Here is a 54,916-nt window from a genome sequence, read left to right as displayed (position 1 = left end):
CGAACTCCTCCTCGTGCCGGAGCACGGCTTCGCCGTGGTCGCCCTGGCCAACGCGAGCCCCGGCGGCCACCCCTTCACCCGGTCCGTGGTGCGGTGGGCCCTCCAGCACCACCTCGGCGTGACCGAGAGGACCCCCGAGCCCGTCCCGTACGACGAGCGGAGGGCCCGGCAGGTCGTCGGCCGCTACGAGACCGATGCCCTGTGCCTCGACGTCGCCACCGACGGCACCCGCCTGACCCTGGCGGTCGACCTCCGGCCGGAGGTCCGCGAGGCGTCGGACGGCGGGATGCCGCCGGGCCACCCGGCAGCGGCCATCGGGTTCCTGCCCGGCGACGGCGACGAGTACCTCGTGGTGGAGGGCGGCCTGGAGGGGGAGCGGGGCGCCTTCTGCCGCGACGGCGAGGGAGCGGTCACGGGCATCGACCTCGGCGGGCGGCTCTTCCCCCGGGCCGCGGCGGCGCGCTGAGCCCGCCGCGCCGCCCCGGCGGGCGAGCGGGCCCGTGGTCGTCGGCACGGGGGTGTCACGCCGGGCGGGTCAGGGCCACCAGCGTGTTGTACGCCTCCTGGATCAGGTGGTTGCCGCGGCCGGGCGCGCAGTTGGCGAAGGCGACGAGCGCGGCGTCGTGGCGCGGACTGAACCCGGCGAAGGCCGTGCAGCCGGGGGTGCCGCCCGAGTGGTGGTAGAGGTCCGAGCCGTCGGGGCGGGACCGGATGTTCCAGGTCAGGGCGAGCCGGCTGGGCCGGCGCGGCAGCCGGAGCCGGGGGCGGACGACGTCCTCCAGGGCGGCGCGCAGCGGGTCCGGCGGTGTGCGGGCCGCCGCGCCCGGGGCGAGCAGCGCCTCGGTGAGCGTGAGCAGGTCGCGCGCGCTGGACCGCACGGCGCCCGCGCCGGGCAGGCCCGGGATGCCGAAGGCGGGGCGGGCGCGGCGGTGCCAGTAGCCGGTGACCTGCGCGAGGCCCGGCGGCGGGGCCACCGTGGCGCTGGTGTCGCGCAGCCCCAGCGGCCGCAGGACCCGGGCCGCGAGCAGGTCCGCGTACGACAGGCCGCCCGCCGCGCCGCACAGGGCGTGCCCCAGCAGGCCGACGCCGAAGTTGGAGTAGCGCCACCCGTCACCCGGGCGGAACCGCAGCCGGGTGCGGGACAGCGCGCGCAGCACGTCGGCGCGGGTGAAGTGGGCGTAGGGGGCGGTCAGGAGCCGGGGCCCGGCGGTGCGCCGCAGGCCCGGAGGCAGCCGGGGCAGGCCGGAGGTGTGGGTGGCCAGGTGGGTGAGGGTGATGTCCGCGCCGCCGGCGGGCAGCCGCGTGCCGGGCGGCAGGTGGCGCGCCAGGGCGTCGTCGTGGGCGACCGTGCCCCGGACCGCCAGCTCGGCGAGGAGCAGCGCGGTGAACGTCTTGGTGAGGGAGCCGGTCTCGAAGCGCGTGGCGGGGTCCACCGGCGCCCCGCCGCCGAAGGCCGTGGTGCCGCGGACGGCGAACGACCGCTGCCCGCGCCGGTACAGGCCGACGGCCACGGCGCTGGCCCCCGGCGCCGCGGCCAGCAGCGCCTGTGCCGGGCCGTGCCCGTCGGGGGACGGTGCGCGCGCGGCGGCCGGGGCGGACGGCGGACCGGCCATCACGACCCCGGCTGCCGCGGGGCGTCCAGCGCGCGTGTGAGCGCGGTGGTCGCGGCGACGGCGGCCACCACGGTGGGGTGGTAGTGGGCGTCGAAGCGCCGGGCCGGATCGTCGTCGTCCTCGTCGTCCACGGGCTGTGCGTCGCGGGGCACGAGCCCGTCCTCGTGCTGGACGGCCGCGAGGCGCTGCCAGTCGGCGGCCTCGGTCCAGGGCTCGGGCAGGCAGGCGCCCACGATCATCAGCTCGGCCATCAGGTCCCAGTGCCCGGCCTCGGCCCAGATGTCGGTCCAGACGGGCAGCCAGTGCGTGAGGTAGGTGGCGATGTCCGCGGGCAGGCCCCCGGGCAGCCGGCCCCAGTCGGTCAGGTGGAAGGCGGTGTGGGTGACGGAGTAGCCGGTCAGCCAGTCGATGTGCCAGGGCTCGGGCGTGGCGCCGAGCCAGGTGGCCCGGGTGAGACCGTCCCAGTCGTACGCGCCCGGGCCGGCGTCGAGGCCGATGACGCGGGCCGCGTTGGCCACCGCGAGCCGGCGGTTGGGCACGTGCTCCACGGCGTGCGTGGAGCGCAGTGCCACGGTGTGCGCGATCAGCCGCTCCAGCTCGGGGAAGCGGTAACCGCTGCGCGCGAAGTGGGCGTAGGTCTCGATGGCGTCGGTCGTGAGGGGGTGGCGCAGCAGTCGCTCGTACAGCAGGCTGCCGTCGCCCAGTTGGTGCCAGCAGTGCTCCAACAGGTCGCGGGCCAGGGCGAGTTCGGTGGTCCCGGCGACGCCGCCGCGCAGGACCAGGGAGGCGGCGAGCGTCAGCTCGCCGACGGTCTTGTACGCGTCCGCGTCGCGGCCGAGTTCGGCGCGGACGGAGGGGGACAGGGCCCCGTGGGCACGGTGGGTGTGCAGCCAGGTCAGGGCGCGGGATCCGATGTCGTGCGCGGTACGCGCGAAAGCGTTGCTCATGCGGGCTTCAGACTCAGCAGTCGATGGGCGATCGCGGTGTCGAGGTCCGTGCGCCCGCCCCCGCCGTGCAGGCGGATGTGGTCCGTCAGGGGCGCGGGCGCCAGGGGCAGGGGTACTCCTTCGGCGTGCAGCCAGGCCAGCCAGCGGGCGATGCGCGCGGCGGTGGGGAAGTCCCGCCGCAGCATGGCCCGGGTGGCGCCGCGCGCCAGGGCGAGGGGGCTGGACCGCACGGCGTCGTGCACGGGCCCGTCCAGGCCGGGCAGCGCCAGCGAGGCGAGCTGCCCCATGCGTACCGACCAGGTGACCCAGCCTTCCTGGAGGCCTTCGCCGGTGGCAGCCCCCGTACCCGTCGCCTCCGCCGTGGTACGTCCCCCGTCGGCCGGCCACGGCGTGCGGCGCGGCGCGGTGTCGTCGCAGCGCGCGGGGCCGGGGGGAGGCACGGCCGCTGCCGCCGGGGCGTCGTCGGTGGGGGTCAGGCGCGTGTACGCCGTGACCAGTCCCCAGGTGACCCAGGCCGTCACCCAGGCCGGCGCGGGCCCCTCGGGCGGCGCGGCGGGCGGGGACCGGTCGGGCGGCAGGGCACTGAGTGCCAGCTCCAGCGCGTCCCGCTCCTCGATCGGCATGTCCTGACCGGTCAGTACATACGGGGCCAGGACGTCGGCTCCCAGGACGCGCACCGCGCCCAGGGCCACGGGACGATCGCTCTCGTCCTCCACGGCGTCGAGGTGGGCGGCGGCAACACAGGCGCCCCCGGCGCCCCGAAGGGCGTCAAGGGCGCGGCGGGCCAACTGGTCAGCCGATTCGCTGTGAGCGGTCCGTGAGCGCTCGGATGTCACCGGCGCTTCGTTTCCTTCGGCTCCTTCGGTTCCTTGGGCGAGAGCAGGAGTCCCAGTCCCAGCGCAAGCGCTCCCGATCCCTCACCGGCTCCCATGGGGATCGGCGGGTCGCTGAGCGGCGCTTCGGGCTGAGCCACCACCAGGCAGACTGCTTCTTCGTCGAGCGTGATGCCGGTGGTCTGGAGAGTCTCGGCACGCATGATGTGCTCCCTCGATCAGATGACGTTCACCAAAGCTGTGGTGCCCCCCGCAACTATCCCAAAGTAGCTCGAAAGTGGACATAGTCGCAATATTTAGAGCGCGGCCCACGCGCGCTCGCCCGTGCGACCGGGCGTCCGCGCGCCCCGAGCGGCCCCACGGGCGGAAGCGGTGGTGGAGGCCTCGCGTGATGGCGTGTCAGCAGGCGGGGGCCCGGTTTCCGGCGCCGCGCGACGGGCACTTCCGGCGTGCCGTGCGGGGCTCGTCAGGTGCGCCGGGGCCGGGAGCCGATCCGGGCGGGCAGCCCCGCGGCGAACGTGCGTGCCGCCTCCAGGTCGGCGGCGTCGGGGCGCCCCTTCCTGATGCCGCCGACGGGCTTGAACGGCAGCCAGGTGTCCCGCGCGCGGCAGGAGAAGGTGGCGGCCACCTCGAAGTTCTTGCGTTCGAGGAGCTGGACGAAGGGGCGCGTGAAGGGCCGGAACGGCGCTTCGGGGAACCCGCTGGTGGCGAACGCGAACGCCGTACGCGACTCCCCCTCCGGGAGGGCCTCGACGAACTGACGGAGTCGCGGGTGGAAGGACATCGAGAAGATCCCCGAACCGAAACCCACGAGGTCGCAGGCCAACAGCTGGGCCACGTCGGCCTCTTCGGGGGTGACGACGGGGGCCTGGAGGGTCTGTCCCATCACGTCGGCGACCTTCCGCGTGTTGCCGTGCGACACGGACACGCACACGATCATGGCCTTCATGACGATGCTCCTCTCGTTGCGGGCGCCCATAGGACACCTCCCGGCCCGCGACCGTGACACCGCCCGGCTGTGGCCTCCGTCACGTGCCGCCTCCAGAGCCCGCGGCACCCCCGCGTGCCGCGGACACCTCCCGCCCCCGGCCGTCACGGAAGATCCTGGACGGGGGACCCGGTCCACCGGCAGAGTGATCACCGCGACACGGCGGACGCCCGTCGCCATCGATCAAGTACGCAGCGGACAAGGGGAGTCGGCATGGACAAGGTGTGGCTGATCACGGGGGCGAACAGCGGCTTCGGGCGGGCGTTCACCGAGGCCGCGGTCGCCGCGGGGGACGTCGTGGTGGCCACCGCGCGCCGCCCCGGGACACTGGACCACCTGGTCGCCGCGCACCCGGGCCGGGTGGAGGCGGTGGCGCTGGACGTCACGGACCTGGCGGCGGGCCGGGCCGTCGTCGAGGACGTCGTCGCGCGCCACGGCCGGATCGACGTCCTGGTCAACAACGCGGGCCGCACCCACGTCGGCGCCACCGAGGAGACCACCGACGCCGAGCTGCGGAGCCTGTTCGACGTGCACTTCTTCGGCCCCGCTGAGCTGGTCCGCGCGGTCCTCCCGCATATGCGGGCCCGCAGGTCGGGGGCGATCGTGCAGCTCAGCAGCGTGGGCGGGCAGCTCTCGTTCGCCGGGTTCTCCGCGTACAGCGCCACGAAGTTCGCCCTGGAGGGCCTGTCGGAGGCCCTGGCCGACGAGGTCCGCCCGCTCGGCATCAAGGTCCTCGTCGTGGAGCCGGGCGCCTTCCGCACCGGCCTGTTCGGCAACGCGAGCAGCAGCGGCCGGATCGAGGACGAGGACTACGAGGCCACGGTCGGCGCCACCCGCCGCATGGTCGAGGGCGGCGACGGCGCACAGCCCGGCGACCCGGCGAAGGCCGCGGCCGCCGTGCTCGCCGCCCTGGAGGCGGAGAACACCCCGCTGCGGCTGCCGCTGGGCAGCGACGCCGTGGACGCCCTGTTCGGCCACCTCGACGCCGTGCGCACGGAGATGGTGACCTGGGAGGAGACGGCACGGGACACGGCCTTCGAGAGCTGAGCCGCCACGGGGGACCGACGGGGCTCCCGGCCGGAGGTACGGCCGAGGGCCCCGGCGGTCCCGCGACGGCGGTACGCGGCCCGCTCAGTCACCCGCCCGCACATGCAGGTCGAGGCCGCTCGTCCCCGGCCGCTCCACCTCGGGCAGCAGCCGCATGTCGTGGTCGTAGTCCCCGCCGGTCAGCGTCCGGAACGGGATCGGCGCGTCCGCGAAGAGGCCGTCGAGCCGGTGCGCGTACGCCTGCCGGACCGCGGCGAACCGCTCCTCGGACAGGGCGTTGGCGCCGAACACCGCGAACGGCTCCAGCGGTCGCAGCCCGGTGAACCAGAACAGGCCGTGCTGCAGCGGGTGCAGGACGTCGGCGAGACGGCCGTGGATGCCCCGGTCCGAGAACGACGTCGCGCGGGCACCGATCGTCACCGACACCAGCGCGCGCCGCCCCGCCAGCGGGCCCTCGCTGTACGGCGGCCCCACCGTGGGCCCGTAGGCGAACCCGGCGGTGAAGACCCGGTCGATCCACCCCTTGAGCAGCGCGGGCACCGAGAACCACCACAGCGGGAACTGCAGGACCACGGCGTCCGCCCAGAGCAGCTTCTCCTGCTCGGCCGCGACGTCCGGCGCCAGTCGGCCCGCCAGCGTGGCCCGTTCGGAGACGTCCATGACGCGCAGCCGCTCGCCGGGGCCGTGGTCCGGGAAGTCGTCGGCGTCCACCGTCGCCTTCCACTTCATCGCGTACAGGTCGGACTCCCGCACCTCGTGACCGGCGGTACGCAGGTGCTCGACGGCGAAGGAGGTGAGGGAGGCGTTCAGGGAGCGGCGCTCGGGGTGGGCGCTGACGACGAGGATCTTCTTCGGCTGCGGGGTGGTCGCGTTCATGCGCCCACGCTCTCCCGGCCGGAGCCGGGCAGCCAGCACCCTGTTCGACCGGCGGACCGCCGGTCCTGGTACTGCCGGGGCCACCCATACTGGAACGCATGAACGGCGTGGATCACATGGAGCGCACCCCCGGACCCGGCGGCAACGGCGGCGGGGGCGGGCCCGTCGAGGGAGTGGGAGACGCGCGGCGGGCGCTCGGCGACTTCCTGCGCGCCCGCCGGGGGCGCGTCACGCCGGAGCACGTCGGCATCACCGGCGGCCGCCGACGGCGCGTGCGCGGGCTGCGCCGCGAGGAGCTGGCCCAGCTCGCCGGCATCAGCGTCGACTACTACGTCCGTCTCGAACAGGGCCGCGCCTTGCAGCCGTCCGCGGACGTGCTCGACGCGCTCGCCCGCGCCCTCGGGCTCGACGCCGCCGAGCGCGCCCACCTCGTCACCCTGGCCGACGCGCGGCGCGGCCCCGTGCCCGGGCTGCCGGTCAGTCCGCTGCTGCGGCGGATGCTCGACTCCCTGACCGGCTTCCCCGCCTTCGCCACCAACCCGCGCGTGGACGTCGTCGCCTGGAACGCGCTGGGCGCCGAACTCCTCGGCGGCCTCGGCGAGCCCGGCCGCCGCGACCCGAACAACGCGAGGTTCCTCTTCCTCGACCCCGCCTCCCGCGACGTCTTCCCCGACTGGGAGCCGCGCGCCGCCGAGGCCGTCGGCCAGCTCCGCGTGGCCGCGGGACGCCACCCCGACGACCCGGAGCTGGCCGCGCTGATCGGTGAACTCGCGTCCCGCAGCGCGGAGTTCCGGCGCATCTGGGACAGCGGCGAGGTCGTCATGTGCGAGGCGGGCCGCAAACGGCTGCGGCACCCCGTGGCCGGACTGCTCACGCTGGACTTCGAGACGCTGCACGTACCGGCGGCACCGGGGGAGACGGGCCTGGTGGTCCACGTGTTCAGCGCGCCGGAGGGCAGCGGTGAGGCCCGGGCGCTGGCACGGCTCGCCGAGACCGTGAGCCCACGGCCGTGACGTCACCGGGGCGCTGACCCCACAGGGGCCGTGACTTCACCGGGGCCGTGACCCCTCGCCGGGGCCGTGACGGGGCCGGGACCGTGACGGCCGGGGCCGTGACGGGGCTGGGGCCGTGACCCCTCGCCGGGGCCGCGACGGGGCCGGGACCGTGACGGGTCCGGGGGCCCGGCGCCGGGCCTCCTGATGCTGATGCCTGAGGGCAGCGCGGCCCCCGCGCGCCGACCGAGGCCCCGGGTGCGGTACGCCGCCCAGGGAGCGGAACCTCCCCCGTGGCGCGGCGCGCTGCGCCCCACGGCCCGTGACTCGTCCCCGATCGGGTGAGGGTGCGGGCCGCCGGTGGCGCGCTCCGGTATCCCTGGCCACGGCATTCCCCACCCCCGGCCCCCACCCCGAAAGGCCAGCCATGCGCGTCCGTCCCGCCCTCGGTGCCGCCGCGAGCGCCCTGCTCGTCGCGGGCCTCGCCGCCGCGGCCCCCGCCCACGCGAGCCTCGCCGACGACCTGACCGTGCACGGCACCGGCACGATCGCCACCGACGGCACCATCACGCTCTCCGGCACCTACCGCTGCGAGACCAGCTCCGACCCCGGCCTGGTCTTCGTCAGCAGCAGCCTCGCCCAGAACAACGTGACGATCAGCATCGGCGGCACGCGCGCCGTCTGCGACGGCCGCGTCCACGAGTGGACCAACACCGGCCGTGTCACCGGCTCCGTCTACCGGCCGGGCGCCGCCACCGTGAAGGCCCACCTCATGCGGTTGAACAGCAGCAGCGGTCTGCCGATCCCGCAGCCCCTTGCCTCCGAGGAGGCGCGCGTCGTCCTCGCACGCCCCGCCGGGGACGGCTCGGCGGTGCCGCGCACGCTCTCCCGCGAGGAGGTGCGGGACCTGCGCGGCTAGGCGACCGCCACCGGGGCGCCCACGAGCCGGTCCGCCAGATACCGCTGGAACTGCCACAGCGGGCACTCCAGGTGGGAGAACCGCCCGCCGGACGGGGCGGGGTCGGACGCCAGGCCGCGCTGCACGCCCCGTACGGCCACCAGGTCCTCGTCCTGGATGAGCTCCAGTTGGCTGCGTGAGGCCGCCACGTACGCCTCGTACCCCGGCTGCTCCTTGGCCGCGGCCGGGACGAGCACGGTGACCAGCGCGTCGTGGGTGGTCGGCCCCGTGGGCACCCAGCGCAGGAACGTGACGCTGTCCGGGACGAGGGCGAGGGCCAGGTTCGGGAACAGGCCCGCGACCCGCAGGCCGGAGAGCTGGCGCTCGCCGAGACCGGGGATCAGGGTGCCGACCGGCGGCACGCCGTCGTCGTCCGGCGCCGTCGGCAGGTCGGCGGCGAAGGGCGTGAACATGCTGTAGCCGCGCGCGTCGCACTCCTCGATGACCGTGTCCCTGCCGGGCACGATCCGCTCCAGGCTGTTCGCGTGGGTGCCCATGTGGTGGTAGTTTTCCGAGCCGTTCTCGAACGCCACCTTCCAGTTCGCCGGGACGTTCTCCCACGTCGCCGTGTACGCGACGACGAGATCCGCGAGACGGTAAGGCGCGAGGACGGCGTCGAGCCGCTCGAGCTGCGGGCCGAGTGGGGGCGCGGTCGGGTTGGCGTTGACCATGAGCAGCCCGTTCCACACCTCGAGCCGGTAGCGGGGCAGCCGGCACGCGGCCCGGTCGAAGTCGACCTTGTTCATCAGCGGCGCCCCGGCCAACTGGCCGGCGTACTCGCCGTTCAGCCGGTAGGTCCACGTGTGGTACGGGCACGTGAGGCGCTTCAGGGAGCCCTGTTCCGGCGTGGTCTCGGGCGGCAGCACGTCCATGAAGCGGTGGCGGCACACCCGCGACAGGGCGTGCAGGTCGCCGTGCTCGTCCCGCGTGACGACCAGGGGTTCGCCCAGGACGTCCGTACGCAGGTAGTCGCCGGGCCGGGCGACCTGGCTGACGTGGCCGACGCACAACCAGTCGGCACGGAACACGCGCTCCTGTTCGAGCCGGTGGAAGCGCTCGCAGGTGTAGGCCCGTGCCGGGAGGGTCTCGCCGCGCTCCAGGGGGAGCGCGGAGACGCGGGCGAGTTCGTCGAGGAGGGAGTGGAGGTCGTCGTGCAGCATGGTGTCACCGCCTGGTCCGAAGGGTTGCTTCCATGCTCCGGTGGCGGACCCGGCGGTGGATCGACGCCGGGGACGACATAGAGGTACATCCTTCGAATGAGCGGACTTCCGTGATCTGGGACCTGGTGACCAGCGCCCCCTCCGCCCCCGGCGCACGCCGAAGGCGCGGGTCCCCGCGGGCCCCGCGCCTCCGCCGAGCTCACGCCCTCCTGCGGCGTACGACGGCCGCGCCCACGAGCAGCGTCGCGCCCGCGCCCGCCGCGGCCCCGATCGCCAGGCCGCTGCCGAAGCCGAGGCCCTCGTCGTCGTCCGCCGCGGCACCGCCCGGCGCGGCGATCTTCACGTCGGCGCGCAGGGTGATCGAGGGGTAGTCGCACACGTACTCCCGGTCCTCCTCCGTCACGCAGTCCGCGTCCTTGTGGCGGAGCGTGAACGTCACCGGGTACGTGCCGGGCCGGGTGCCGTCCTTGACGCGGCCCGCGCCCACCCAGGCCCGCCCGGTGTCGCCGAGCGCCGTGTCGTCGGCCAGCGCCGGGCTGGAGACGTCCACCGCCGTCGGGTGCGGGTTCCCCGGCCGCTCCTTGACGGTGAGGTCCACGAGCTGCCCGGGACCGGCCGGGCCGCCGACGGACGCGTACCCGCGCCCCGGGAACGGCAGCCGCTCGGCGTGCGCGGCGCCCGCCTGGCCGAGCAGCAGCGCCGGCACGGCAATTGCGGCAAGTCCCCACCGTACGGACGAGTGCCTGAAGTCGATCATTTTGCCATCCCTTGGTCCGTACCGGTCATACGATCATGGCTGACCTTGACGCATTCACGCCACACGGCGTGACTGGCGTCTCATGTGAGTGGGGGATTCGACCATGCAAGTGCACAGAGCGCTGGCCGCCGCGGCGGGGGCCGCGGCCCTGATCCTGCTGCCGGGCCTGCCGGCGTACGCGGATCCCGGCGGCCCGGCGCCGTCGGGGACGACCGCGTCGAGCGGCGCCGCGGAGCGTTCCGCGGACGGCCCGGCCACGCGCCCCTCGGGCGGCGCCACGGCCCCGTCGGACAAGGCCGCGCCGGAGCGGAAGGCGCCGCGCAAGAAGGCGTCGGGCAGCAAGGCGTCGGGCGACAAGGCTTCGGGCAAGAAGGCGCCCGGCACGCCCGGCAAGAAGACGCCCAGCAAGAAGGCGCCGCGCGAAACCGCGCCGCCCACCGTTCCGCCGACTCCCGTTCCCGCCCACGGGGACGAGGACGCGCGCGGCTTCACGCCGGCCGACGCCGACGCGTACTGGACCCCGGCGCGCATGCGGGCCGCGGAGCCCGTCGAGGAGGATCTGCGCGGCAGGCCCGCCGCCCCGGTCCGGACGCGCGCGGCCAGCCGCCCGTTCGAGGGGCTGCCGATCGTGGGTACCTTCTTCTGGAACGACGGCACCGACACGGGCCGCTTCTGCGGCGGCACGGTCGTCAAGAGCCCCGGCAAGAACCTCGTGATGAGCGCCGGCCACTGCTTCGACGACCAGGACGCCCGCAAGAACCTCACGTTCGTCCCGCAGTACGACGACGGCAAGAAGCCGCACGGCGCGTTCACCGTCAAGCCGGGCCGCATCTACGTCGACAAGCGCTACCTGTCCAAGGGCCCGGACGCCGCGGCCGACCTGGACTTCAACTTCCTCCAGCTCGAACCGCGCGGCGGCAAGAACGTCGAGGACGTCGTCGGCGGCGCGGAACTGATGATCAACGCGGGCTACGAGCACGACCCCGTCCGGCTGATCGGCTACCCGGCCAACCAGAAGCGGCCGCTGGACTGCACGGACAAGACGGTCCGCTACAACAGCACCGACCCCAAGATCCCGGGGAGCTTCCTGCGGATCGCCTGCGACAAGTACTCGGGCGGCGCCTCCGGCGGTCCGTTCCTCGTCAAGCGCGGCAGCGGCTGGGGCCTCATCGGCGTCATCGGCGGCTGGAAGACCGGCGGCGACAAGGACGACATCTCCTACAGCTCGTACCTCGACGGTGACGCCAAGGCGCTGTACGACGACGCGGTCAACAACCGGCCGCCCGCCGGGCGCGGCGTGCTGGGCAAGGCGTCCACCTGGCAGCACGCCGAGGTCATGGCCGGCGGCTACTTCACCGACGGCAACCCAGGGGAGTGGGACTACTCCGACCTGGTCGTACGCTGGTCCGACGGCGAGGTGACCCTGTACCGGGGCGCCGGTGAGGAGGGCGACAACTTCGACAAGGAGATCCGCCTCACGGGGCCCAACGGCACCTGGAAGCACGCCGCCACCATGGCGGCGGGCGACTTCACCGGCGCCGACCGGGACGACCTCATCGTCCGCTGGACGGACGGCGAGCTGACGCTGTACCCCGACGTCGACGAGAAGGGCTTCCACGGCGAGGTCCAGCTCCAGAAGCCCAACGACCTCTGGAAGCACGCCACGTCGATCACCGGCGGCCGCTACACCACCACCAACAAGTGGACCGACGACCTGCTGGTGCGCTGGTCCGACGGCGAAGTCACCCTGTACACGGACGTCAACCGGGACGGCTTCCACGGCGAGAAGAAGCTCGCCGCGCCGAACGGCACCTGGACGCACGCCTCGACGATCACCTCGGGCGACTTCACCGGCAACGACCAGTACGACCTGATGGTGCGCTGGACCGACGGCGAGCTGACGCTCTACAAGGACGTCGACCAGGCCGGGTTCCACGGCGAGGTCCAGGTCAAGAAGCCCAACCGGCTCTGGACGCACGCCACCGTCCTGGGCGCGGGCGACTACACCGAGAACCGCCACCCGGACGACTTCCTCGTCCGCTGGTCCGACGGCGAGGTCTCGATGTACCCGGACGCCGACGAAACCGGTCTGAACCGCGAGATCACGCTGGTGTACCCGCCCGCATGACGCGCCACGGCGCCCGCCGGGCCTGAACGGGCGACGACGGAAGGGCTCTTCCCCGCGATGGGGGAGAGCCCTTCTCCGGTGCGGCGGGCGCCGGACGCGCGGCCCGGCCGCCCGCGGCCGTGACGTCGGAGGCCGGGTCGTCAGGGGCGCCGCGTCAGGGGCGCAGCCACAGGGCGGGGTCCGGGTGCTCGGTGAACCCGAGGTCGCGGTAGTGCGGTTCGCCCTCGCGCGAGGCGTGCAGGTCGACGCGGGAGGCCTCCCGCTCGCGGAACCAGTCCAGGAGCCCGTTCAGGATCGCCCGGCTGTGTCCGCGCCGTCGATGCGGAGTTGAAGAACTCCCCGCCGAGGTCCTCGAAGAGCAGCGCCCGCAGGCGTACGAGCTCTGCGACGTCGTTCTCCACCGCCTGACGTACAGAAGACATGTAAGTACCCTATTGCTCCCGGCGATGCACATGCCCGTCCAGGGGGTACGCGGGCGGCGACGCGGGGCGCAGCCCGGTCAGCTCGTAGCCGCACTTCCGCGCGACGCGGCAGGAGGCCGTGTTGTCCACCTGGTGCAGCAGCTCGAGAGCCGTCAGCCCGTCACCGGCGAACGTGGTGAACGCCCAGCCGGTCAGCGCCCGCAGGGCCCGCGGAGCAACTCCCCGGCCCCGCGCGCGGGCGGCGGTCCAGTAGCCGACCTCCGCCGATGGGCCGGGCGCGGTGCCGCGCTTGAGGACCACGTGTCCCAGGAGCCGCCCCCGGGCCCCCGCGGCCCGCGACTCCTCGACGGCGAAGGCGAGGCGGTCACCGGCCTCCCACCCCCGCCGCTGGAGCTCGATCCACCGGGCCGCGCTCGCGAGGTCGCGCACGGCTGTGCCGGCCCAGAGGCGCAGGACGGTGTCGTCCCGGCAGATCAGGGCCAGTTCAGGCGCGTCGGAAGGTTCCCACGGGCGCAGCAGGAGGGCCGGGGCCGGCGCCGGGGCGTCCGCCACGACACGGGTGGCGGCGGGGTCCAGGGGCCGCGGGGTGCGGGGATGCATGCGTGCTGTCTCCTCGAAGTGGGCGCGCGTCCGGCACGGCGGCCGTCGTCCCCCACGGCCCGGTGCGTGAGCGCCCCGGCCGCGGAGGACGTGGAGCCGTCCCGCGCCCAGCCTCAGGTCTCCACCTGCTGGAGACTCAAGTCCGGCCCCACGGCGGCGGGGAGTGCCTCAGAACCCGCCGAGCCGCCACTCCTGCGCCCGGTCGGGGGCGCGCTCCCAGAACTCCGCCAGCGCCCCCTCGGCCGTCACCGGCGGCCGTACGCCCACGTACTGCCGCAGCTTGAGGTTCTGCAGGGCGTACACCCCTGGGCTCCGCTCCTCCACGTACCACCTCTGGTACGGGTATCCGTCGCACGTGGCCTGTTTGGCCTGGCTGCCGTTGGCCCCGCTGGTGTCCTGCGTGGACACCAGGCACTTGTCGCTGTTCAGGTTGACGACGGCCACGCCGTCGCCGTCCAGCGTGACGATGCGCCAGGTCTCGTCGGCGTTGCCCGTACACGTGCGTTGCAGGGCCCACTCCCGCTCGGCGTGGCCCGCGTCGCGGATGCCGAGACACTTGCCGCTGGAGGTGTTCACGACCGTCGTACGCCACTCCGCGGGTGGCCGGCGCTGCTGGAAGCGGATGCCCGCCCCGCTGTCGCAGGCCCACTGTGCGAGCTCCGCCCGGTCGGCCCTGGACGCGCCCGCCACACCCACGCACTTGCGCGGGCTCGTCGTCACCGGCTGCAGCCAGGCGCCGTCCCCGCTGTCCACCACCCGGAAGCTCGCCCCGGGCCGGCCGCCGCAGCTCTCCTGCCGGAGCGGGGCGCCGTCGGCGGGGCTGGAGTCCGCCACCGTCATGCACAGGCCGCTGGCGAAGTTCGCCACGTGGACGAGGTCCGAACCCAGGGTCGACTGCCGCAGCGTCCACAGCGCCGCGCGCTTGCCCGCGCAGTGGCTCTGCCGGACCGCCTCGCCGCTCGCCGTCGAGCCGACCTCCACGCACAGGCCGCTGTGCAGCGCCACGACAGTGATGTCGGCCGCGCGGGCCGAGCCGTCCGCGGCCCCGGCCGGGCCCGTGAACGCCAGGCACGCGGCCAGCACCCCGTCGACGACCACGGCGACCGCGACCGCCCGCCAGGACGACCGCTTCCGCCGAGGGGCTCCTCGGCGGTTCCTTCGATGGCGCGTCTGCCAGTGCATGAGCCCGCCCCTTCACCAGTGCGCACAGTGCCCGACGAACGCGCAAGATAGGGCCGTCCGCTGACGGGCGGCTGACACCGAGACCCGAACCGGCCGGACCCGACCGCCCCGCACGCATCTATGCGGTCCCAGGGGGCACCCGTACGAGATGGCGGCGTTCCGGGTGCCCGCGGGCGCCCTCGGCACAGCACGAGGACTAAGGGCCGTTCTGGTTCGGCCTCCGGACCGTCGTGCTGGTGGCCTTCACCGCGGCGCTGCTGACGTATCTGACCTTGCGTGTCCGGCGCGGCAGGGAGAGGAAACGGGAGCGGCAGCCCACCGGCGCGTGAGTGACGTTCGCCTCACGGGTGTCGTACGGCACACCGCACGACCGGCCCTCCTGGCGTGTGGAACACCCCGCGCCCGCAAGCGGAATGCCTGCCGCCGCAAGGCCGTGGCGCACCCCGGAGGGCCGGTGCGGCAGGGCCTGCCCGGGAGGGTCCGGCGGCGGGGGTGTCACGCACAAGTGGGATTCCCCGAAGGTGGGTTGCAGCCGCGCCGCATCATGAGGGACTGTTGCCGCAGGACATCTGTTTCCCATTGCAGGAAGGTGGTGGGGTGCGCACGGTGCGTGCCTCCGCGTGTGTCTGCTTCCCAAGGCTCTTCCGCGGCTCCGTCCGGCGCCGACCTCACCGTCGGCACGGCGTGGGCCGAGGCCCCCTGCCCCGTGCTGGTCGTCGACCGGCACGGCGGCCTGGTCCGGATCAACGAAGCCGCGCGGCTGCTGCTGCCCGGCGCCACCGGCGGTGACGGACCGGCCGAGAGAGTGCCGTCCTGGCTCGCGGACGCCCAGCGGCGCATCAGCGCCGGGCTGCCCGGCGCCGACCCCGGCCCGCCGACCGGCATCATCGGCGACCGTCTCTTCGCGGCCCACCCCACCCCGGGCGCCGACGGCGACGTGGTGTGGTGGCTGGTCGACGAGACGGGCCGGCACCACGCCGAGAACGCGCTGAGCGACGCCCTGTCACGGGCGGAGATCCTCGCGGACGTCTCCAGCGCCCTGCTGTCCAGCCTGAACGTGCCGCGCTGCATGGAGGTGGCGGCGACCATGGCCGCGGAGCACATCGCCGAAGCCGCCGTCCTCGTCGGGCCGCCCCAGGGGCGGCGCCATCCGCTGACCTACGCGCGCCGGGGCGGCCCCGTCACCCAGGCCACGCGGCGGGTCGACGTGTCGATCGTGCCGGGCCTGCCCGAGGCCCTCCAGGGGTTCCCGCCCGTGCCGGCCCGCTGGATCAACCCGGCCGAGATCCCGGACTGGGTGATCCCGGACGACTTCGCCGGGCCGGTCGGCTCCGTCATCGTCACCCCGCTCCCCGGCCACGGCCTGCCCGCCGGCGCGCTGATCCTGCTGCGCTCCAGCACCGAGCAGGCCTTCACCGAGAACGAGGAGCTCTTCGCCCGCCTGTTCGCCGCCCGCGCCGGCGCCGCCCTGTCGGCGGCGGGCCTCTACAGCGAGCAGGCCGCCATCACCGCGACGCTGATGCAGGACCTGCTGCCCCCGCTCCTCAGCAGCGTGCACGGCGTCGAGTACGCCGGCGGGTACCGCGCCTCCAGGGACCAGGAGCGGATCGGCGGCGACTTCTACGACGTCCACCCCGGTGCCGACGCCTCCCGGAGCACCCTCGTCGCCCTCGGGGACGTCGCCGGGAAGGGCCTGGAAGCCGCGGTCCTCACCGGCAAGATCCGCAACACGCTGCACGCCCTGCTCCCGCTGGCCGACGACCACCTCCAGGTGCTCAGCCTGCTCAACGGCGCGCTGCTCACCTCCCACCACACGCGTTTCGTCACCCTCGTGCTCGCCTCCGTACGCCGCCACCGCGGGCAGGTGGAGCTGCGCCTTACCAGCGCCGGGCACCCGCCGCCGCTGATCGTCCGCAATGACGGCACGGTGGAGGAGGTGCCCACCCGGGGCACCCTGGTCGGCGCCCTGCCGACCGTCACCGCCCGCACGGTCGAGGCCGTCCTCGCCCCGGGGGAGACGTGCCTGCTCTACACCGACGGCATCACCGAGGCCCGCGGCGGCCCGCTCGGCGACGACCTGTTCGGCGAGCACCGGCTGCGGCGGGCCCTGGCCGACTGCGCCGGCATGCCCGCGGAGGCGGTGGTGGAGCGGGTGCGCATGCTGACCGCCCAGTGGCTGGGGACGGGTGGCCACGACGACATCGCCGCCGTCGCCATCAGCGCCCCCAAGCCCGGCTCCCTGGCGGCCGTCGACGAGCACGCGGACGGCAGGAAGACCGGGAGGCACAGGTGACGCTCCCCGCGACCGCGGCCGGGCTGCCGGACCGTCTGTGGCAGGCCGTGACCGACGGAGACGAACAGCGAGCCGTCGGCCTCGTCCGGGCGGCCCTCGCCGAGGGCGTCGACGAGGAGGCGCTCCTGCTGGACGTGATCGCCCCCGTGCAGAAGCGAGTCGGCGTCGAATGGGCCGCCGACCGCATCACCGTCGCCCAGGAACACACCGCCACCGCCATCAACGAGCGGGTCGTCGCCTGCCTCGCCCACGACCCGCCGACGGCCGCGCCCCTCGACCCGCCCCGCGGGCGGGTGACCGTGAGCTGCATCGACGGTGAGTGGCACGCCTTCCCCGCCCGGCTCGTCGCGGAGGTGCTGCGCCTGCGCGGCTGGCAGGTCGACTACCTCGGCGCCCAGACCCCCACGCCGCACCTGGTGGCCCACCTGCACCACACCAACCCCGCGGCGATCCTGCTGTCCGGGTCGATCGCCACCCATCTGCCGGCTGCCCACGCCGCCATCACCGCCTGCCAGGCCATCGGCGTCCCCGTCCTGGCCGGCGGCCGCGCCTTCGGGTACGACGGCCGCCACGCCCGGGCCCTGGGCGCCGACCGGTGGGCCGCCGACGCGCGCGGCGCGGCGGCCGTGCTCGCCGCGGGCCTGGCCCGGCCGCACCCGGCGGCCCGGCGCCAGGCGGCGGACGACCTGCCGCACCTGGCCGACCAGGAGTACACGATGGTCGTCCGGTCCCGGCCGCACCTCGTCAAGGCGACCCTGCTCGCCCTGGAGGAGCGGCTGCCCGCGATGCGCGACTACGGTGACGCCCAGCGCGAGCGCACCGCGGAGGACATCGCCCACATCGTCGACTTCCTGGCCACCGCCCTGTACGTCGACGCCGCCGAGATCTTCACCGCGTTCCTCACCTGGACCGCGGACATCCTCGAGGCCCGCCACGTCCACGCCCACTCCCTGCTGCCCGCCCTCGACGCGCTGTCCGAGCAGCTGCGCGACTTCCCCCGCACGACGGGCCTGCTCAGCCAGGGCACCACCGCTCTGCACGGCCCCTCCGCCCCCGGCCCCGAAATGTGCGCATGACCAGCTTTCCCCCGTACGAGTTCAGCCTCAGCATCCACCCCGAACCCGGCGCGCTCACCGTGCGGTTGGCCGGTGACCTCGACTACGACACCAGCGACGACCTGGTCGACGCGGTGACCGAGCACATGGCCGCGCACGCACGGCTGTACGACGTGCGCCTCGACTTCCGCGAGCTGACCTGGATCGACTCCGCGGGCCTGTCCGCCCTGCTGATGATCCGCCGCCGCACCGGAGCCGCCGGCGTCACCCTGCACCTCGACAACCGGCCGACCGTCCTGAACCGTCTGCTCGACATGACGAACGTACTGGATCACCTCACCGCACCCGCGACACGCGAGGCCGACGGGCCCCACGGGGCCAACGAGGGTGACGTAGGCAGCGGGAACGACGGTGCCGCAGACACCGAGGGAGACGGAAGCCTCGGGGGAGCGGGAGAGGGAGGCGGCGCGGGAGCGGGAGACGGAACCAGCGGGGGAGACGCGGGAGTTACCGCAGGCGGCGGCGCCACCGACGCGGCGGGCGCCTCGTAGTCCCTGGGTGTTCCTGGTCCCCCTCTGCTCACCGGCCGCGGTGGGGCGGTACCGATGGTCCGCCCCACCGCGCTCGTCGGCGGTTCAGCGCGCCCGGTGCCGGGCCCGGTGCTCCGGCCGGTATGTCAGCAGGACGGCCAGGATCATCGGTGCGATCAGGAGGACCAGCACTGCCATGACGGGCTTTCCTCTCCTTGGGGGCCTTGCTTCAGGTCGCCGTGGAGAGCCGGGACGCACACGCTGACAGCCCGGTCTCCTCGGCCGCCGCGCAGCGGCCTGACCAGCGGGCCCGCCGCGACGGGGGAGCGCGGCGGGCCCTGCGTTTCGTGTGCCCGGGCCCACGCCGGTCATGCGCACCGATTTCCCGAATTTCCGCTGGGCCCGACGCGGAGTGGCGCCGGTCCGCGGCCTGGGCGCGTGTCCCGGGCCGTGGTTCTTTGTCCGAGACTGGTCGGCCTGTTCGCCTTGTACGCCTTGTGGGTGATGGACACGGGGGCGCACCGGCGGGACGGTGGCGACCCGTCAGCACCTCCGTGCGGGGCCGCGGAGGGGAACGGGATCCCGCGTCCCGCTTCTCCCGGCGTACCTCGCACAGCGGACAGAGAGGGGAACCACGTGAGCGGCAGCCACGCAGCGGAGCCCGGGCCGCGGATCGCCGGCGCGGGGCAGGACGAACCCGCCGCGCCGGGCGTGAACCCGCCCAGCGCCCAGGCGGTGGGCGAGGACCAGGCACCGGACCGCGGCGCCGAGCGCGCCGGGGCACCCACGGTCCTCGCGGCCGCGGACGACGAAGCGGTCTGACCCGGCCGGGCACGGCCCCGCCGACCCCGCACCGGGCACCCGAAACGGACCACCACCGGGAACAGGCACCCACCAGCATCCGCCGGCCCTGGAACGACCGGCCCGCGAGGAGACGAGCGAACGGATCGTCAGCATGGTCAACAGGAAGGAGAAACAGGGGACATGAGCACGGTTATCCGGCGCGTATTCAACGGCAGGGGCAACGGCAGCTTCGTCCAGCCCATCAACTCGCCTGTCGCCTTCAAGAACAGCACCATCGTCGCGTCCATCACCGAAGTCGACGGCAACGGCGACGCGTTCGTCGGCAGCGCGCGCATGGCGGTGCACAACGTGGCGCCACGGGACGGCCAGTACGTCGTCTGGGTCAACATCGAGTGGCCCGACCCACTGAACTACCGGCTCAACGTCCTGGTCAGCAACGACTAGCGCGAGCGCGGCCCCGCCACGGGGGACGGGGCCGCGGCGTCGAGGCGCCGCCGCCCGGGTCAGTCGAGGACCGCGGTGGCCTCGACCTCCACCAGGTGCTCGGGCACGTCGAGCGCCGCGACGCCCAGCAGCGTGCCCGGCGGCACCGGCGTGCGGCCGAGCTTCGCCGCCGCCCGCGCGACACCGTCCAGGAACGCGGGCATCTTGTCGGGGGTCCAGTCGACGACGTGGACGGTCAGCTTGGCCACGTCGTCGAACGAGCCGCCGACCGCGGCCAGAGCGGTGCCGATGTTGAGGTAGCACTGCTCGACCTGGGCGGCGAGGTCGCCCTTCCCGACCGTGACCCCCTGCGCGTCCCAGGCGACCTGCCCGGCGATGTGCACCAGCTTCGAGCCCGTCGCGACCGACACCTGACGGTAGGCGTCGATCTCCGGAAGCCCGCCGGGATTGACGAGAGTGATGGCCATGCTGTCTCCGAACCGCTGCGTTGGTGCTCTCCAGTAGTTACTGAGGAACCGTAGGAGAGCAGCCGCGATCAGGGAAGAAAGCACTTCTTGGTGCCTGGGGAACCTCAAGGTGACCTCACAGGTCAGAGCCCGGCGGCCCCCGGAGCCTCCCCGAAAAGGACCGAGGCCCGACCGTCGCTGTCCCCTCCAGCCCCACCCGCCCCATCCACCCCCCGAGCCTCGTAAGGCGTACTCGAACGAGCGGGCGAGCCGTGTCACACCGTCGTGGGCCTTGCGCGGCCGGACGGCGTGGCGGTGTCCCGCGCCGCGGACCGACTGCCACCGTGAGCCCCGCGCGCAGCGCACACGGCAACACAGCGCACACAGCAACACAGCACACACCGAGAAAGCAGAACATGACGCAGCTCGCTGACCGCTGGGGCGTGGACCCGGCGTACTTCTGGATGTGGGACCGGCGGCCGGACGCCCCCGTCGAAGCCGACACCAACGGGATAGTGCACGTGTACGGACACGCCGAGTGCGCCGAGGTCTACGGGAACCCGGCGGTGTACTCGTCCAGGGTGGAGGAGCTGTGGTGCGGCCGGGCCCCGACCCCGGAGGAGGAGGCGCTCGCCGAGGGCGTGCTGACGGAGACGGACCCGCCGCTCCACACGAAGCTGCGGAAGCTCGTGAGCCGCGTCTTCACCCCGCGCATGGTGGCCGGGCTCGAACCGGGGATCGTCAAGCTCGCCCAAGAGTTACTGGACGCCGCCGTGGGCAAGGAGAAGCTGGACCTCGTCGAGGACTTCGCCTATCCGCTGCCCATGATCGTGATCGCGGACATGCTCGGCGTGCCGCACAGCGACCGGGCCCTCTTCAAGCAGTGGGTGGACCGCATGGCGGCCGCCGCCGGAGCGTTCCCGGTGGAGGCCGGGGGCGCGGGGCAGGGCGGCGACGACGTCGCGGTGGCCCTCGGGCGCGTCCCCGAGATGCTGGCCTACCTGCGCGAGCAGGTGGCTGAGCGGCGCGTGAAGCCGCGGGAGGACCTGCTCACCAAGCTGGTCGAGGCGGAGGTCGACGGCGAGCGCCTGAGCGAGGCCGCCGTGGTGAACCTCGCCAGGGAACTCCTCGTCGCCGGGCACGGCACCACCGCCCTCACCCTCGGCAACGCCCTGCTGTGCCTGGACGCCCACCCGGCGCAGCAGGCACGGCTGCGCGCGGACCCGGGCCTCGCCCCGGCAGTCGTCGAGGAGACCCTGCGGTTCCTCGGCCCGATCGCGCACGCGCCCCGCGCGGCCATCATGGACACGGAACTGGCGGGCGTCGCCGTGCCCGAGGGGACGATGGTCAAGCTCTGGCTGGGAGCGGCCAACCGGGACGAGCGCCGGTTCGACCGGCCGCACGTGTTCGACCCGGACCGCGACCCCAACCCGCACCTGGCCTTCGGCCGCGGGATCCACTTCTGCCTCGGCGCGCCCCTGGCCCGCCTGGAGAGCCGCATCGGGCTCACCATGCTCCTGGACCGGTACCCGACGCTGCGTACCGATCCGGAAGATCCGCCGGAGTTCATGGCGGTCGACGGTGTGCTCGGCCCCTCCAGGCTGCCGCTGCTCACCCGCTGACCGCCGCCTCCCGCGGACCTCGCACAGGTGCCTCCCCCGCTCCGGCCGGGGAGGCACCTGTGTGTGCGTACGGCCCGGTGACGCGACCGCCGTGTCGAGACCGGTCGCGGGCCACGGGACCTGACGGGTCAGATACGGGTGTCCTCGACGGCCGGCACCCAGGGGGCACGGGCGGTGTCCGGCCCGGCCGACCGGTCCGCGGGGAGGGAGCGGTGGAGCGCCTTGGGCGCCGGCTTGGTGCCGCAGAACGCCGGCTCCAGCGTGTTCGTCACACCCTGGGTGACCGCCCCGTTGTTGGAGGCGTTGGCGAAGACCACGACCGTACGGCCGCCGTCGCGGGTGCTGAACGACTGGGTCTGGTAGCCCTGGACGATGCCGCCGTGGCCGTAGACCTTGCCGCAGGACAGGGTGATCTCGCGCAGGCCCAGGCCGTAGCGGACGTTCGCCGTGGGCGTGGGCAGCGTGGTCGTCATCTGGCGCACCGACGCGTCGGAGACCAGGTTGCCGGAGTCGCCCGCGAGCAGGGCCGTCAGGAACCGGTCCATGTCGGCGGCGGAGGAGATGACGGCACCCGCGCTGCCCACCCAGGAGCCGTTCTGCTCGGTGGAGTCGAGCAGCGGCTTGGAGCGGTCGTCGTTGGTGAGGTAGCCGGTGACGTGCGCCCCGGCGATCGTCTTGTCCGGGACGACGTACGAGGTCTCCGCGAGGCCGAGCGGCTCGATGATCTCCTCGCGCAGCGCCTGCGCGTACGAGTGGCCGGTGACCTGCTCGATCGCCATGCCCAGCAGCACGTAGTTGGTGTTGGAGTACGAGTACGTGGTGCCCGGCCTGCTCTGCGGGCCGTGCTCGACCGACAGGGCCACGAGGTCGGCGGGGCGGTACACGGTGTTGCGGATGCGCTTCTCGAACGCGCTGGTGGTCTCCTCGCCGGGCTGTTCGAGGAGGTCGTTGGTGTGGTCGTAGACGCCGGAGCGGTGCTGCAGCACCTGGCGGGTGGTCATGTTCCAGCCCTCGGGCAGGGTGCCCGCGGGGAGGTGGTCGCGTACCGGCCGGTCCAGGTCGATCCGCCCCTGGTCGGCCAGGCGGAGCACCAGCGCGGCGGTGAACATCTTGGTGTTGGAGCCGACGCGGAAGCGCCAGGCGCCGTTCATGGGCGTGCCGTCGAGGTTCGCCTTGCCGACGGCCACGGTCTCGCCCTGTTCCATGGCCCCGTGGTCCCTAACGACCGCGAAGGCGCCGGGCGCCCCCGCGGCGACGGTGCGGTCCAGCGCGGCGCGGACCCCCGGCGGTTCCGCCCGGCCGCCCGGCGCGTCGGCCGCGGCGTGGGCGGTGCCCAGCGCCGCGAGCACCGCACCGGTCACGGCCACGGTGGCCGTACGCCTGAACACGGTTCTGGTCATGCGGATTTCCCCCTGCCTGCCTGCGTCTCGAAGTGGTCGGGGGCCCGCAGGTGCCCCTGGTGATCGAGATCGTAGCGGGCACGGGTGACGGGACCGCGCAGGTGGCGGCGGGCGGAACCGCACGGGCGGGAACAAGCGGAAGCCCCCTCACCGATGGGGGTGAGGGGGCCCGGGACCGCGTGGCCGCGCCGGCGCGCGGTCCTGTGGTGCGGCGGTCGTACCCGGTGGGGTGCGTCAGCCGTCCTGCAGGCGGGAGCGGAGCAGCTTCTTGCCCAGCTCGGCGCCCTTGCGGCTGTCGGACTGCGCCTTGCGGAACAGCTCCGCCACCTCGGTGTCCTTCTCGCGCTCCGCGTCCTGGATGTAGGACTCGAGCCGCAGCGCGTTGCTCAGACACGCCTCGACGTACCAGATCAGGTTGTACGACTTGTCCCGCGTGCCGGTGACGCCACCGGTCTCCGTGCTGCTGGTCATGGGGAACCTCCCGGGTGTCGTGAGAGAAGCTGGACTCGCAGCGGGAGACCGCCGGGTACCCCGGGGGTGCCGGTGTACACGGCCCCGTGCGTGCCGCTCGGGCGTCCACGGGGCGTTCTCGGACACGGGGCGCCCGGGTACGTACGGGGCCTGATGGCACACGAGTTGCCGGGGCGTCTACGGGGCCTCGTCGGACACCGGCCGCCCGCCGGGGGTCACTGGCCGACCCTGCCGTCGATGCGTTCGCGCAGGAAGTCGGCGTGCCCGCAGTGGCGGGCGTACTCCTCGATCCGGTGCACCAGGAGCTCCCGGACCGCGATCCGGTCCTTGCCCAGGCGCTCGCCGAGATCCGGGTGGCCGGCCAGCGCCTCGTCGGTCGCGGCCTGTTCGCGCGCCAGGTCCGCGAACGCGGCGTCGACGACAGCCTGTTCGCCGACCGCCCCGTCGAAGTCCGCGTCGCGCTTCCCGTACAGCTTCGGCAGCGGTTCGCCGTCGGTGATCCAGTTGCGCCAGTCCCGCTCCACCTCGGCCAGGTGGCGGACCAGGCCGAGCAGGGACATCGCCGACGGCGGCACCGCACGGCGGGCCAGTTGCTCCGCGTCCAGGCCCTCGCACTTCATGCGCAGGGTCAGGCGGTAGTTCCTCAGGAAGTCCTGGAGCGTGGCGAGTTCGCCCTCCGGGGCGGGGCCGCCGGTGTCGCGGGGGTCGTCGTCCGGGTCGGCCCACATGTCGGGGTACGTGGTGGCTTGCGTCCAGCGCGCGGGCTGATCACTCAGGTGGTCATCCATGAGATTCCTGTTCGTCCGAGCGGGCCCGCGTCCGTCCGGGAGGGTTCCCGCCCGCCCGTACGTCCGCGCCGTCGTGGCCCTCACCGGGCGGCCCTGTCCGCGGGGCAGCCTAGAGCGGCGCCCGCCCGCGCGCACCGGGGTTTTGGCTAGGCTCCCGGCGTGAACGAGACGACACCTGACATACGGAACGCCGTACGGATCCGCCCCGGCGGCCCGGCCGACGCGCCGGCCGTACTGGACATGCTCGACGCCGCGGTGGCCTGGATGAACGCGCGCGGCAACACCGAGCAGTGGGGCACGACGCCCTACTCGCGCAAGCCCGGCGGGGTGGCGCGGGTCGAGCGGTACATGTCCGAGAACACCCCGTACATCGCGGAGTCGGACGGCACCCCGGTGGGCGCCCTCGTCCTGGACTCCGGCCCCAGCCCGCAGATGCCGATCGCAGCGGCCGAGGAGCCGGAGCGGTACGTCCGGCTCCTCGTCTCCGACCGGCGGCACGCCGGGGCGGGCATCGGCGCGGCCCTGCTGGCCCACGCCGTCGAGGAGACCCGCAGGGCGGGGGTGGGACTGCTGCGGGTCGACTGCTGGGCGGGCGGCGGGGGCGAACTCGTCGCCTTCTACGAGCGCAACGGCTTCACCCCGGCGGAACGGTTCGCGCACGGGGACTGGCCGGGCCAGGTGCTGGTCCAGCGGGTGCGCTGACCTGCTGCGGGGGCGCCCTCCGTGGGGCTGACGGGCACCCCCACGGGCGCCTCCCCCCGTGTCACCTCCGCCAGAACAAGTGGTGCGTCACGCCGCTCGGGCTGGGCACGACCTCCAGGTGGAACCGGTCGAGCAGCTCCTTGGGCGACTCCCAGAGCCGTACCCCGGAGCCGAGTTCCACGTCGGAGACCGCCACGTGCAGGGTGTCGACGAGGTCCGCCTCCAGGAACTCCCGGATGACGGTCGCCCCGCCGCCGAGGCGGACGTCCTTGCCGCGCGCCGCCTCCCGTGCCCGGTCGAGCACTGTGGCCGGGTCCGCGTTCACGAAGTGGAACGTGGTGTCGGAGAGCGTGAACGAGGGACGCTCGTGGTGCGTCATGACGAACACCGGGGTGTGGAACGGGGGTTCGTCGCCCCACCAGCCGCGCCACGCCTCGTCGCGCCACGGCCCGCGCTGCGGCCCGAACTTGTTCCGGCCCATGATCTCGGCGCCGATGTTGTGGTGGAAGTCCCGGGTGAAGTAGTCGTCGAGGCCGCGGCTGCCCCCGGGGTCGGTACGGTTGGGCCAGCTCGCCGTGGCACCGGCCCAGGTGAACATCGTCCCGGGGTCGGCGTGGCCGAACGGCCGCTCCAGGCTCTGGCCCTCCCCGGCGCCGAACCCGTCCCGCGACACCGTGAAGTTCTGCACTTTCAACAACTGTGGCATGGAGTGCCTCCTGACACGTCTCTCCGACAGTATGAACACCAGTACGACTGTCGGGGGCGGGAGAACTCATCGCCGACACGCCCACGAACGAAAAACGTGAACGAAAGACGTGAAGGAAGAACGTGAAGGAAGGAGGCGAACGAAAAAAGCGGGTGCGAGCCGCGCCCCGGCCCGGCTAGCGTCTCCCGCATGAAGCAGCGCGCACAGGTGACGACGACGCCGGAGAACGTCCCGGCGCGCTGACAGATGTCTGGTCGAAAGCCCCGGGGCGAGTGCCCCGGGGCTTCGCCGTGCGGTCACTCGCCCACCGTCCGTGAGGAGACCGCCATGCACGACCACCGCAGACTCGGCCGCGAGCTCGGCCTGTTCGACACCGACCCGCTGATCGGCGCGGGACTGCCGTACTGGCTCCCCGACGGCGCTGCCGTCCGGCACGCTTTGGAGGCGTACATCCACGCGGCGGAGCGGCGCGCGGGCTACCGGCACGTGTACTCGCCGGTGCTCGGCAAACGGGAGCTGTACGAGCTCTCGGGGCACTGGGCGCACTACAGCGACGACATGTTCCCGCCCATGGAGCTGGGCGGCGAGCAGGTCGTCCTGCGCCCGAGCCTGTGCCCGCACCACGCGGTGATCTACCGCTCCCGCGCGCACAGCTACCGCGAACTGCCGCTGCGCATGGCCGAACTCGGCGGCATGTACCGCTCGGAGCTGTCGGGCGTCCTCGGCGGGCTGACCCGGGTGCGGGCCATCCACCTCAACGACGCCCACGTCTTCTGCACCCTGGACCAGGTCGCCGACGAGGCGCGGGCGGCCCTGGAGATGATCCGCCGGGCGTACGAGGCCCTCGGCCTCACCCCGGCCCGCTACCGGCTCTCCCTGCCGGGCCCCGGCGGCAAGTACGTCGCCGACCCCGAGAAGTGGCAGCGGTCCACCGCGCTCCTGACCGAGGTACTGGACCGCTCCGGGATCGCCTACGAGGCGGCCGAGGGGGAGGCCGCCTTCTACGGCCCCAAGATCGACGTGCAGGTCGCCGACAGTGCCGGCCGGGAGTCCACCCTGTCCACCGTCCAGGTCGACCTCCACCAGCCCGAGCGGTTCGACCTGCACTACACCGGCGCGGACGGCGCAAGGCACCGGCCGGTCATGGTCCACCGCAGCATCGTCGGCAGCGTGGAGCGCGCCGTCGCCCACCTCGTCGAACAGCACGGCGGCGCCTTCCCCGCCTGGCTCGCCCCCACCCAGGTGGCGGTCCTGCCGGTGTCCGAGGCCCAGGTGCCGCAGGCCACGGCGCTCGCCCGGCGGTGCGTCGAGAGCGGGCTGCGCGCGGACGTCGTAGACCCGGAGCGCGGCAGCCTCGGCGCCCGCGTCCGCGACGCCCGCCTGGTGCCCTACCAAGCCGTCGTCGGCGCCAGGGAGGCGGCCGACGGCCACGTCGCGCTGCGCCTGCGGGACGGGCGGCGGCTCGCCCCCCTCCCGGCGGACGACGCCCTCGCCCGCGTCGGCGCGCTCGTCGCCGCCCACAGCCCCCACCTGTGGGACGACGACGCCCTGTAGCACCGGGTCGGCCCGGCGGCGTTGGCCGCCACCGCATCAACTCCCTTACCCGGGCGCCCCACGCACGCGCGCCCCACGCGTCCGCGCAGGTGCCGAGCACGGGGGAGCGGAGCCGCGGGGCCCCGGGGACGGCTGCGGGCGGGGCGGCGCCGCATCAACCCCCTCGCGGGCGCGCGGCGGGCTGCCACCATGCTGCCCAACGGGCATACGCCGTCGCCCTGTTGCCCCCGTACGGCGTCCTGGCGCGGGGGCGAGGAATGCCAGCTCGCCGAGAACCAGAACCAGAGGTAGTCCATGTTCCAGCCACCCCAACAGCCCCAACCGTCCTGGCCGTTGCAGTCGTCCCAGTCGTCCCAGTCCTCCCAGCCGATCGAGTCGCGGTGCCCGGCACGCCGAGGTCCGGCCTGCGCCCCCGGCACGCCCCCGGCCCGCCCCGGCACAGGGCGGACCGTCATCGTCGTCGTGGTCCTCGTCCTGGGGGCGGCCCTGGCCTCCGCCGGGCTGCCCGCCGTCGTCATCGCCGAGGTGCTGGCGGCCGCGGGCCTGGTCGGCGCCCACCTGGCGCGGCAGGCCCCGCTCGCGCCGGACGCACGGTGACGGGGGAGATGCCGTGGGACGCCCGGAACGGCCGGTGGCGGCCGCCGACCCGGCTCTGGAGAAGCTGGCCCGCTGGCTGCGCGACCGGCGCCACGCGGCCGGCCTGACGCACCGGGAGCTGGCCAGGAGGTCCGGGTACGCCTTCTCCGACACCACCTTCTCCCGCGCCACCACCGGCACCCGCGTCCCGCGCCTGCCGGTGGTGGAGGCGTACGCCCGGGCCTGCGGAGCCCCCGTGGAACAGGCGCGCGGCCTGTGGCGGGCCGCGCGCTACGCCGCGTACCGGCGGCGGCACCCCGGGGCGGACGTGCCCCGGCCCGACAGCGTGTACAACAGGGACGAGCTGATCCACGCCTTGCGGCAGCTCTACCACCAGGCGGGAGCGATGCCCCTGGACGAGATGGAGCGCCGGGCCGGACGCCACGGGGAACTGCCGCACAGCACCCTGCACCGCATGCTCGCGGGCAGGTCCCTGCTCGACCTCCAGCAGCTCGACGCGTTCCTGCGCGTGTGCGACGTCACGGGCGGCGAGTGGGAGCAGTGGTGCCTGGCCTGGCGTCGCGTCCGGCGCCGCCACGAGGTGCTGCGCGCGGGCGACCGCCTGACCCGCACCCTCCGAGCCCCCGCCGCCCCCGTGCCGCGCAGGCTCCCCGCGCCCACCGAACCCGTGGGGGAGGCCGCGTCGGCGCCTCCTCCGGTGGCCCTCGCCATGCCCCTCTTCCGCCGCCCGCGCCCGGCCCGGGCCGCACCGAGGGTGCCGGTGCCACGCGCCTGAGCGGCCTTCAGACGATGCGCCGGTACGCGGGTCCCGTACGGGATGTGGCCCGCGCGCACCGCGACGGAGCGGCAGGGAGGGCGACGGCGGCGCGCACCGCCCCGGGGTCCGGGGCGGTGCGCGCCGCGCGGGTGCGGACCGGGTGCGGTCAGGGGGCGGACGGCTCAGTCGCGGTCCACGTGCTCCCGCAGGACCTTGCGGTTGGTCGCGTCGATGTCGTAGGTCGTCTTGTTCCAGTCGTCGGTCGTCACGACGTCGACGGACCACTTCGGCGTGCCCTTGTCGGTGTCGTCGAGCTCGACGGAGGTCACCGTGCCCTTGGTCTTGCCGGTGGCGGTCTGCGCGGCCTGCTCGGGACTCACCGTGGCCTTGTCCAGCCACCCCGCGAGCTCGCGCTTGTCGTCGGCGTCGTCGTCCGCCTTCGCCTGCGCCTTGTCGGCCTTCCCGGTGACCGCGTCCACGCGGACGGTGTGGGCGGTGCCGTCGGCGGTGGCGACCTCGGTCTCCCAGACGGGCTTGTCGGCCGGGCCCTTGAGCTCGGTGGAGACGGGCTTCGACTTCGCCACCGCCGCGACCGCGGCGCTCAGCGCCTTGTCGTAGCCGACCTTGGCCTTCGGGACGAGCTCCTTGCGCTCGGACTGGTCCTCGGTGAGGGCACCGCCGCTCGCCGTGGCGGAGGCGGCGGTGGGCGGCGCCTTGGAGGTGCCGGCCGCGCCGGTCTCGGTGCCCTTGTCCTTGTCGTCGTCGCCGCAGCCCGTGAGCAGGGCCGCCGCCGCGGCCGCCGCGCACAGCAGGCCCGCGCCGCGCACGGCCGGGCGGCGCCCGGGCTTCTCCCCCGGAACGGTTTCATTGCTTTTAGTGACCATACGGGCACGTTAAGGGATGTATGCGCCGCGCGCAGCGAAGGGGCGGCCCCGGGGGTGGCGGCCCCGAGCGCCCGCCTCGTCCGCCGCGTGGCCGAACGAGGGCGGCCTACGCCGATCGGACGGATCATCGGCCCGCCGCCGGGGAACCCTCGGAACCGGGCCACCGCCACCCGCGCACCGCGCCCACCGACCTTGTGTACGTCGCACAGCGAGGAGAAGGCACGTCATGCACATCGACCTCACCGGACGGACGGCTCTCGTGACCGGGTCCACCCAGGGCATCGGGGCCGCCATCGCGACCGGGCTCGCCCGGGCCGGGGCACGCGTCGGGATCAACGGACGTGACCCGCGACGGGTGGACGAGGCCGTCGAACGGCTCAAGGGCGAGGTACCGGGAGGCGACTTCGTCCCGGTGGCCGCCGACGTCGCGGCCGACGACGGCGGGGAGCGGGTGTACGAGCTCCTGCCGGAGGTCGACGTCCTCATCAACAACCTCGGCATCTTCGGCGCCCAGGACCCGCTGGAGATCACGGACGCGGAGTGGCGCCGCTACTTCGACGTCAACGTCCTGGCCGCCGTCCGCCTCACCCGCACCTACCTGCCGCGGATGGCCGAGCGGGGCTGGGGCCGCGTCCAGTACATCGCCAGCGACTCGGCCGTCGTGATCCCCGCCGAGATGATCCACTACGGGATGTCGAAGACCGCCCTGCTCGCCGTCGGCCGCGGCTTCGCCAAACAGGCCGCGGGCACCGGCGTCACCGTGAACTCCGTCATCGCCGGGCCCACCCACACCAAGGGCGTGGAGGACTTCGTGTACCAGCTCGTCGACCGCGACCTGCCCTGGGACGAGGCGCAGCGCGTCTTCATGAAGGAGCACCGCCCCCAGTCGCTGCTCCAGCGCCTCATCGAGCCGGAGGAGATCGCCAACATGGTGGTGTACCTCAGCTCCGACCTGGCCTCCGCCACGACGGGCGGCGCGCTGCGCGTCGACGGCGGGTACGTCGACGCGATCCTTCCCTGACCGGGGACCGGGGATCGGGGCCCGGAGGCCGGGGGATTGGGGCCGGACCCCGGCCCCCGGCGGGGTCAGGCCGCGGCGGCCGGGAGCTTGGCGAGGAAGTACGTGGTGGTGCGGTCCGCCGTGTCCTCGGTGTGGCCCGCCAGCCACAGCGCGCCGTCCGGGCCGTGGGTCACCACGTCCGCCGTCAGCGTCCCGGGCAGCGGGCCGTCGGCCGCGGACCAGGACGAGCCGGTCCACCGCTGGAGCGGCATGCGGGTGCCCGCCGCCCACACCTGCGTGCCGTACGCCGCGAAGTGCCCGACCTCGGAGGCCTCCAGGCCGGACGGGGAGCGCAGGGACCACGCGCGGCCGTCCCAGGTGGCCGCGGCCGCGCGCCGGTCCACCGAGCCGCCGGCCCAGCAGACGCCGTCGCGCACCAGGAGCGCCGACACGTGCCCGGCCGCCGGGCCGAAGGGCGCGGGCAGCCGCGTCCAGGAGCTGCCGTTCCAGCGCATCACCAGCGGCGTCCTCGTCCCGAACTCCTTGTCGGCGGCGTACCCGGCGACCCACACGTCGTCGGCCGCGACCACCCGTACGGCGTTGAGCCGCGCGGCGGCACCGAGCCCGGCCGGCAGGGCCACCGGTGTCCAGCCGGAACCGGTCCGGCGCAGCGCGGCCGCCCCGGGCGCCGGGTACACGGCGCGGCCGACGACCCACACCTCCTTGCCCGCGCCGTCGACGTGGACCGGGCCGCGGACGGCGGCGCCGGCCGTCCGGTCCGTCCACGCCGCGCCGTTCCAGTGCATGAGCTGCGGCACGTCCCGCATCGGCTGCCGGTCCCACCGCTCGCCCACGGCCCAGGCGTCACCGGCGCCCGCGGCCCACGCGCCGGTCATGGGCCTGGTGTCGTCGGGGAACGTGACCCAGATGTGCGTCTTCCAGTCCGTGCCGCCGTACGTGAAGGCGACCGGGTGGTACGTGCCCATGTTCTCCAGGCTGATGTCGGTGCCGACGGCCAGGGCGGCGCCGTCCGGGGCGACGCTGAGCTGGTGGAAGAGGAGCCCTCCGTCCCAGGGGCTGAGCGAACGGACCTCCCACTGCCCTGGGGCGCTCTCCGCGGCCGAGGCCGTGCCGGGCAGCGTGCCCGCGAGCGCGAGCGCCGGTACGGCCGCCGCGGCAGACCGCAGCATGGTGCGCCGACTGACTGTCATGAGACCTCCATAGGCTCCAGAAGGGCGTGCTGTTCCGGCAGTACGTGCGTGACGCACGGTGCCGGTGCGCCCCTGACAGACCCCTGACGCCTTGCCCCGCCGCTCAGAGGTCCGTACGGCCCCCGCGTAGCCGGGCGCCGTACGGCTCGTCTCACGATCCCTGTGGGGCAGAGCCCGTCCCCGCCCGCCGAATCCGAGGCGGCGGTCGGGCCCGGCGCGCAGGTCTCACCTCACCGCAGCGGTCAGCCCCGCCGCCCGCTCCCGGGGCGGGTGCCGCCTCACGGTAGAGTTGACGGTCGTCCCGGCGTCCGGTGAGCCGGACCGTCGCTCCGGTGCGGGACGTCGTTCCGTGCCCCCGCGCCACGCCGGGGCCGACGCCGACGGATCCCCGAGCCCGCAGGAGAACGCGTGCGCAAGCCCTTGACGCCCGCCGCCGCCTGCCCGCCGTGACGATGCCGCGCCGCCGCCTCCGGCCCTGAGCGGAGGCGAGACCTCCGGCCGGTGGCCACCGGCTCCCCGCACCCCGTGCGCCCGCCGTCCGCGGGCGCCGTGGAGGGCCGCCGCGCCCTCCCGTACCAGCTTGCGCGCCCGAGGTGATGCCGGGCGGGCCCGAGCACGACAGGTTCCTCCTCCTTGTCCTCTTCCGCACTGTCCCCCGCGGCCCGGCTGCGGGGCCTGAAGCCCGCCTGGCTGTCCGACCCGAAGGTGTGGCGCACCGAGATCCTCGCCGGGCTCGTCGTGGCACTGGCGCTGATCCCCGAGGCGATCTCCTTCTCCCTGATCGCCGGGGTCGATCCCGCGGTCGGCCTGTTCTCCGCCTTCACGATGGCCGTCACCATCGCGGTCGTCGGCGGCCGGCGGGCCATGATCTCCGCCGCGACGGGCGCCGTCGCCCTGGTCATCGCCCCGCTCAACCGCGAGCACGGCCTGGGGTACCTGGTCGCCGCCGTCATCCTGGCGGGCGTCTTCCAGATCGTCCTCGGCGCCCTGGGCGTGGCGCGGCTGATGCGGTTCGTGCCCCGCCCGGTGATGGTCGGCTTCGTCAACGCCCTCGCCGTCCTCGTCTTCCTGGCCCAGGTGCCGGAGGCGCACGACGTGCCCTGGGCGGTCTACCCGCTGATCGCGGGCGGGCTCGCGCTGCTGGTGTTCTTCCCGAAGGTGACCACGGCGGTCCCGGCGCCGCTGGTCGCCATCGCCGTCCTCACCGCGCTCACGGTCGGGGCCGGGATCGCGGTGCCCACGGTCGGCGACAAGGGCGAACTCCCCTCGTCCCTGCCCGTGCCCGGCCTGCCCGACGTGCCGTTCACCCTGGACACGCTGACGACCGTCGCCCCCTACGCGCTCGCCATGGCGCTGGTCGGCCTGATGGAGTCCCTGATGACCGCCAAGCTCGTCGACGACATCACCGACACCCCCTCGTCCAAGACCCGCGAGTCCGTCGGCCAGGGCGTCGCCAACATCGTCACCGGCCTCTTCGGCGGCATGGGCGGCTGCGCCATGATCGGCCAGACCATGATCAACGTACGCGTCTCCGGCGCCCGCACCCGGCTCTCCACCTTCCTTGCGGGCGTCTTCCTGATGGTGCTCTGCGTCGCCTTCGGCCCGGTCGTCTCCGACATCCCCATGGCCGCGCTCGTCGCCGTCATGGTCATGGTGTGCTTCGCCACCTTCGACTGGCACTCCGTCGCGCCGAAGACGCTCCGGCGCCTGCCCGCCGGGGAGACCGCCGTCATGGTGGTCACCGTCGTGTGCGTGGTCGCCACGCACAACCTCGCCGTCGGCGTCGTCGTCGGCACGCTCACCGCCATGGCCCTCTTCGCCCGCCGCGTCGCGCACGCGGCGGAGGTCACCGCGGTCACCGACCCCGACGGCACCCGGGTCGTCTACACCGTCACCGGGGAACTCTTCTTCGCCTCCGCCAACGACCTCGCCGGCCGCTTCGCCTACGCCACCGACCCCGACCGGGTCGTCGTCGACCTGTCCGGGGCCCACGTCTGGGACGCCTCGTCCGTCGCCGCCCTGGACATGGTCGAGGCGAAGTACGCCCAGCGCGGCAAGACCGTCGAGATCATCGGCCTGAACCGGCCCAGTGCCCGCATCCACGACCGCCTCAGCGGCGAGCTCACCGGCAGCCACTGACCCCTGCCGCCCCCGTCGCCGCGGGGGCGGCGCCCGTGCGGCCGGAGCCGCGGCCAAGAGGGCCGCGGGCCCGCCCGGTCACCGCGGACCCGACGGGCACCACTCCATGAGCAGCAGCGTGGCGTCGTCGCGCAACGGCTTCTCCTGCCGGTCGAGGAGGGAGTGGATGAGCTGCCGCAGCGCCTCCGGTGCCGACTCGCCCGCGGCCGTCGCCCGGATGATGGTGTCCGTGAACCGCTCCAGGCCGAATTCGGCGCCGCTGCCGGTACGCGCCTCGGTCACGCCGTCGGTGTACATCAGCACCCGGTCGCCCGGCTTGAGGTGCTCCTCGTGCACCTGCCACACGCTGCCGGCAAGGAGTCCGGGCGTCCCCAGCGGCGGCTGCGCCGAGCGCTCCAGCGCGCCGGCGAGGACACGGTGGTCGCGGATGAGCAGGGGCGGCGGATGCCCGCAGTTGCACCACCGCAGGACGCCCCCGGCCAGGTCGAGCTGGGCGAAGACGCCCGTGCAGAACTGCTCGGGCAGCCACTCGGCGAGGGCCCGCTGGATGTTGTCGACGAGCTCGGGCAGCTCCGCGCCCGCCCGCCGGGCGTTGCGGCAGCCCGCCATGGCCACGGAGGTCGTCAGGCCGGACGCCAGGTTGTGCCCCATGGCGTCGAGGATCGCCACGTGCAGGGTGGAGCTGGTCAGGGAGTGGTCGAAGACGTCGCCGCCGATGTTGTAGGCCGGTTCCAGGACGGCGGTCGAGATCGCCCGGGAGTTGCCGACCGTGCGGGGTGGCAGGAAGGCCCGCAGCATCTCGGCGGGGAGCTGCATGACCTGGGAGCGGGTCCGGCGCGCGAAGCTGTCGCTGGAGGCGCGCTTGGAGGTGATCACCATGGCGAGGATGGAGGCCAGCATGCGGCAGCGCCGCAGCAGCACGCCGTCGATCACGGAGGCCGTGGCGCCGATGACGCCGAGCCGCTCCGCACCGTCGATCAGCGGCAGCCAGACGGTGATCCTGCCCCGGGGCAGCTCCTCGACCCGCAGGTCGTGCGCCCGGTAGGCCGATCCGGCGACGGACGTGTTCACGTCCAGCGTCGGCGGCCCGTCGCTCAGCGGCACCAGGCAGCGCTGCTGGAGGTCCACCAGGTACACGTCGATCCGGTCGAGGCTCGTGGCGTCGGCGAACCGCTGGACCAGGGCGGGAAGCTCCGTCGGGGTCGCCGCGTGGGCCGCGGTCAGGAGTTGTTCGAGCAGCAGCTCTCCCGGGCCGGGTGCCATCGGTTGGCTCACCACCTGTCCCACCTCCTCAGGGGCAGTCTCACACCGCCCGCGGGATCGTGCCCGTGTGCGGGGCGGGGCGCGCGGGTGCCGCGGCCCGGGCCGGGGCGGACCCGGCGCACGGGGTCTCGGGCCCTTGGTACCTGCGAAGTCGTGGCCATGGTCCCGGCCCCCGGGGAGCAAGGTCCCGGTACGCGGCGCGGCCGTTGCGGAATCACTCGCCCGACCGCACGAATCGGGTGAGGGAGCAAGACTGTGCCTGCCAACACCGGCGTGAGCGGGACGACACCGCGCGCACGCTGCCACGGGGCCGACGCCGACCGGACCGCCTCCGCCGCGACCGGGGGGCGCGGCGGCCGCGCCGCCTCCGCCGGACTGCCGTGGATCGAGGAGGCCGTCGACGTCGCGCCGAAGGACGCCCGGGAGCTGACGAAGCTCTTCGTCGACCGGCTCCGCGTCCTGAAGGAGGGGACGCGCGAGTACGAGTACGCGCGCAACACGCTGATCGAGATGAACCTGACCCTCGTGCACTACGTCGCGGGCCGGTACCGGGCCCGCGGCAGCGGACAGATGGAGGACATCGTCCAGGTGGGGACGGTGGGGCTGATCAAGGCGATCGACCGGTTCGACCTGAGCCGCGGCGTCGAGTTCACCACGTTCGCCGTCCCCTGGATCCTCGGGGAGATCAAGCGCCACTTCCGTGACACGAGCTGGGCGGTGCACGTACCGCGCCGGCTCCAGGAGCTGCGCTCCCACCTCGCCGCCGCCCAGGAGAAGCTGTCCACCGCGCTCGGCCGCGAGCCGACGGTCAGGGAGCTCGCCGCCGAGCTCGAGGTGACCGAGGAGCAGGCCCTGGAGGCGATCGTGGCCGCCAACGGGTACACCGCCGGTTCCCTCGACGCCCCGAACGATCCGCGCGACGAGAGCGAGACGCACCGGCGCGGCCGCTCGATCGCCGACGTCATGGGCGCCCCCGACCCCGCCCTGGAGACCGTCGAGCACCTGCACGCCCTGGCACCGCTCCTCGCGGAGCTGGGGGAGCGGGAGCGGCGCATCATCGAGATGCGCTTCGGCCAGGAGATGACCCAGGCCGAGATCGGCAGGGTGCTCGGCATCTCGCAGATGCACGTGTCGCGCCTGCTCTCCCACACCCTCGCCCGCCTGCGGACGGGACTGCTCGCGGACGACTGAGGCCGCCGTCCGGCGGCGCTCCGGGCCGACCGCCGCCGCGGACTCGCGGCGCGCGCCGTCACCGGTGTCCGCAGCGGTACGGGACAAGCCGGTGCCCGCAGCGGTACGGGACAAGCGGATGAGCCCGACGCTGGCGGTGGCGGCCCGAAGCGCGTCACGAACGCGTCGGGAACGCGTCGGACCCGGGGGCCGCGGCCGCCGACGGGCCTGGTCGAAGTGCTCCCGCGGCAGGCGCGGCCCGGCTAGCATCGTCGCCTACGACGCCGGGCGGCAGGCTGGAGCGGGGGATGAGGGGCGGCATGCGCCACCGGGCCGAGCGCATCGCGCTGGCCGTGATGGCGGCGGCGGGCATCCTGGTGGTGCTCGCCGATCTCCTGGGCTGGCTCGACGAGTTGGCCCCGGGCAGCACCCTGCCCAAGGTGACGCTGCTCATCCTGAGCACGGTCACGCTCTTCCTGCTCCTGGAGTTCGACCGCCTCAAGGTGCTCGACGACGTCCACACCCAACTGTCCAAGCTCGACATCGACGCCATCGCGCGCGAGGCGAAGCAGCGGCACTACGCCGGAGCGGTCCGGGTGCACGAGCGGTTCCCCGACGACCGGTTCGCCGCTCTCGTCGACGGCGCCACCCGTGAGGTGGCCGTCCTCCAGACGTGGATACCGAACCTCGACGAGTTCGACCGCGAGCTGCGCAAGGCCCTCCTGGAGCGGCAGGTGCACGTCCGCGTCCTGCTGCTGCACCCGTCGTCACCGGTGGCCGGGCTGCGCAGCGAGGCCCTGCGCACCGTGCGCGACCCCGCCCGCGACGGCGACGTACGGGTCAACATCGAGCAGTGCCTGTCCACGCTGGCCTCCCTCGTCCACGACGCGGCGGACGAGGACCGCGCCCGCCTGGAGGTGCGGGTGTACAACTCCCTGCCGTCGGTCGCCGTGTACAAGGCCGACGACCACTACCTGGTGAGCTCGTTCCTGCACGGACGGCTCGCGATCCGCTCCACCCAGATCGAGATCGACGGCTGCGGCACGGTGATGGGCCGCGAGGTGCAGCACGAGGTGGACACGCTCTGGAGCATCGGCTGCCCCGTGGACCTGAGCGACTGGCGCGGATCCGTCGGACGAATCAACTTGTGACCCGGAAGAGAGCACGGCCATGCCACGACTGGACGGACCCGAGGGCCTCGCCCGCCTCGACGCGTTCGAGGACGACCTGATCGAGCGGTTCGGGAAGCACCCGGTGCTCGCGAACGTCACGCTGCTGCCGGACGACGTCTTCGCGGCCGTCCTGCTGCAGCGCCGCTTCGTGTCCCTCGCCTTCACTCCCTGCTACGACCTCGCGATCGACCTGCTCGACGACGAGGTGGGGGTGCGCATCGCCCGGGTCATCCTGCGCGAGGAGTACCCCGACAGCCACGGCCACACCCGCTCGCACCGCGAGGACATGACGGAGGACCTGTTCCACCTCGGCATCTCCCGCCGGGCCCTGGTCACCTCCAGGCCCACCGACACCACCCGTCGGGTCATCCTCGACTCGCTGGAGCTCATCGCCGACGCGGGCGCCGAGGACGACGCCGACGTACGGCTGTTGACGCTGCTGCGCTTCTGGGGCGAGGTCCTGGTGTCCGTCGAGTACGGGTGCCTGTGGGAGCGGATGGGCCCGCTGCTCACGCGCGACGGCGAGAACCGCTCGCGCTTCTACTACCCGCACCACTCCCACGACGCCAAGGCCCACCCGCTCGCCAAGGTCTCCCTGCTCTCCACCACGCACTCCGACCGGCTGGGCCGCCGCCTGAGCGAACTCCTCGCCCGCGAGCCGTCGACCGACTCCTTCAAGGAGGTCGAGGAGCGGGCGCTGCGGCTGAAGACGGACTTCTACGACCAGTTCCTGCCGACGCCGGTGTAGGCCCTGGCCCCCCGCGGACGAGGCCCCCCGTACCTCCGCGGTCACAGGTCGGCGAGCAGGCCCTCCAGCGGGGCGGGTACGCGGCCGGGGTCGAGGGCCTCGACCAGGACGCGGCCGTAGTGGATCTTGCGGCCCTTCTTCGTGCCGAGGAAGCGCCGCAGCCGCTGCTGCGGGTCGCGGTCGCGCTGCGCGGGCTGGCGCAGGAAGCTCCGCAGCGGGCGCAGGTCGCCCTCCGCCCGGACAAGGTCCTCCACCCGCGGCACGCCGAGGGCACGGATGAGCTCGTCCTCCAGGTCCGCCGCGCAGACGAAGAAGCTCTGCCCTGCCGCGCCGGCCCGCTCGAAGCCGCGGCTGTAGTAGCCGCGCTCCGCCTCGTCGCACAGCCCCGTCAGCCGCAGGCCCAGGCCCGCCGGGCCGAGCAGGCGGGCGTAGCGGCCGACGCTCATCGCCCCGCCCATCGGCAGCACGCAGACGCCCTCGGCCGCCAGGTCCCGGCCGCGGCGCGCGGCGAGGGCGTCGACCGCCTCGGCGTCGCTGCGCCCTTCGAGCAGGACGGCCGTCCGCACGGACAGCCGCGCGGCGAGCTCCCGCGCGGCCTCACCGGCGTCACGGGCGTCACCTGTGTCACCGGCGTCATCCGCGGCACGGGCGCCGTCGAGGTCACCGGCGTCAACGGCCGCCCACGCGGTCACCGCTTCCCGGAAGGACTCCATGTCAGCCATGGGACGATCTTCCGCCAAGCGCGGCCCGTGAGGTAGTCGATTTCCCTTCAGGGCTTGTCCGCGGCCTTTCCACGGGCGCCGGCGCTACGCAGTCGCGGCGGTCGCGTCGCCCTCCGCGTGCCGCAGCTCCTTCTCCAGCAGCGTGAAGGACTTGGGCGCCGCACCCGGCTGCGGCTTGCCCGCCTTGTGGCCCACGACGCGGTAACCGGCGTCGCGGTAATAGGCGTTGAGGCGCGCGTTGCCGGCCAGGCAGTCCAGGCGCACCCGGGTCCGGCCCGTCGCGGCCACGCGGCGTTCCGCGGCATCGAGGAGCCGCCGCCCCGTCCCCGGCGCGGCGGCGCCCCGGTCCACCATGAGGCGGTGCACGTACCCGGCCACGGGCGGCTGCGGCCCCCAGGCCGCCTCGTCCTCCCACCACAGCTCCCAGGCGCCGGCGATGCCCTCGGCCGCCTCCGCGAGCCAGACCTCGCCGCGCGCCATGACCCGGCCGAAGTGGTTCTCGTCCAGCTCGCCGGGACGCCACTGCCCCGTGATGCCCCGGGCGAGCATCCAGCGGGCGGCGTCGTCGCGGAGGCGGACGAGGGCGGTCAGATCGGCCTCGGTGGCCGGGCGGAAGCGCAGATCGTTCACTTCGTTCACCTCGGGATCGTCGCACGCGTGTCCGACGTGCCGTCCGCCGATGCGGATCGGGCAGCGACCATCCCGGTCCGTAGGCGGTCGTCCCGGTCCGAGGGCGGGCGTCCAGGTCCGAGGGCGGCCGTCCCGGTCCGAGGGCGGGCGTCCAGGTCCGAGGGCGGCCGTCCCGGTCCGAGGGCGGGCGTCCAGGTCCGAAGGCGGCCATCCCGGTCCAATGGCGGTCGTCCTGGTCCGTAGGCGGTCGTCCCGATCCGATGCGGCCGGATGTGCCGGACCTCCTCACCGAATTCCGGTTGACGCGCCCCGCCCCGGGGCGTTCGGATGATGACCTTCGCGCACGGGTGCGCCCGCCCCGCGCGCACGCGCCGTCACCACCCAGGAAAGGTGTCCATGAGTCGTCGCCCCCCGCACGCCGACGTTCCGTACGCCGACGTCCCGCACATCGACACGGCTCTCGTACGCCGTCTCGTCGCGGCGCAGTTCCCGCACTGGGCGGACCTCCCCGTCGAGCGGGTCGGCTCCTCCAGCACGTCGAACGTCATGTACCGGCTCGGCGCCGACATGGTCGTGCGGCTGCCCCGCCGGGCGGGCTCCGCCGCCGACGTGGACAAGGAACACCTGTGGCTGCCGCGCCTCGCCCCGTCGCTGCCGGTGGCCGTGCCCGTGCCGCTGGGCGCGGGGCAGCCGGGCGAGGGCTACCCCTGGCGCTGGTCCGTCTACCGCTGGGCCGAGGGCGAGAACCCGGTCGTCGGACGCCTCGCCGAACCGGACGCGCTCGCCGCCGACCTGGCCGCGTTCGTCGCCGCCCTGCACGCGGTCGACCCCGCAGGCGGGCCGCCCTCGTACCGCGGTGAGACGTTGAAGGAACGCGACGCCGCGACCCGTTCCGCGCTCGGGACCGTACGCGACCTCGTCGACGCGGACGCGGCGGCCGCCGCCTGGGAGGAGGCCTTGGGCGCCCCCGAGTGGCCCGGCCCGCCGGTGTGGATCCACGCCGACCTCCAGCCGGGGAACATCCTCCTGACCCGGGGCCGGCTGAGCGCCGTCATCGACTTCGAGTGCCTCGGCCTCGGCGACCCCGCCGTCGACCTGATCGCGGCCTGGTACGTGCTGCCCGCCGGTGCCCGGGACGCCTTCCGCGCGGCGCTGCCGCCCGACGACGCGGCCTGGGCCCGGGGGCGCGGCTGGGCCCTCTCCGTCGCGCTCCTCGAACTCGCCTCGTACCGGGAGACGAACGCGACCATGGCGACGGTGGCGCGCCACGTCATCGGCGAGGTCCTCGCCGACGAGCCGTCCCCGGCACGCGGCGGCGGCCACGGCGGGGGAGGGGCGCGTTGATCGTCTGGATCAACGGTGCCTTCGGCAGCGGGAAGACCACGGTGACGGAGGAGTTGCGGGGGCGGTGGACCTGTGGCGGTGGCGCCGCCAGGTCGCCGAGCTGGCGGTCGGGCTGGTCGAGGAGTACCGCCGCCCCGTGCTCGTCCCCATGACCCTGGTCCATCCCGGGTACGTCGCGGAGATCTTCGGCCGGGTGCGGGACGCGGGCATCGAGCTGCACCACTTCTTCCTCCAGGCCTCCCGGGCGGTGCTGGAGCAGCGGATCGACGGCCGTACGCACGCGCCCGGGGACCCCGTCCGGGAGGAGCGGGTCCGACGCTGGTGCAAGGACCGCATCGCCCCGTGCCTGGCCCAGGGACCGGCGTGAGCGGGCGCGCACCGACAGCGGGGGCGGTGCGCGGCGGACGCCGGTACCAGCGGGACCGTCCCTATGCGGAAGCACGGGCCGGTCGTCTGTCGGCTCCGGGCCCGTCGGGCGGGCGTCGGTCGTCGTACGGCGACCACCGCATTCGTACGTAGCCGCTCGGTACGGCCCGCCCACACCGGCCAGAAGCGGAACGCGGTGACCTGCGTCCCCGTGACGCCCTCGGCGTCCAGTGCGCCGGGACGCCCACCGGGGCACGCGCCGGTGGCCCCGGCACCGCGCGCCGCCACCGCGGGCCTGCGGCTGACGCTCCGTTATGCGGCAGCCCTCCCGGGTACCGGCTCGCATGGCCCGACGACCGTCGGGCGCACCCCGATTGAGCCCGACACAGGAGGACACGATGTCCGCTGCATCGTCAGCCGGTTACCCGGAGTCCGGCGCACCGCGGACCACGTACACCGGGGAGCGGGTGGTCAGGGAGACGAAGCCCGCCTACAAGACCACCGAGATGATCGCCTACGTCGCCGCGGTGATCGCCACGCTGATCGCGTCCGCCGTGGTGGGGGACGACGACGGCGGCGTCGACCGCTTCGCGGCGGACCAGGCATGGCTGTACGTCACGCTCCTGACGATCGGCTACATGATCAGCCGGGGCCTGGCCAAGAGCGGCATCCGCGGCCAGGGCGACGACACCCGCGGGTGACACCCCCTGAGCACCGCCGTGGCCGCGCCGCCCCAGGGCGCGGCCACGGCTTCCGCTGTTTGCGGCATCGTTGTGACGCCTTCGCGGCAAGCGTCACAACACCTCAGGTGCGCTCTCCTGGGCGGGATCCTTGAGTGCCGGGTGAACTGGACCGTCGGCCGGGGCGGCGGCACGCAGCGCCGCTTCGACTCGGCGGTTGCTGGTCATGGATGCCGTGATGGCCGTCATCGCCAGGAGGAGGACAGCGGCGGCGTAGAGCGGGGTCCGGACGTCGTGGACGGTGGCCAGCCAGCCGCCGAGGAAGGCCCCGAGGGGGGCGGCGCACATGGCCAGCATGCGGGAGGTGGAGGCGACCCGGCCCATCAGGCGGGCCGGGACGATCGCCTGCCTGAGGGAGGGGCCGAGCACCATCGTGGCGCCCATGCCGGCCCCGCAGACGGCGAGCGCCAGCCCGGCCACGTACGGGTTCGGGGCAGCGGCCAGACCCAGGACGGCAAGCCCTTCGACGGCGGCTGTGCAGGTCAGTGCGGTGCCGGTGCCGAGTCGTCGGCCGAGGGAGGAGGCGATGCCCGCCCCGAGCAGGCCGCCGGCGGCCTCCGCCGTGAGGAGCAGGCCGAAGCCGAAGGTGCCGATGCCGAGGCGGTCGTGCGCGAAGAGGGCGAGGACGGTCTCCACGGCGAGGAAGGCGACGTTCCCGACCGCCGGGCGGAGCGCGAGCCCGAGCAGCAACCGGTCCCGGAAGACGTACGAGGCCCCGGCCCGCGCCTGCCGAAGCAGCGACTCGCGGACCTCAGGATCGGGCCGGGGCGCAGCGGGCAGCGTACGGACGAGCAGTGCGGAAAGCAGGAACGACGCCGCGTCGGCGAGCAGCGGAACCGCCCGTCCGAGAGCGAGCAGCGCACTGCCCGCGGGCGGACCCGCGAAGCCGGACATGGCGGTCTGGGCGCCGCGCAAGCGGGAGTTGGCGCGCTCCAGGAGTGCGGGGTCGCGGCCGAGCAGATCCGGCAGATAGGCCGTGGCGGCCGTGTCGAAGAAGAGTCCGCCGAGGCCGAGCAGGAAGGCGACGGCCGCGAGCAGCGGAATGCTCAAGCCGTCGAGCGCGGCCGCTGCCGCCGGTACCGCGAGCAGCACCGCACGTGCCGCGTCCATGACCCACATCGTGCGTCGGCGGTCCCAGCGGTCCACCAGCGCACCGCCGAGCACCCCGAAGAGCAGCCACGGCAGCGTCCCGGCGGCTGTGACGACGGCGAGCGCCATCGGATCCCGCGTCAACGTCAACGCGAGCAGTGGCAGCGCGGCGTGCGACACCCCGTCACCGAGCGAGGACACCGTCTGCGCGGTCCAGAGCCGCCCGAACCCGGCCGGCAACTTCCGTATGCCTGACGTCACTTGGTGTCTCCTTCGGCCTGCTCGCGCGGTGCCGGGTGGAACAGCGCGAAGACGAGTGACGCGTCCGGCAGCGACGGATCGGACAGCTCCTGGTACTCGTCCGCCAGTGCCTGCAGCCGCGCCCCCAGCTGCGCGAACTGCTCGTCGGTGAGCCGCAGATGCGCCATCCGTACGTGCCGCTCGGAGTCCAGCGGCGCTGCTTCCAGGTCTGCCACCGCATGGCGCATCAGCACATCAGGCCCTCCTTCACCCGGATCCGGCAGCACGATCGCCCGCGCGGCCATCGCGTAGTACCGCTCGGTGACCCCTCGCACCTTCCGTGTCCGCACCACCTTCACCAGGCCGGCCCGCTCCAGCAGCCGCACGTGATAGCTGGAACTCCCCTTCGCGAGGCCCACCCGCTCGGCGATCTGTGTGATCGTCGCCGGCTCGAAGCGGAGCACGGCCATGATCCGGTGGCGCGTGAGATTGGAGACGGCGCGCAGCTGCTCCTCGGTGGTGACGTGCAAGGTCTCAGGGAGATCGTCGGTAGGCATGCGAGCAATGGTCAACAGTTCTTGACCATTAGGCAAGGGTATTTCGCGCGGACCTTCAGATTCGATGCCGGGCGCGACCTCGCGGAGGGAGTGCCCGAGGGAGCGGCCGACGTCCTGCTGCCGTTCCTGGCCACGCGCCAGACCGTCCGTGCCGCGGTGCGGCTGCTGCCTTCGGCGCGCCGACGCCTGTCGCTCGGCGACGGATGTGGCTGCGGATGACGGATGTGACTGCGGATGTGGATGGTGCCGCCGATGGCTGCGCGGCCGTGCCGCCCACGGCAAGGACGGCGGGCAGGTGGAACTCTTGGGCCCCCTATGGGTGGAGCGCGCGTAGCGGGCCTCGCTTTCTTGACGCAGTCACGCGGCGGACAGAAAATGCCCCATGTTCATGCGTGAACCGGTGCAGAACAAGATTGTCGCGAGGCGCATGCGCGGCTTCTTTCGACAGATGAAACCTGGTCCGCGCGACCCGGGCGAGGTCGCGGTGCAGTACGGGCGGCACCTATGGGATTCCGGTGCACACAGCCTGGTCGACGAGAAGAAACTCTCTCGATCCCGGTTCTACGTCGGACTGTCCGTCGAGGACACCGGCCTGACCGAGTTCACGAAACGCGCCGTGCTCATATCGGACACGCTGCTTCTGTCGCATGACGGAGATGCGGAGTTCCACGAACTCGGCCACTACGCCACCCCCACCACCGGGTTCGACATGACCTCCGCCTTCTCGTCCGCGGCGACCGATCCCTTCACGCTGCGCTACGGGATGCGCTGCCCCAGTCTCCCGGTGCTGGGCCAGTGGATACTGGACGCCGAGCCACTGCTCAGAGCGGGCCTTGCCTGGTACCTCCCGAGCTATCTGACCATCACGCGCGCCGAAGCCGGGGTGCCTCGACCGGTCGGGGCCGTCGACTACCTGATCCGGGACGGCAGGGCCATCGAGGCCTCCGGAGGCGAGCCCGTGAAGAGCCGGGTGGTACGGCCGATCTGCACGATGGAGCTGCCGTTCGTCGACGGTGTCGGCCTCGCGGACTTCGGCCGGATCACGATCGATGAATTCGATTCCTATTCGGCGTTTCGCGACTTCCTCCGGCTCAGCTTCCTCAATATCGACGACGCCCTGAATGACACCCAGTCGGACCGTGAACTGGTCAAGCTCGGTTTGGAGATCAAAGACCAGGTGCGATCTGTCCGTTCGGAAATGAAAAGGATCAAGGGGCAGAGAGCTGTGGCCGCCAGTGGCGCTGTCGTCGCCAGCATCTCGGCGACACTCGTGGCCGTATACGGCCCGGCCCTCCAGTGGGTCCTCGGAGTGGTCGGCGGAGCGACCCCTGGACTATGGGGAATGCTTCAGGCCGGCGGGGACCACAGCACCCGGCCGCTGCGGGAGGACAGGTGGCATTACGTCTGGGCCCTGTCGAAGAAGGCCGACCGCAATACTCTCTGATCTCTCCGATCCCGCATCGCGCGCTTCCGTGAATGATCGCCGCCAACCCCGCAGCGGCGGGCCACCGGCCGTTGGCCCCAAACGGGGCGCGCTCCACGGTCAGACCGTGGCTGGGGCTGCTGCACGCGCGTAACGCGCGCACGGTCATCGAGCTGGATACCGTTCGGCCGGCCGAGGGTGAGACCGGGCCCGTACCCGTCCCGGCGGCTCAGCACCTGCGCGCCGGGGCCCGGGCGGCGCTGGAGCGGCGGACCGCCGCGCTGCGCCCGTGCTCCAGGGCCTGCCGGCCGACCGGGCCCGGGACCTCCCGGCCACCGGCGGTGGCGTCCTGGACCGCTGGCCTGACTCAAACCCCCGGCTCCTCGGATGCGCCGACGAGCATCCCGGCCCGCGGTATGCGGCGAGCGCAACGGTGAAAGAATCGCGAGGGTGAACGCACGAACCAGTGACATCGACATCGACATCGACATCGCCAAGGCGGCCGGTGTGCTGCGCGCCGGGGGCCTGGTGGCTCTGCCGACCGAAACCGTCTACGGACTGGGTGCCAACGCCGAGGACTCCACCGCCCTCGCGCGTGTCTTCCAGGTGAAGGGGCGCCCGCCCACCCATCCGCTGATCGTGCACATCGGCGGCGCGGAGTACCTCGGCGACTGGGCCCAGGACGTGCCCGCGGCGGCGCGCCTGCTGGCCGAACACTTCTGGCCGGGCCCCCTCACGCTGGTCCTGCGGCGCGGACACCGGGTGCCTCTCGAGGCAACCGGCGGCCTGCAGACGGTAGCCGTGCGCGTACCCGCCCATCCCGTCGCGCTCACGCTGCTCAAGACCTTCGGCGGTGGCATCGCGGCACCCTCCGCCAACCGCTTCGGCTCGGTCAGCCCCACCACGGCGGACCACGTTCGTGCCGAGCTCGGGGACGGGGTCGACTTCGTGCTGGACGGCGGCCCCTGCGGCGTCGGCGTCGAGTCGACCATCGTCGACGTCACGGGCGATGTCCCGAGCATCCTGCGACCGGGTGGAGTGACGCGCGAGGACCTCGAAGCGGTCCTGGGGCGCCCGCTCGCGGTCCCCTCCACCAGCCGCGTGCGCGTGCCGGGCCAGCATCCCTCCCACTACGCGCCGAGCGCCCGCGTCATCCTCGTCGAGCCCGAGAACCTCATCGCCGAAGCCGAGCGCGCGCAGGAGGCCGGCCACCAGGTGGGCGTCTTCCTGCCTCCCCGCCTGGCCGACGCCCCGGTCAAGGCGCACGCCCAGGTGGCGGTCCCCGCTGCGATGGACGCCTACGCGCGCGGGCTGTACGGGTTCCTGCGCACGCTCGACCAGCAAGGGTGTGACCTCATCGTCGCGTCGCTGCCGGGCGAGGAGGGCCTCGGACTCGCGATCGCAAACCGGCTGCGCCGCGCCGCAGGGCCCCGGCCCTCCGAGACCGGGGCAGGTGAGCACGCGGCCGGACAGGCGACGAAGCCGACGCCTGACCAGCGTTAGTGGGGCCGAAGGAACGAGCTGGCGGGCCTTCCGGCTGATCAAGGCCTGCGGGTGTCTCTGGGCTGGCCTGGAGGGGACCGGTGGCGAGGCCCTGGTCGGCCGCCCGTTCCTGCGAGTGCTGCGGCGCGGCTTGGTGCAACGCCCGGCGTGCTCGGGCCGCCGGTGCGATGAGGGGATCCGGCTGGATACAGGCGGCGAGTGCGAGAACTGCGGCAACGTGGTGCACACCCGCCGGGCCCGGCGAGTGAAGATCGTGGCGCAGGTCGACCGCGAGCTGCCCGGTCTGAGCGAGGGCGAGCGCCGCCGGGTCCTCGAGGAGCGGCTGCGGGGGCAGGCGGCTATCGAGGCGGTGGGCTTCGTGTGGCGGTGGGAGCGGGCGCGTGCTGAGCAGGCCCGTCGTCATGGGGTCGCGCGGCTGCCCAGCAGCAGCTGGAGCGCGAGCGGCAGGCCGCGGCCGTCGCTGATGCGGTTAGCCAGGCTCTGCCGTGCGAGGACTGCGGGTTTCAGCGGTCGGCCGACCTGGATGACCCGGACGACGTCGTCGCCGTCGCCGCCCACGTCCGGGCATCGCTGGAGCCGGACATCGAGCGTGCTCGGCGCGAGTTCATGGAGCTGGTGGGGCCGAGCGCGCTGGACGTGAACCCGGTCCTGGCGGCGTCCCCCGCTAGCCTTCGCCGCGCTCCAGGCTCTGTCGGAGTACCACAGCTGCGCCCTTGGAAGCCGAGGCGAATGCCCGTCGGGCGTACAAGACCGAGCAGGGGCGGCGATGGTGCAAGCACACCCGTATGGTGCGGACGCCGTCGCCGCGCGCCCGCTGGACGGCGACCCAGCCGGGGCGGTGATCGCTTGAGCACTGAGCTGAGTGGGGCCGTTTTCACACGCCAGGCCCTGGTCGTGGCTCAGGAAGCGGCACGGAAGAGCGGAGGAGCCCGAAAGCCGAAGCGGCTACGTCGTCGTTGGTCCGCTTCAGGTTGGATCACCTCCGCTCGCGCGGAGAACACGCGCTGGCGGCGACATCTCCTCCGCATGCGCCCGACTCGCCGTCTGGGGCAGCAGAACCGCCACCCGGGGCACCGCCCCTCGCTGACGCGGCACCCTTCTTCCGAGGCAACCCAGCTAGTCCACGGAGTCCACCAGCGTGCCACTTGTGTGGAACTTGCCCTGGGCGACGATGCGCGCTCCCTCGCTCCGGCGCTGCCAGTAGTGAGGGTCGGTGGCCCGCTCGTACGCGTCGCGCAGGCCGGCTGGGATCAGGCGCAGTTGTTCGTTGGGAAGGGTGCGGCCGTTGGCGGCTGCCCATGCGTGGATCACGTCGAAATCCGGGGCTGGTGAGCCCAGAATCGCGTACACGGGCAGGCGGTCGTCCGTGAGGGCGGTGCGGGGCAAGGAGAGGTGGAAGCGGTCTTCGAAAACGGCCAGGCTGCGGCGCCGCTGCTCGGCGTAGTCACCTGTGCCGGGCTCTCGCCGGGTCTTCCCGTCGGGGTTCAGGATTCCAGCGGAGACGAGGTCGGGCAGAAGCAGATCGGGCTCCTGGCCGGAGCGGTGGTGCTCCTCACACAGACCGTACCCGCAGACGGCTTGTCCATCACGTCCGTACGTGATGTGGGTGGGCAAGTGCGCGAAGTTGTAGTGGTAGTGCACGGCTTCCACGCCTTCGCGTGAGACTTCCTCCAGCTGCTCGAGGTAGGGGCCATAGGTGATGGCGAACGCCCAGCCGGCATGCTCGCCGACGCGGATGACAGCACTCTCCACCCCGTGCTCGGGGTATGCGTCGACCTGGAGATCGGAGATCTCCGCGTCGGTCATCGGCCCTGCCGCGGAGCCGGGTCGCGCCCCCATACGCACCGCCAGTTCCTCGGCTCCGATGCCGCGGGCGAAGTGCACGTCTAAGGACCATCCGGTACTGGAGGTCCTGCCGACCATCCACTGCAGACCGTCGCTCACATCATCTCCCCTATGAACGCATGGCTCCTCTTGCACATGCATGAGGACCATAAGGCGCCCCACTGACAATGCAGCCGTCCGTGCCTCCGTGCCTGCGTTTCTTCACCGGCACGCCGTTCACACCTCGATGACACAGACCGGAGTCATCAAGGTCCCACGGCAAAGCGCAGATGCCATCGCCACAGGACACACACGGCGTGAGCAATGAGCATGTCGCCGCCGCACAGTTATTCAAACGCAGGTTCGAACATGAGAGCGTGGAAGGGAGCGGATGCGGTCGCATCCTGGCGTAGGCCTGCCGCGACTCCGGTGAGGACGGCATCGTTAGGCAGCGCACAGAGGAAGTCGGCCGCTGCAGTGACGCCATTGACGTGAGGGTGGGAGGGGACTGGTGAGCGATCGCAGCTCCATCGAGTGGACCGAGGCGACCTGGAACCCGACAACCGGCTGTGACCGGGTGTCGGCCGGATGCGACCACTGTTACGCCCTCTCGCTGGCCAAGCGGCTGAAGGCAATGGGATCGGCGAAGTACCAGAACGACGGCGATCCGCGTACGTCGGGTCCCGGGTTCGCCCTGACGCTCCATCCGGAGGCGCTCGCCGTGCCATACGGGTGGAAGAGCCCGCGGACCGTGTTCGTGAACTCGATGAGTGACCTGTTCCACGCCCGGGTGCCGTTGGACTACGTACGGCGGGTCTTTGCGGTGATCGCGGACACGCCGCAGCACACGTACCAGGTTCTGACCAAGCGGGCGCGGCGGTTGCGGCTGGTTGCCGAGCACCTTGAGTGGCCGGCCAATCTGTGGATGGGCGTGTCGGTGGAGACCGCCAGGGAGTTGCCGCGCGTGGACGATCTGCGGCTCGTTCCGGCTGCTGTGCGGTTCTTGTCGTGTGAGCCGTTGCTTGGCCCGTTGGACGGGCTGGATCTGAGAGGCATCGACTGGACGATCATCGGCGGCGAGTCCGGGCCGGGCGCGCGCCCGATGTGCGAAGAGTGGGCCTGCGACATCGTTGATCGGTGCCGGCGCTCCGGGACGGCGCCGTTCGTCAAGCAGCTCGGCTCCTGCTGGGACAAGACGCACCACAAGGACATCTCCCGGTTCCCTGCCGGTCTGCAGGTGCGCGAGTACCCGCGGGCCAGGGACGGCGTTCCGGTCTGACCGGCGCGCGCTGTTCAGGCCGCGGCGGCCAGGCTGACCCAGCTCTTGGTGGTCAGCTTGCCCGGCGACTGGACCACGACGGAGCCGTCCTGGCGCATCTGCCGCACGGCCTTCAGTGCGTGCGTGGGCATCCAGCGTGCGGTCTCGGTCAGCAGCCACTGCCCGACGGTTTCCACAGTGGCGCTGCCGGCCGTGAGACGCTGAGTGACCAGCTCGAGCAGTTCCGGGTCGCAGGCGTCAACGGCCTGAAAGAGGTCGAGCTGCCCGGTCGGCGTGGCGCCGCGGGTGCGGGGGTCCTGGAAGCTCTCTCCGTCACGGTCGTCGACCTTCCACATCGCTTCCTTCATCGCCTTCAGCCCCGCGTCGCTGCCCGTTCCGAAGACCAGGTACAAGGGCTGGCCGGTGCGCGGCACGAGCCGGAACTGCAGCTGGTAGCCGAAGCCGGCCCGGCGCAGCGCGCTGCGGTAGGTGCCCAGCCACGCCCGCCACCGCTCATCGGGCCGGGCCTCGTCAGCGGCCGGTGCCCAGTGGGCGCGGCCGCCGAAGACCTCGTCGAGGATGTCCGCGTTCAACTCCTCGCGGCGGCTGAACCAGTTGGGTCCGAATGTGGTGATGACCTCGCTGGAGCGGTTTCGGGCGATCCGGCGGGTCACCTCCAGTGGCACGTTGACGCTGCCCCAGCTGTCGAAGATGCCGAGGATCGGATTGCCCCAGGCACCCAGCTCGGTCAGCGCCGGCAGGCTGTCCCGGCCCGCCTCGCCGCGCCGGACCTCCACCCGCACCGGCAGGTCGGCCAGCTTGCCGAACCGGTCCGTCAGCTCGGCCAGGAGGTGTTCGTGGCGGGCCCGGTCCTTCTCGATGAAGACCAGGTGTACCCGGCGTGGGCTGAGGTTCATCCGGTCGACGGCGGTGTGGTGCAGGAGCCGGTCCAGGATGAACACCGGCGATCCCGGCTCACCGCCCTCGTACCGGCCAGGGCCGGCGAACGCGTCCAGCAGCGTGACCCGCGGTCTGCTGTAGCCGGTGCGTTGAGAGGTCTGCAGCAGGATCGGCCACCAGGCGTCCAGGTACCGTTGGTACAGGCGGTGCTTAGCTGCCGTAGCAGGCTCCAACGGCCACAGGACACCCATGCCGACCCCCCTCGGACAGAATGTGGCACAGATTGTCCGCTGAGTGCCCCTCAGGCGCCAGAGCGCCTCGCCGCCCTCCCGACGATGCCATGCCCGCTGTTGCTCTGCGTAACACCAATCACCAGTTCAGGAGTTTGCGGGATTTCGACACCGCGCGATTTCTGTGCAGGCTCGGATCGCCTCAGCTCCCAGAGAGGGCACCGTCTCCACCGGCGACCTGGTCGACCGAGGGTTGGCTGCCCAACGGACCACCTCCGCTCAGGTGGAGAGCACTCCGAATCCGACCCGGGCGAAAGGTGGGGGGTCAGCTCGGTTTCTCCCACACGGTTACTTCGAGTCGGACGGGGCCGTTGGTGGGGGCGGCCACTGTGCGCAGGTAGGCCGTACGCCCCTCGCCGGTCTGCACGCAGAACCGGGCGCCCCTGCTCAACTCAGCGGTATACGTGCCGTTCTGCTCGATCCGCTCAGTGCATTCGGCCTCGCTGAGGACAGAGCCAGAGCCAGAAATCGGAGCCATTACGTCGCCGTCAGTGGAGATGGTTGGAGCTCCAGTCGTTGCACCGATGACGATGTCGTCGCCTTTGATGGTGCCAGCGACGAGCGGGGGAGTGGAGTCGAGGTCAACGTCTCCGCCACCGGTGTCGAGTTTGATACTTACACTGCCTGGACCGAATTGGATCTTTGGCGCTTTCCCCTTGTCGTCTTCTTTGCCGCTGGGTGGAGACGGGGCCGAGTCTCGGTGGTCGGCACTCCCGTTTGGAGGCTCGTCATTCGCTGAATCTGACCCCTGGGTGCCGATGATCACAGTCACGATAATGCCCACGACAGGAATGACGATGCCCGCGAACCACCACGCCCAACGTGGTTGGTGGGGTGGAGAAGGCGGTGTTGGGTTGGGCGGGCCCGGGGGCGTACGAGATCCGGTGTTGTCGGGACCTGGAGTCATGGCGCCCTAACCTAGATCCTCCAGGTCGTACAGGGAAGCGGGTGAGGCCCTGCATATGCATCGAGGCTAAAGCTCAGGCGGCGCGATCTGCCGCCCGCACCACCTCCGCTCGCGCGGAGAGCACCCTTCTTGACCTGGGGCATCACAAAGCTTTGCCGTGTCAGGCAGAGCACGTTCCCACCGCGATGATGCGCCACGAGTGCCATCTGTCATCTTCTGGAGACCGCAGCCGTGTTCAAGATGCTCTGGGTTGTCCTGCTCTGTGAGGCGGCCCGTGAGCGGTTAACCGGTGCGCTGGGTCCGGCGGTCGGTGAGACGCGGTCGGTGCTCTGTTTCTGGGCGGGGTTGCACGATTTGGGGGAAGATCACGCCGCCGTTTCAGGCGCAAGTACCGCCTGCTTTCAGGCTCATGCGTGAGGCCCCGCGCTACGTGTGCGCTGCGGGTGCGGCGGGGGAGCGGGAGTTCCGTCACGAGATCGCCACGCACTGGGCGGTCGCGCAGTTACTGGATGAGGTCGGTTCTCCAGGAGCTCGGCGGGTGCGGCAGGTGGTGAGCACTGTAGAGGAAAACGGCACCTAGGAGGTCATCTCATGTGGAAGGGTGACTTCTGTCGCGGTGGCACCCGAGCGTTTCCTCGATGGCCTGCCGCACCCGTACACGTCGTTCTCGCGCCGGGCGACCTGCATGTGCACCAGCTACTCCTGCCGGGCGAGAATCAGTTCGGTTCGTACGATCCGCGCGGACCGGATGTCCCGGGTCCGGCGCCGGCGATTGCTGACGCAGGCGGACAGATCCGTCCAAGCATCACTGCACGCTGAGAACGATCTTTCCGGTGGCGGCGCCGGACTCGCCATACGCGTGGGCCTTGGCGGCATCGTCGAGCGGGAAGACCGTATCGATGACGGGACGGAGCCTGCCCTCGGCGGCGAGGGCGGCCACGGCGCCCAGGCCGACACGGTCCGGCTCGACCGCGTTGAAGTCGAAGGAGAAGCCGCGGGCCCGGGCATCGGCCATCTCCGCCGGGTCCTGGGTCGCAGCGAGGGTGACCACGCGTCCGCCCTCGCGCAGCACCTGCAGCGAGCGCGTGGCATAGCCCCGGCCGACGGTGTCGAAGACGGCGTCGATGCCCGCCACCGCCTGGGTGAAGTCGGTCGTGCGGTAGTCGATCAGCTCGTCGGCGCCGAGCGAGCGAGCCAGGGCGTGCTTGTCGGCGCTCGCGGTGCCGATGACGTACGCACCGTGCGCCTTGGCGATCTGCACGGCGAGGTGGCCGACGCCGCCTGCCGCGCCGTGGATCAGGACCCGTTCACCGGACTGCAGGCGGACCGTTTCCATCAGGCACTGCCACGTGGTCAGCCCGGCCAAAGGCAGGGCCGCCGCCTCCGTGTGGGAGAGGTTGCTCGGTTTGGGGACGAAGCGGCGGGCGGGCGCCGTCACGAACTGGGCGTAGCCGCCGGCCTGGGCGGGGAAGTCCGGCATGCCGAAGACTTCGTCGCCGGGGCGGACGATGCTGACGCCGGGCCCGACCGCTTCGACGGTGCCGGACACGTCGAAGCCGAGGATGCGCGGGTCGCCCCAGGGGCCGAAGCCGCCTGTACTGCGGGCCTTGTAATCGGCCGGGTTGACCCCCGCCGCGTGCACTCGGACCAGGATCTCGGTCAGGCTCGGTTCAGGCCGCTGCACCTCGGCCGGACGCAGGACTTCGGGGCCGCCCAGTGTCGAAGCGGTGATGGCACGCATGGTGTGCGGATTCTGTCCCATGTTGGATAGCTCCCTTTTGTCTCAATAATCCTGGATTATGACTTCGTCTGCTGACTGTTCGTCCTTGAGCCGCGCGCTGGAGAGGCTCATTGCAAAGCCCAGGGTCGCGACGGCCGTGGCCGTCGAGAGCCACAGGGCGGTGGCGTAGTCTCCGACCGTCTCCGCGGCGACGAAGGGGCACGGAGCTGAGTCGGGCTCCTGGCTGCTCGGTGTACGGCGCGGGCGGTGACGCACACACGAGGCTGATGCCGCTCGGGTGGACGGCAGCGGGTCCGTTCAGGTCGGCGAGGCGTCACCAGGGCCGGCCCCGCTTGTGGTCGAGGAGGAGTCGCTATCGGTGTGGGCCCGGTCCCCGGAATGCGGGCTGCGCAGAATCACTGGCCGAGGCCGAACACACGCACCGGACAGCGGTCCTGGACGATGGCACCATCCGCGCCGGCCCGGCGACGACCTCTCGTCCCAGCTGCTGCTCCTTGCGTACCCGACGAAATGAGCCAGCGCCTCCAGCCGGACGAACAGCTCACCCTTCATAGCTTGGAGACCTTGCGCCCCCCGTGTGGACTTCTGCCTCGCGCTAAGCGTCCGCCGAGGTGAGTGACAACGTGCTGGACCCGGCTATCGGCTACGAGTTGCCTTACATGCTTGTCATCCACGCCCTCGACATCCTGCTCGACTCTGGGTGCTGGGCGAGATCCGACCGGTCCGCTTGCACATGCCCGTGGCGTGTCTGCGTATGCGGACTGGGAGCTTCGTGAACACGTACTGACGCACTTCATCGCGCACCTTGTCGGCATCCCAGTTGATCCGGCTCAGCATCCAAGTGACGCGGTCCGAACCTGCGGGACCGGCCTCCGCCTGGGCTCAGCCGTCCTGTCCGACGTGGTGCCCACCCCCGACGGTCTGCAAGGGTTGGCCTCTGGGCCGTCTGCCTTCCTTCGGTAAGTCACTGAGGGACGAGCTTGGCGCGCCGGGCCTGCCCAGCGCCTGCCGTTTTCCGCGTTCCGGACCGCTGGGGCCGCTACGACGCAGCGCCCGCTCCCCGACGAACCCCGGTGGGAGGCGCTGTGCTGTCCTGCCGCACACCGACTGCCGCCGATGCGGC

General features: G+C 73.0%; 55 protein-coding genes (1 of these 55 cut by a window edge). 28 read left to right on the top strand and 27 right to left on the bottom strand.

Going from position 1 to position 54,916, the window contains the following annotated elements; genetic code table 11:
- On the top strand, positions 1–466 hold the 3' end of the coding sequence (locus tag QK440_RS06550) for a serine hydrolase domain-containing protein (protein WP_282792012.1). 929 nt of this gene lie to the left of the window's left edge; only the last 466 of its 1,395 coding nucleotides appear in the window; its start codon lies beyond the left edge, outside the window; its stop codon occupies positions 464–466.
- A 55-nt stretch (positions 467–521) separates the two neighbouring features.
- Here QK440_RS06550 and QK440_RS06545 read toward each other — a convergent pair whose 3' ends face one another.
- From QK440_RS06545 to QK440_RS06525, 5 genes are all read right to left on the bottom strand, one after another.
- Positions 522–1,613 (bottom strand): serine hydrolase domain-containing protein, encoded by a 1,092-nt coding sequence (locus tag QK440_RS06545; RefSeq protein WP_282792011.1) that lies wholly within the window; start codon positions 1,611–1,613, stop codon positions 522–524.
- A complete protein-coding gene (locus tag QK440_RS06540) occupies positions 1,613–2,560 on the bottom strand; it encodes a hypothetical protein (protein ID WP_282792010.1) in 948 nt (315 codons plus the stop codon). Before QK440_RS06540 ends, QK440_RS06545 begins: the two co-directional genes overlap by 1 nt.
- Positions 2,557–3,396, bottom strand: coding sequence for a hypothetical protein (locus QK440_RS06535; RefSeq protein ID WP_282792009.1), 840 nt, complete (start codon positions 3,394–3,396; stop codon positions 2,557–2,559). Before QK440_RS06535 ends, QK440_RS06540 begins: the two co-directional genes overlap by 4 nt.
- Positions 3,393–3,596 carry a hypothetical protein gene (locus QK440_RS06530; RefSeq protein WP_190139293.1) on the bottom strand — a complete coding sequence of 68 codons (204 nt, stop codon included), beginning with the start codon at positions 3,594–3,596 and terminating at the stop codon, positions 3,393–3,395. The genes QK440_RS06535 and QK440_RS06530 overlap by 4 nt, the downstream gene beginning before the upstream one ends.
- Positions 3,597–3,859: 263 nt before the next feature.
- Entirely contained in the window at positions 3,860–4,342 is a 483-nt protein-coding gene (locus tag QK440_RS06525) for a flavodoxin family protein (protein WP_282792008.1), read from the bottom strand.
- 252 nt (positions 4,343–4,594) lie between these two features.
- Here QK440_RS06525 and QK440_RS06520 point away from each other — a divergent pair, with 252 nt between their 5' ends.
- Positions 4,595–5,428 carry an oxidoreductase gene (locus QK440_RS06520; protein WP_282792007.1) on the top strand — a complete coding sequence of 278 codons (834 nt, stop codon included), beginning with the start codon at positions 4,595–4,597 and terminating at the stop codon, positions 5,426–5,428.
- 84 nt (positions 5,429–5,512) lie between these two features.
- On the opposite strand, the gene QK440_RS06515 is transcribed toward QK440_RS06520, so the two are convergent.
- Complete coding sequence (locus QK440_RS06515; RefSeq protein WP_282792006.1) at positions 5,513–6,304, bottom strand: NAD(P)H-dependent oxidoreductase; 792 nt, start codon at positions 6,302–6,304, stop codon at positions 5,513–5,515.
- 98 nt (positions 6,305–6,402) lie between these two features.
- On the opposite strand from QK440_RS06515, the gene QK440_RS06510 reads away from it, so the two are divergent.
- Positions 6,403–7,317, top strand: coding sequence for a helix-turn-helix transcriptional regulator (locus tag QK440_RS06510; protein ID WP_282792005.1), 915 nt, complete (start codon positions 6,403–6,405; stop codon positions 7,315–7,317).
- 406 nt (positions 7,318–7,723) lie between these two features.
- Positions 7,724–8,215, top strand: coding sequence for a DUF6299 family protein (locus tag QK440_RS06505; protein WP_282792004.1), 492 nt, complete (start codon positions 7,724–7,726; stop codon positions 8,213–8,215).
- Here the strand turns inward: QK440_RS06505 and QK440_RS06500 are convergent.
- Positions 8,212–9,414, bottom strand: coding sequence for an aromatic ring-hydroxylating dioxygenase subunit alpha (locus QK440_RS06500; RefSeq protein WP_282792003.1), 1,203 nt, complete (start codon positions 9,412–9,414; stop codon positions 8,212–8,214). The genes QK440_RS06505 and QK440_RS06500 overlap by 4 nt on opposite strands.
- A 199-nt stretch (positions 9,415–9,613) precedes the next feature.
- On the bottom strand, positions 9,614–10,171 hold the full coding sequence (locus tag QK440_RS06495) for a hypothetical protein (protein ID WP_282792002.1): 558 nt from the start codon (positions 10,169–10,171) through the stop codon (positions 9,614–9,616).
- Positions 10,172–10,274: 103 nt separating this feature from the next.
- Here QK440_RS06495 and QK440_RS06490 point away from each other — a divergent pair, with 103 nt between their 5' ends.
- Positions 10,275–12,299, top strand: a complete 2,025-nt coding sequence (locus QK440_RS06490) for a trypsin-like peptidase domain-containing protein (RefSeq protein WP_282792001.1) — start codon at positions 10,275–10,277, stop codon at positions 12,297–12,299.
- A 431-nt stretch (positions 12,300–12,730) separates the two neighbouring features.
- Here the strand turns inward: QK440_RS06490 and QK440_RS06485 are convergent, their stop codons facing one another.
- Together QK440_RS06485 and QK440_RS06480 are read right to left on the bottom strand one after the other, a co-directional pair.
- Positions 12,731–13,321 (bottom strand): GNAT family N-acetyltransferase, encoded by a 591-nt coding sequence (locus tag QK440_RS06485; RefSeq protein WP_282792000.1) that lies wholly within the window; start codon positions 13,319–13,321, stop codon positions 12,731–12,733.
- 168 nt (positions 13,322–13,489) lie between these two features.
- Entirely contained in the window at positions 13,490–14,503 is a 1,014-nt protein-coding gene (locus QK440_RS06480; RefSeq protein ID WP_282791999.1) for an RICIN domain-containing protein, read from the bottom strand.
- A gap of 622 nt (positions 14,504–15,125) precedes the next feature.
- On the opposite strand from QK440_RS06480, the gene QK440_RS06475 reads away from it, so the two are divergent.
- From QK440_RS06475 to QK440_RS06455, 5 genes are all read left to right on the top strand, one after another.
- Entirely contained in the window at positions 15,126–16,796 is a 1,671-nt protein-coding gene (locus QK440_RS06475) for a PP2C family protein-serine/threonine phosphatase (RefSeq protein WP_282791998.1), read from the top strand.
- Positions 16,793–17,872 (top strand): B12-binding domain-containing protein, encoded by a 1,080-nt coding sequence (locus tag QK440_RS06470; protein WP_282791997.1) that lies wholly within the window; start codon positions 16,793–16,795, stop codon positions 17,870–17,872. Before QK440_RS06475 ends, QK440_RS06470 begins: the two co-directional genes overlap by 4 nt.
- Positions 17,869–18,402, top strand: coding sequence for an STAS domain-containing protein (locus tag QK440_RS06465; protein ID WP_282791996.1), 534 nt, complete (start codon positions 17,869–17,871; stop codon positions 18,400–18,402). Before QK440_RS06470 ends, QK440_RS06465 begins: the two co-directional genes overlap by 4 nt.
- A 615-nt stretch (positions 18,403–19,017) precedes the next feature.
- Positions 19,018–19,203 (top strand): hypothetical protein, encoded by a 186-nt coding sequence (locus QK440_RS06460; RefSeq protein ID WP_282791995.1) that lies wholly within the window; start codon positions 19,018–19,020, stop codon positions 19,201–19,203.
- Between the two features lie 162 nt (positions 19,204–19,365).
- Positions 19,366–19,629 (top strand): hypothetical protein, encoded by a 264-nt coding sequence (locus tag QK440_RS06455; protein WP_282791994.1) that lies wholly within the window; start codon positions 19,366–19,368, stop codon positions 19,627–19,629.
- 59 nt (positions 19,630–19,688) lie between these two features.
- On the opposite strand, the gene QK440_RS06450 is transcribed toward QK440_RS06455, so the two are convergent.
- Positions 19,689–20,096, bottom strand: coding sequence for a Rid family hydrolase (locus QK440_RS06450; RefSeq protein WP_282791993.1), 408 nt, complete (start codon positions 20,094–20,096; stop codon positions 19,689–19,691).
- A gap of 395 nt (positions 20,097–20,491) precedes the next feature.
- Between QK440_RS06450 and QK440_RS06445 the strand changes: the two genes are divergently transcribed.
- Positions 20,492–21,697, top strand: a complete 1,206-nt coding sequence (locus QK440_RS06445; RefSeq protein WP_282791992.1) for a cytochrome P450 — start codon at positions 20,492–20,494, stop codon at positions 21,695–21,697.
- A 128-nt stretch (positions 21,698–21,825) separates the two neighbouring features.
- Here the strand turns inward: QK440_RS06445 and QK440_RS06440 are convergent, their stop codons facing one another.
- From QK440_RS06440 to QK440_RS06430, 3 genes are all read right to left on the bottom strand, one after another.
- The gene (locus tag QK440_RS06440) at positions 21,826–23,097 is read right to left on the bottom strand and encodes a serine hydrolase domain-containing protein (RefSeq protein ID WP_282791991.1); all 1,272 of its coding nucleotides are present in this window, start codon (positions 23,095–23,097) and stop codon (positions 21,826–21,828) included.
- Positions 23,098–23,331: 234 nt separating this feature from the next.
- The gene (locus QK440_RS06435) at positions 23,332–23,568 is read right to left on the bottom strand and encodes a hypothetical protein (RefSeq protein WP_282791990.1); all 237 of its coding nucleotides are present in this window, start codon (positions 23,566–23,568) and stop codon (positions 23,332–23,334) included.
- A 215-nt stretch (positions 23,569–23,783) separates the two neighbouring features.
- On the bottom strand, positions 23,784–24,356 hold the full coding sequence (locus QK440_RS06430) for a DinB family protein (protein ID WP_282791989.1): 573 nt from the start codon (positions 24,354–24,356) through the stop codon (positions 23,784–23,786).
- A 159-nt stretch (positions 24,357–24,515) separates the two neighbouring features.
- Here QK440_RS06430 and QK440_RS06425 point away from each other — a divergent pair, with 159 nt between their 5' ends.
- Complete coding sequence (locus QK440_RS06425; RefSeq protein ID WP_282791988.1) at positions 24,516–25,058, top strand: GNAT family N-acetyltransferase; 543 nt, start codon at positions 24,516–24,518, stop codon at positions 25,056–25,058.
- A 61-nt stretch (positions 25,059–25,119) separates the two neighbouring features.
- On the opposite strand, the gene QK440_RS06420 is transcribed toward QK440_RS06425, so the two are convergent.
- Positions 25,120–25,764, bottom strand: a complete 645-nt coding sequence (locus tag QK440_RS06420) for a dihydrofolate reductase family protein (protein WP_282791987.1) — start codon at positions 25,762–25,764, stop codon at positions 25,120–25,122.
- Between the two features lie 246 nt (positions 25,765–26,010).
- Here QK440_RS06420 and thrS point away from each other — a divergent pair, with 246 nt between their 5' ends.
- The 3 genes from thrS (at position 26,011) to QK440_RS06405 (ending at position 28,690) form a co-directional block, all read left to right on the top strand.
- Positions 26,011–27,318: a threonine--tRNA ligase gene (gene thrS, locus QK440_RS06415; protein WP_349239269.1), complete on the top strand. Its 1,308-nt coding sequence runs from the start codon at positions 26,011–26,013 to the stop codon at positions 27,316–27,318.
- Positions 27,319–27,612: 294 nt separating this feature from the next.
- Positions 27,613–27,915, top strand: a complete 303-nt coding sequence (locus tag QK440_RS06410) for a hypothetical protein (protein WP_282791985.1) — start codon at positions 27,613–27,615, stop codon at positions 27,913–27,915.
- A 13-nt stretch (positions 27,916–27,928) separates the two neighbouring features.
- The gene (locus QK440_RS06405) at positions 27,929–28,690 is read left to right on the top strand and encodes a helix-turn-helix transcriptional regulator (protein ID WP_282791984.1); all 762 of its coding nucleotides are present in this window, start codon (positions 27,929–27,931) and stop codon (positions 28,688–28,690) included.
- Between the two features lie 164 nt (positions 28,691–28,854).
- On the opposite strand, the gene QK440_RS06400 is transcribed toward QK440_RS06405, so the two are convergent.
- Positions 28,855–29,556, bottom strand: coding sequence for a PepSY domain-containing protein (locus QK440_RS06400; RefSeq protein WP_282791983.1), 702 nt, complete (start codon positions 29,554–29,556; stop codon positions 28,855–28,857).
- A 226-nt stretch (positions 29,557–29,782) separates the two neighbouring features.
- Here QK440_RS06400 and QK440_RS06395 point away from each other — a divergent pair, with 226 nt between their 5' ends.
- Entirely contained in the window at positions 29,783–30,577 is a 795-nt protein-coding gene (locus QK440_RS06395; RefSeq protein ID WP_282791982.1) for an SDR family oxidoreductase, read from the top strand.
- Between the two features lie 65 nt (positions 30,578–30,642).
- Here QK440_RS06395 and QK440_RS06390 read toward each other — a convergent pair whose 3' ends face one another.
- Entirely contained in the window at positions 30,643–31,767 is a 1,125-nt protein-coding gene (locus tag QK440_RS06390; protein WP_282791981.1) for a hypothetical protein, read from the bottom strand.
- Positions 31,768–32,400: 633 nt separating this feature from the next.
- On the opposite strand from QK440_RS06390, the gene QK440_RS06385 reads away from it, so the two are divergent.
- The gene (locus tag QK440_RS06385; protein WP_282791980.1) at positions 32,401–33,906 is read left to right on the top strand and encodes a SulP family inorganic anion transporter; all 1,506 of its coding nucleotides are present in this window, start codon (positions 32,401–32,403) and stop codon (positions 33,904–33,906) included.
- Between the two features lie 78 nt (positions 33,907–33,984).
- Here QK440_RS06385 and QK440_RS06380 read toward each other — a convergent pair whose 3' ends face one another.
- Positions 33,985–35,169 (bottom strand): PP2C family protein-serine/threonine phosphatase, encoded by a 1,185-nt coding sequence (locus tag QK440_RS06380; RefSeq protein ID WP_282792031.1) that lies wholly within the window; start codon positions 35,167–35,169, stop codon positions 33,985–33,987.
- A gap of 375 nt (positions 35,170–35,544) precedes the next feature.
- Here QK440_RS06380 and QK440_RS06375 point away from each other — a divergent pair, with 375 nt between their 5' ends.
- From QK440_RS06375 to QK440_RS06365, 3 genes are all read left to right on the top strand, one after another.
- Entirely contained in the window at positions 35,545–36,360 is an 816-nt protein-coding gene (locus QK440_RS06375; protein WP_282792030.1) for an RNA polymerase sigma factor SigF, read from the top strand.
- Positions 36,361–36,659: 299 nt separating this feature from the next.
- Positions 36,660–37,490 carry a hypothetical protein gene (locus QK440_RS06370; protein WP_282791979.1) on the top strand — a complete coding sequence of 277 codons (831 nt, stop codon included), beginning with the start codon at positions 36,660–36,662 and terminating at the stop codon, positions 37,488–37,490.
- 19 nt (positions 37,491–37,509) lie between these two features.
- Positions 37,510–38,259 carry a hypothetical protein gene (locus tag QK440_RS06365; RefSeq protein WP_282791978.1) on the top strand — a complete coding sequence of 250 codons (750 nt, stop codon included), beginning with the start codon at positions 37,510–37,512 and terminating at the stop codon, positions 38,257–38,259.
- A gap of 41 nt (positions 38,260–38,300) precedes the next feature.
- Here the strand turns inward: QK440_RS06365 and QK440_RS06360 are convergent, their stop codons facing one another.
- Positions 38,301–38,981 (bottom strand): TOPRIM nucleotidyl transferase/hydrolase domain-containing protein, encoded by a 681-nt coding sequence (locus QK440_RS06360; protein WP_282791977.1) that lies wholly within the window; start codon positions 38,979–38,981, stop codon positions 38,301–38,303.
- An 84-nt stretch (positions 38,982–39,065) separates the two neighbouring features.
- Positions 39,066–39,611: a GNAT family N-acetyltransferase gene (locus tag QK440_RS06355; protein ID WP_282792029.1), complete on the bottom strand. Its 546-nt coding sequence runs from the start codon at positions 39,609–39,611 to the stop codon at positions 39,066–39,068.
- A 396-nt stretch (positions 39,612–40,007) separates the two neighbouring features.
- On the opposite strand from QK440_RS06355, the gene QK440_RS06350 reads away from it, so the two are divergent.
- The 3 genes from QK440_RS06350 (at position 40,008) to QK440_RS06340 (ending at position 42,022) form a co-directional block, all read left to right on the top strand.
- A complete protein-coding gene (locus tag QK440_RS06350) occupies positions 40,008–40,955 on the top strand; it encodes an aminoglycoside phosphotransferase family protein (RefSeq protein ID WP_282791976.1) in 948 nt (315 codons plus the stop codon).
- Positions 40,956–41,019: 64 nt separating this feature from the next.
- Positions 41,020–41,322 carry an AAA family ATPase gene (locus QK440_RS06345; RefSeq protein ID WP_349239268.1) on the top strand — a complete coding sequence of 101 codons (303 nt, stop codon included), beginning with the start codon at positions 41,020–41,022 and terminating at the stop codon, positions 41,320–41,322.
- A 397-nt stretch (positions 41,323–41,719) separates the two neighbouring features.
- Complete coding sequence (locus QK440_RS06340; RefSeq protein WP_282791975.1) at positions 41,720–42,022, top strand: hypothetical protein; 303 nt, start codon at positions 41,720–41,722, stop codon at positions 42,020–42,022.
- Positions 42,023–42,115: 93 nt separating this feature from the next.
- Here QK440_RS06340 and QK440_RS06335 read toward each other — a convergent pair whose 3' ends face one another.
- Together QK440_RS06335 and QK440_RS06330 are read right to left on the bottom strand one after the other, a co-directional pair.
- Complete coding sequence (locus QK440_RS06335; protein WP_282791974.1) at positions 42,116–43,411, bottom strand: MFS transporter; 1,296 nt, start codon at positions 43,409–43,411, stop codon at positions 42,116–42,118.
- Complete coding sequence (locus QK440_RS06330) at positions 43,408–43,947, bottom strand: winged helix-turn-helix domain-containing protein (RefSeq protein WP_282791973.1); 540 nt, start codon at positions 43,945–43,947, stop codon at positions 43,408–43,410. The genes QK440_RS06335 and QK440_RS06330 overlap by 4 nt, the downstream gene beginning before the upstream one ends.
- A 90-nt stretch (positions 43,948–44,037) precedes the next feature.
- Between QK440_RS06330 and QK440_RS06325 the strand changes: the two genes are divergently transcribed.
- The 3 genes from QK440_RS06325 to QK440_RS06315 all read left to right on the top strand — a co-directional run bounded on the left by QK440_RS06325 (position 44,038) and on the right by QK440_RS06315 (position 46,873).
- Positions 44,038–44,166 carry a hypothetical protein gene (locus QK440_RS06325; protein WP_282791972.1) on the top strand — a complete coding sequence of 43 codons (129 nt, stop codon included), beginning with the start codon at positions 44,038–44,040 and terminating at the stop codon, positions 44,164–44,166.
- 163 nt (positions 44,167–44,329) lie between these two features.
- Positions 44,330–45,391 (top strand): hypothetical protein, encoded by a 1,062-nt coding sequence (locus QK440_RS06320; protein WP_282791971.1) that lies wholly within the window; start codon positions 44,330–44,332, stop codon positions 45,389–45,391.
- A gap of 429 nt (positions 45,392–45,820) precedes the next feature.
- The gene (locus QK440_RS06315) at positions 45,821–46,873 is read left to right on the top strand and encodes an L-threonylcarbamoyladenylate synthase (RefSeq protein ID WP_282791970.1); all 1,053 of its coding nucleotides are present in this window, start codon (positions 45,821–45,823) and stop codon (positions 46,871–46,873) included.
- Positions 46,874–47,272: 399 nt separating this feature from the next.
- On the opposite strand, the gene QK440_RS06310 is transcribed toward QK440_RS06315, so the two are convergent.
- Both QK440_RS06310 and QK440_RS06305 read right to left on the bottom strand, forming a co-directional pair.
- Positions 47,273–47,431: a hypothetical protein gene (locus tag QK440_RS06310; protein ID WP_282791969.1), complete on the bottom strand. Its 159-nt coding sequence runs from the start codon at positions 47,429–47,431 to the stop codon at positions 47,273–47,275.
- Positions 47,432–47,989: 558 nt separating this feature from the next.
- Positions 47,990–48,817, bottom strand: a complete 828-nt coding sequence (locus QK440_RS06305; protein ID WP_282791968.1) for a DUF6461 domain-containing protein — start codon at positions 48,815–48,817, stop codon at positions 47,990–47,992.
- 391 nt (positions 48,818–49,208) lie between these two features.
- On the opposite strand from QK440_RS06305, the gene QK440_RS06300 reads away from it, so the two are divergent.
- A complete protein-coding gene (locus tag QK440_RS06300; protein ID WP_282791967.1) occupies positions 49,209–49,976 on the top strand; it encodes a phage Gp37/Gp68 family protein in 768 nt (255 codons plus the stop codon).
- A gap of 14 nt (positions 49,977–49,990) precedes the next feature.
- Here QK440_RS06300 and QK440_RS06295 read toward each other — a convergent pair whose 3' ends face one another.
- Both QK440_RS06295 and QK440_RS06290 read right to left on the bottom strand, forming a co-directional pair.
- A complete protein-coding gene (locus tag QK440_RS06295) occupies positions 49,991–51,106 on the bottom strand; it encodes a three-Cys-motif partner protein TcmP (protein WP_282791966.1) in 1,116 nt (371 codons plus the stop codon).
- Between the two features lie 304 nt (positions 51,107–51,410).
- Entirely contained in the window at positions 51,411–51,911 is a 501-nt protein-coding gene (locus QK440_RS06290; RefSeq protein WP_282791965.1) for a hypothetical protein, read from the bottom strand.
- A gap of 381 nt (positions 51,912–52,292) precedes the next feature.
- Here QK440_RS06290 and QK440_RS06285 point away from each other — a divergent pair, with 381 nt between their 5' ends.
- Positions 52,293–52,469 (top strand): hypothetical protein, encoded by a 177-nt coding sequence (locus QK440_RS06285; protein ID WP_282792028.1) that lies wholly within the window; start codon positions 52,293–52,295, stop codon positions 52,467–52,469.
- A gap of 388 nt (positions 52,470–52,857) precedes the next feature.
- On the opposite strand, the gene QK440_RS06280 is transcribed toward QK440_RS06285, so the two are convergent.
- The gene (locus tag QK440_RS06280; protein WP_282791964.1) at positions 52,858–53,814 is read right to left on the bottom strand and encodes an NADP-dependent oxidoreductase; all 957 of its coding nucleotides are present in this window, start codon (positions 53,812–53,814) and stop codon (positions 52,858–52,860) included.
- Positions 53,815–54,916: the final 1,102 nt, after the last annotated feature.

Origin of the sequence: Streptomyces sp. CC224B (assembly GCF_030010595.1) — a bacterium.
GTDB classification, from domain to species: Bacteria; Actinomycetota; Actinomycetes; order Streptomycetales; family Streptomycetaceae; genus Streptomyces; species Streptomyces longispororuber.
Note: the sequence above shows the minus strand (reverse complement) of the source record. Positions and strands in the feature narration are given on the sequence as shown.

What these genes read in the sequence shown, in the direction of transcription:
- QK440_RS06545 (WP_282792011.1), bottom strand. Translation starts at nt 1,613, where the DNA reads ATGGCCGGTCCGCCGTCCGCCCCGGCCGCCGCGCGCGCACCGTCCCCC.
- QK440_RS06540 (WP_282792010.1), bottom strand. Translation starts at nt 2,560, where the DNA reads ATGAGCAACGCTTTCGCGCGTACCGCGCACGACATCGGATCCCGCGCC.
- QK440_RS06530 (WP_190139293.1), bottom strand. Translation starts at nt 3,596, where the DNA reads ATGCGTGCCGAGACTCTCCAGACCACCGGCATCACGCTCGACGAAGAA.
- QK440_RS06525 (WP_282792008.1), bottom strand. Translation starts at nt 4,342, where the DNA reads ATGAAGGCCATGATCGTGTGCGTGTCCGTGTCGCACGGCAACACGCGG.
- QK440_RS06520 (WP_282792007.1), top strand. Translation starts at nt 4,595, where the DNA reads ATGGACAAGGTGTGGCTGATCACGGGGGCGAACAGCGGCTTCGGGCGG.
- QK440_RS06515 (WP_282792006.1), bottom strand. Translation starts at nt 6,304, where the DNA reads ATGAACGCGACCACCCCGCAGCCGAAGAAGATCCTCGTCGTCAGCGCC.
- QK440_RS06510 (WP_282792005.1), top strand. Translation starts at nt 6,403, where the DNA reads ATGAACGGCGTGGATCACATGGAGCGCACCCCCGGACCCGGCGGCAAC.
- QK440_RS06505 (WP_282792004.1), top strand. Translation starts at nt 7,724, where the DNA reads ATGCGCGTCCGTCCCGCCCTCGGTGCCGCCGCGAGCGCCCTGCTCGTC.
- QK440_RS06500 (WP_282792003.1), bottom strand. Translation starts at nt 9,414, where the DNA reads ATGCTGCACGACGACCTCCACTCCCTCCTCGACGAACTCGCCCGCGTC.
- QK440_RS06495 (WP_282792002.1), bottom strand. Translation starts at nt 10,171, where the DNA reads ATGATCGACTTCAGGCACTCGTCCGTACGGTGGGGACTTGCCGCAATT.
- QK440_RS06490 (WP_282792001.1), top strand. Translation starts at nt 10,275, where the DNA reads ATGCAAGTGCACAGAGCGCTGGCCGCCGCGGCGGGGGCCGCGGCCCTG.
- QK440_RS06485 (WP_282792000.1), bottom strand. Translation starts at nt 13,321, where the DNA reads ATGCATCCCCGCACCCCGCGGCCCCTGGACCCCGCCGCCACCCGTGTC.
- QK440_RS06480 (WP_282791999.1), bottom strand. Translation starts at nt 14,503, where the DNA reads ATGCACTGGCAGACGCGCCATCGAAGGAACCGCCGAGGAGCCCCTCGG.
- QK440_RS06465 (WP_282791996.1), top strand. Translation starts at nt 17,869, where the DNA reads ATGACCAGCTTTCCCCCGTACGAGTTCAGCCTCAGCATCCACCCCGAA.
- QK440_RS06455 (WP_282791994.1), top strand. Translation starts at nt 19,366, where the DNA reads ATGAGCACGGTTATCCGGCGCGTATTCAACGGCAGGGGCAACGGCAGC.
- QK440_RS06450 (WP_282791993.1), bottom strand. Translation starts at nt 20,096, where the DNA reads ATGGCCATCACTCTCGTCAATCCCGGCGGGCTTCCGGAGATCGACGCC.
- QK440_RS06445 (WP_282791992.1), top strand. Translation starts at nt 20,492, where the DNA reads ATGACGCAGCTCGCTGACCGCTGGGGCGTGGACCCGGCGTACTTCTGG.
- QK440_RS06440 (WP_282791991.1), bottom strand. Translation starts at nt 23,097, where the DNA reads ATGACCAGAACCGTGTTCAGGCGTACGGCCACCGTGGCCGTGACCGGT.
- QK440_RS06435 (WP_282791990.1), bottom strand. Translation starts at nt 23,568, where the DNA reads ATGACCAGCAGCACGGAGACCGGTGGCGTCACCGGCACGCGGGACAAG.
- QK440_RS06430 (WP_282791989.1), bottom strand. Translation starts at nt 24,356, where the DNA reads ATGGATGACCACCTGAGTGATCAGCCCGCGCGCTGGACGCAAGCCACC.
- QK440_RS06420 (WP_282791987.1), bottom strand. Translation starts at nt 25,764, where the DNA reads ATGCCACAGTTGTTGAAAGTGCAGAACTTCACGGTGTCGCGGGACGGG.
- thrS (WP_349239269.1), top strand. Translation starts at nt 26,011, where the DNA reads ATGTCTGGTCGAAAGCCCCGGGGCGAGTGCCCCGGGGCTTCGCCGTGC.
- QK440_RS06410 (WP_282791985.1), top strand. Translation starts at nt 27,613, where the DNA reads ATGTTCCAGCCACCCCAACAGCCCCAACCGTCCTGGCCGTTGCAGTCG.
- QK440_RS06400 (WP_282791983.1), bottom strand. Translation starts at nt 29,556, where the DNA reads ATGGTCACTAAAAGCAATGAAACCGTTCCGGGGGAGAAGCCCGGGCGC.
- QK440_RS06395 (WP_282791982.1), top strand. Translation starts at nt 29,783, where the DNA reads ATGCACATCGACCTCACCGGACGGACGGCTCTCGTGACCGGGTCCACC.
- QK440_RS06390 (WP_282791981.1), bottom strand. Translation starts at nt 31,767, where the DNA reads ATGACAGTCAGTCGGCGCACCATGCTGCGGTCTGCCGCGGCGGCCGTA.
- QK440_RS06380 (WP_282792031.1), bottom strand. Translation starts at nt 35,169, where the DNA reads ATGGCACCCGGCCCGGGAGAGCTGCTGCTCGAACAACTCCTGACCGCG.
- QK440_RS06370 (WP_282791979.1), top strand. Translation starts at nt 36,660, where the DNA reads ATGCGCCACCGGGCCGAGCGCATCGCGCTGGCCGTGATGGCGGCGGCG.
- QK440_RS06365 (WP_282791978.1), top strand. Translation starts at nt 37,510, where the DNA reads ATGCCACGACTGGACGGACCCGAGGGCCTCGCCCGCCTCGACGCGTTC.
- QK440_RS06360 (WP_282791977.1), bottom strand. Translation starts at nt 38,981, where the DNA reads ATGGCTGACATGGAGTCCTTCCGGGAAGCGGTGACCGCGTGGGCGGCC.
- QK440_RS06350 (WP_282791976.1), top strand. Translation starts at nt 40,008, where the DNA reads ATGAGTCGTCGCCCCCCGCACGCCGACGTTCCGTACGCCGACGTCCCG.
- QK440_RS06340 (WP_282791975.1), top strand. Translation starts at nt 41,720, where the DNA reads ATGTCCGCTGCATCGTCAGCCGGTTACCCGGAGTCCGGCGCACCGCGG.
- QK440_RS06330 (WP_282791973.1), bottom strand. Translation starts at nt 43,947, where the DNA reads ATGCCTACCGACGATCTCCCTGAGACCTTGCACGTCACCACCGAGGAG.
- QK440_RS06320 (WP_282791971.1), top strand. Translation starts at nt 44,330, where the DNA reads ATGTTCATGCGTGAACCGGTGCAGAACAAGATTGTCGCGAGGCGCATG.
- QK440_RS06295 (WP_282791966.1), bottom strand. Translation starts at nt 51,106, where the DNA reads ATGGGTGTCCTGTGGCCGTTGGAGCCTGCTACGGCAGCTAAGCACCGC.
- QK440_RS06285 (WP_282792028.1), top strand. Translation starts at nt 52,293, where the DNA reads ATGCTCTGGGTTGTCCTGCTCTGTGAGGCGGCCCGTGAGCGGTTAACC.
- QK440_RS06280 (WP_282791964.1), bottom strand. Translation starts at nt 53,814, where the DNA reads ATGGGACAGAATCCGCACACCATGCGTGCCATCACCGCTTCGACACTG.